Here is a 56,107-nt window from a genome sequence, read left to right as displayed (position 1 = left end):
TGGCGCCTGATCAAGCGATGGGCCCAAGCTGGGGTCATTCTTCTCTCAAAACCCGAGTGCCTGCCCTTGCCGTACTCTGGAAGGATGTTGCCCGACTCGATCTTCTTCGATGGCCGAATCCTGTTCCTCACGGAGGATCCGGAACCGATCCATCGCCAACTCGCGGGCGATGACCTGGATCCCTCGGCAATCGGCCCCCTGCGCGACCAGATCAGCACCGACGAGATCACGCCGGCCTTCATCTGCTACCACTACGACGAGAAGCTAGGCAACTTTCCCTACCTGGGCCTGAAGTGCGGGGATCGCTTCCCGGTGAAGGAAGGCGCCGTGAAGGCCGGCGGCTTCGCGGTGAGCGTGGCGGGGAAACGCCGCGGCAAGGGCAGCAGCCGCGAGGCCAGCCCCTACGCCGAGTGGTGCGCGGGCCTCCGGCTGGTGATCGCGGAGAGCTTCGAGCGCATCTACCGGCAGAACTGCCAGAACCTGGGCCTGCTCACCAGCACGGACTTCGGCCTGATCGCCCGGCTGCGGCGCGGCGAGGCCATCCCCCTGGCCGAATTCACCGAGGGCCTGGATCCCGTCACCGCGGAGATCGTGCGCCGGGGCGGGCTCTTCGCCTACAACGCCGCCCGCATGAAAGGCGAGGTGGCGCCGCCCCTGCCCGCCCACAAGCCGCGTCCCATGACCTACGCCGAGAAGCTGCTGGCGCGCCACGCGGTGGTGGACGCGGCGGCCGGGCGGGTGGGCCTGCGGGTCGTGAAGCCCGGTGACGGCCTCTTCGTGCAGGCCGACTGGCGCTTCAGCCACGAGTACGTGACGCCCATGGCCGCCAGCTTCCTGGAGAAGGCGCTGGGGCCGGACGTCCGGCTGCGCGATCCGTCCTCCATCCTGGCCTTCCGCGACCACCTCACCTTCCTGCCCCACAGCATGAAGGCCGAGCACCGGGCCATGGGCCTGCTGGCGGTGGCTGAGGGCCTGAAACCCGCCCAGGAGGCCTTCTGCGCGAAGCACGGCATCCGGCTCCACGGCGAGCTGCCGGACGGATCGGGCAGCGAGGGCATCTGCCACGCCCTCATGGCCGAGCGCTATGTTCTTCCGGGTCAGCTGGTCGTGGGCACGGACTCGCACACACCCCACGCCGGCGCGCTGGGCTGCCTGGCCTTCGGCGTCGGCACCACGGACATCGCCTGCGCCTGGGTGACGGGCGACGCGCGCGTCTCCGTGCCCCCCACGCTACGGGTGCGCCTGAATGGGCGCCTGCGCCCCGGCGTGTCCGCCAAGGACCTGGTGCTGCACCTGCTGGCCCAGCCCCTCATCCGCGAAGGCGGCGCCATCGGCCACGTGGTCGAGTACCAGGGCGAGGCCCTGCGCGACCTGGATACGGACGAGCGGGCCACGCTCACCAACATGGCGGCGGAGATCGGCGGCTTTACGGGCCTCATCGCGCCGGATGCCGAGACCGTGCGCTTCGTGAGGGAGCGCCGGGGCGCGGAAATCACGCTGGAGCCCTGGATGCGCGGTGACGAGGACGCGGAGTACGCCAAGACCCTCGACGTGGACTGCGCGGCCCTGGGTCCCATGCTGGCCCGCCCCGGCGATCCGGGGAACGGTGTGGCCCTGTTGGGCCTGGGCGAGACGGTGCCCATCCACATCGCCTACCTGGGCAGCTGCACCGGCGGCAAGCGCGAGGACCTGCGCCGGGCCTACGAGGTGGTGAGGGCTGCGGCGGCGGAAGGACGGCGCATCCCCGAGGGCGTGCGGTTCTTCGTGCAGTGCGGCAGCGAGGACGTGCGCCGCCACGCCGAGGCGCAGGGCTGGATCGCGGCCTTCGAGGCCGTGGGGGCCGTGGTGCTGGGCAGCTCTTGCGGCGCCTGCATCAACGCCGGGCCCGGCGTCTCCACGCGACCTGACGAGGTGACCATCAGCGCCATCAACCGCAACTTCCCCGGCCGCAGCGGGCCGGGCCAGATGTGGCTGGCCAGCCCCGCCACCGTCGCCGCCAGCGCCCTGGCGGGGCGCATCGCGGGGGTGGAGGCGTGATCGATCCGGTCCTGGCCGCCCGCTACCGCGCCCTCGTGCTGGCGAACCTCGCCCGCCCGGGGACGCCCGCCTGGGATCCCCGCGCGCGCGTGGCGGTGGTGGACGCGGCCCGCCAGCGCCTGGGCCTGCTGGAGGACGGACGGCTGGTCTTCGAGGCGGTGGTCTCCACGGCGAAGAACGGCCTGGGCTGCGAGGAGAACTCGTACCGCACGCCCACGGGCTGGCACTGCATCCTCGCGCGCATCGGCGAGGGAGCCGAGCCCGGCGCGGTGTTCAGGGCCCAGCAGCCCACCGGCGAGGTGTGGCGCGGCGAGCCGCGCGACGAGGACCTCATCCTCACCCGCGTGCTCACCCTCGACGGCCTGGAGGAGGGCTGGAACCGCGGGCCGGGGCGGGACTCCCGGCTGCGCTGGATCTACCTCCACGGCACCAACCAGGAGCACGAGCTGGGCACGCCCGTGTCCCACGGCTGCGTGCGCCTCTCCAGCTCGGACGTGGTGACGCTCTTCGACCGCATGGCCGAGGGGGATCTCCTGCTCATCGCCGAGGACCTGCCCGGCGACGGCTTTGGCCTGGGGCGGCTCCACTTCGCGGGCGTGGCGGGCAGCGGCATGAGCGCCCTGGCCCAGTTCGCGTGCCTGAAGGGCGGCCGGGCCAGCGGCAGCGACCGCAGCTTCGACCGGGGCCAGCGGCCCGATGCCCGGGCGCAGCTGGAGGACCTGGGCGTGGCGATCCATCCCCAGGACGGCTCGGGCCTGACCGGCGACTGCGCGGCCCTGGTGGTGTCCACGGCCGTGGAGGACGAGGTGCCGGACGTGGCCGCGGCCCGGCGCCTGGGCGTGCCCGTGCTGCATCGCTCGGAGCTGCTGGCGCATGTGGTGGCCAAGTACCGCACCGTGGCGGTGACGGGCACCAGCGGCAAGTCCACCACCACGGCCATGGTCTTCGAAATCCTGCGCGGCGCGGGCCTCGACCCTTCCGTCATCACCGGGGGCGAGCTGGTGGCCCTCCAGCGGGAGGGACGCTGGGGCAACGCCTGGGCCGGTGCGTCGGACCTGCTGGTCATCGAGGCCGACGAGAGCGACGGCTCCGTGGTGCGCTACCACGCCGCCGTGGGCGTGATCCTCAACCTCCAGAAGGATCACAAGGACATGGCCGTGGTGGCGGAGATGTTCCGCGCCTTCCGCGCCCAGGTGCGAGAGGCCGCTGTGGTGGGGGAGGCGGAGAATCTGCGCGAGTTCGCCATGGGCGCCACCACCTTCGGGTTTGCGGATGGGGCCGGGTTGCGCGCCGAGGGCCTGGTGCTTGGCGCGGGAAGCACCGCCTTCCGCGCAGGGGGAAAGGATTTCAGGCTGCCCGTGCCAGGCCTCCACAATGTCGAGAATGCCTTGGCGGCCATGGCGGCTTGCCAGGCGGTGGGCGTGCCGCTTGAAGCCATGGCGGGGCCGCTGGCTGCCTTCCAGGGCGTGGCCCGGCGCTTCCAGGTGCTGGGCGAATGCCGGGGCGTGACGGTGGTGGACGACTTTGCGCATAATCCCGCCAAGGTGGCGGCCTCCCTCCGGGCTGCCCACCTGCGCACGGCGGCCTCTGGCGGACGGGTGCTGGCGGTGTTCCAGCCCCACGGCTTCGGGCCCCTGAAGTTCCTGCGGGCGGAGTTCGTGGACGCCTTCGCCGCGGAGCTCGGGCCGCAGGACCGCCTCTGGTTCCTGGACGTGTTCTACGCGGGCGGGACGGCTGCCCGGGACATCGGCAGCCCCGAGGTGATCGGAGACATCGTCGCCCGAGGTGCGGCCGCCGAGTTCGCGCCTTCCCGGGACTGGCTCGTGGCGCGGCTGGCCGTCGAGGCCAAGGCCGGCGACCTCATCCTGGTGATGGGCGCCCGGGATCCCTCACTGACGGGCCTGGCGCGGTCCATTCTCCAGCGGCTGGAAAAGGACGCGGAGCAGGGTTTGGCCCTCGGGATGCGCGGGTCCCCCTGATATCGTCTTCCTGCCTTCCTGGATGAACCCGCCTGGAGTTCCGCGTGCCGCTGCCGAACCGCCTTCGCCTGTCCGCCCTCTGCCTGATGGCCGTCCTCCCGGCGCTGGGGCAGGTGCCATCCCCGGTCGCCCCGCCGGCCCCCACGGTCCAGGTGGTGGAGGGCTACCTCGTGGCCCACCTGCCCGACGAGGGCGTCACGGTCGTGGGCGAGCCCGCGGTCGAGGGGGCCGTGGACTCAGGCTGGGCCACCTGGGCCCAGAAGGGGCAGCTCCTCTGGCGGGGGAAGATGGAGGACAGCCAGGGGCGGCAGTACAACGTCACCATCCTGCCGGGTTACGTGGCCCCCTGGACCTTCGCCACCGAAGGCTGGTCGGATGCGGGCCGCGATCTCGGGGAGTACGGCCAGGCTGGAACCTGGACGACCATGGGCCGCCACATGAAGGACACCTTCAGGTGGGGTTGGAAGACCTCGTGTTGGGAGTTCGGGCTCAAAGGCTCGAAGGAGGCCTGGTCCGGCAACTTCCAGAAGGCCGGGCTGCGCACCGCCCGGAAGACCTTCGGCTGGCCCCTGGCCTATCCCTGGGCCTTCGTCGCCTCGGCCTTCGAATCGGCCCTGAGGGTCCCCCTGGGCCTGGCTGGCGCCGCGGTGGGCACGGCGGGGGCCGGGGTGGTGATCCCCGTGGTGGAGACGGCCGTGCCCACGGTGAAAGCGGCGCTGCACGCGGGCGTGAATGGGGTGATCCTGCCGGTCGCGGGCTGGAGCTGGCAGACTCTGGCGGCGCCGCCGACGCTCCTGTTCGCCTCGGCCCCCACTCCGGCGCGGGCGGACGGGACCTGGATGAAGCTCGAGCAGCCCCGGCCGGCCTCACCTGGCGCTCCGGGAGATCTGGAGAAGGGAACTGTCCCGGCGCCCGTCCTGGCCGACCTGGCGCGCTATGCCGCCCAGGCCGGCGCCCTGGATGCGGACCCCGCGACCTCGCTGGCGGGGCTGCGGCAGCGGGAGACGCTGGAGCTCGAGGCGGTGCGGGCCCGATATGCCGCCGAGGCCAGGACGGTCCAGGCCGCCCGGGAGGCGAGCCTGCAGGCGTGGCTCAGCCAGCCGGAAAACCGCGAAGCCATCCAGCGCCTGACGCGGGAAGGCGGGGACGCCGCGACCATCCGGGCCGCCTCCACCGCCCTGGTGCAGCGTCTGGTGGCAACAGGCCTTCCCGAGGCCGAGGCGCGGGCCGTCCTCGACCAGCTGGCGGCCCACCCGCTCCTGGGGCGCAGGCCGGAGGCCTCCGGCCGCTACGACAAGACGGATCCCCTGCGGGGCGCCATCGACACGACAAAGCGCGTGGGCCGCGAGGCGGACAAGGCCGGGCTCTGATCCCGGACCCTGCCTGGGCCCGAACAGGGCCTGCCCCCGGGTCCCGGGGAGCCACCATTGGCTTTTCCGGCGGGTCCCTGGGTACCCTCGGAGCATGGAACCCACGACCCTCCGCGCTGTCATGGCCGCCCTCCGCAAGCCGGAGACAGGCTGCCCCTGGGACCTGAAGCAGACCCACGTCTCGCTGGCCCGCTACCTGCGCGAGGAGGCGGCGGAGGTGCTGGACGCCCTGGCGGCGCACACACCCGGCGATCCCGTCACGGAAGCGCACCTCTGCGAAGAGCTGGGCGACCTCTGGCTGCAGATCGCCTTCCATGCCCAGCTGGCGGCCGATCGCGGCGCCTGGGATCTCCACGACGTGGAGCGGACGGTGGTGGAGAAGCTCGTGCGCCGGCATCCGCACGTGTTCGCGGAGGTCGAGGTGGAGGGCGCGGACGAGGTGCTCACCAACTGGGCCGCCATCAAGCGTGAGGAGAAGGGGCTCCACGGCCGGGATCCGCGCCTGCTCGAGGGCATCCCGGCCTCGCTGTCACCCATGGAGGAGGCCCTGGAGATCGGCCGCCGCTGCGCGAAGGTGGGTTTCGAGTGGCCCGACCTCGAAGGTGTGCTGGACAAGGTGAAGGAGGAGGTGGCGGAGCTGCAGGCCGAGTCCGACCCCGTGCGCGTGGAAGAGGAGTTCGGCGACGTGCTGTTCAGCCTCATGCAGTGGGCCCGCAAGAAGGGCGTGGACCCGGACCGGGCCCTGCGGCGCCAGATGACGCGCTTCAAGGGCCGGTTCACGTCCGTGGAGGATGATGCCCGGGCCGCGGGCGGATGGGACCGGCGCACCCTCGACGAGATGGAGGCCGCCTGGCAGGCCGCGAAGCGGAGGCAGAAGCCATGATGGTCCTCGCGCTGCTCGCCTCACGCGGCGGAACCCCGCCCCCACCCGCGGTTCTGCTGCTGATCCCGGTGGTCTTCCTGGCGGGCTCCTGGCTCACCAACCGGCTCATGGGCATTACCGCGCTCTATGCGGCCTTCCCCGCCGATCCCACCGACCCCATCGAGAAGAATCTCGGCTGGCAGCAGGTGGAGTTCGGCGCCCTGCGCGGCCACTCGCCCATGTCCCTGAAAGTGGGCCGCCGCTGCCTGCACATGAAACAGCCCTTCCCTTTCCAGCCCGCCTGGTGGCAGGGGCCGGCCAGCATCCCTTGGAGCCAGATCCGGCTCGAGAAGGAAGCCAGCGGATCCTCCTGGGCCTTCATGAGCGCCGCCGAGTTCCGCCTGGGCGCGGAGGGGCGGATGATCCGCCTGCGCGGCAAGGCCGCCCGGACCCTTCAGGCGCTGGTGCTCGAGAAACAGGGCGCCGGCGGCCAGGCCTTCGCCACAGGCCTGCCGCCGGGGCAGGGGGCGATCCGGCCCAGGTGAACCCCAGGTGAACGAAGGCCTGGCGGCTATTTTCCGGTCAGCTTGGCATCCTCGATGATCACCGCGTAGGTGTAGCCGGCGCCGAAGTCCTTGTCGGTCTGGACCACGCCGTGGATGGTCACGGTGTCGCCCACGGCCATTTCGGCCTGGCTGGTGGCGGTGAGGTCGTTCGTGCCCTTCTTCGGGTCGCCGCTGCCGTCCTGGAGATGCAGCCAGTTCTTGCCCATGATGCCCTTGGTGTATTTCACGACCTTGGCGCGCAGCGTGACGCCCTTCCCCTTCAGGTTCTGTTTTTGGGCCCAGATCTCGGCCACAGTGCGGGCGTCCGCGCCGGCGGCTTTGGCCACCTTCCCGACCTTCACGGGCTTGGCGGGGCGTCCGGCCTGGCCGTGGGGATTGGCCCCGGTTGCCGGAGCCGCGCCCGGGGTGGCCAGGGTGCCGAAGTAGACCTCAGCAAAGGTCCGCTTCAAGGTCTTGGATTCGAAATTCGTCATCAGCACGGCATTGGCGACCGTGACGTTGGCGCCCTTCTCGGCCTTGGCCTCGGGGACGGCGGTCCACACCTCGCCCTTGGCCGTCTTCAGACGGAGGTAGCAGTAGGGCGAAGCCTCGAGGCGCTCGAGCACCTTGCCAGTCAGGTCCTCGCCCGTGGGGATCTGGGCCCCGGTGGGATGGGGCGCGGGCGACGAAGCCTGGGGCGGGGTGGCCGCCGTGGCGGCTGGGCTGAAGCCTGCCATCACGAAAGCGGAGAGAAGAAGGGAGAGGGCGCTGGACATGGGGAGTTCCTTTGGTGGATGAGGTGCAAGGACCTATCGGGCTTGAGCGGAGTGATCCCGTTGGGCCGTGGCGTCCGGGTGATCAGGCGGCCGGATGGGGGTGCATCTTCGGCATCTTCGCCCCCAGGTGGCTGAAGTGCTTGCCGTAGGCGGCCATCATCTCCTTGCAGGCGCTCAGGAGGTAGCGGCGCTTGAAGCCGTCCGGCAGGGCTTTGATCTGGGGGATCTTCTGGGCGTAGAAGGTCATGTAGCAGCGCCCCAGAGCGATGGCGACCTCCTCGATCGTCATGTCGTAGGGCTCGATGATCGGGGTGGACAGGTTGTACTTGGAGTAGTCGTGGACGCGTACCCGGTCCTGCATCTGGTCGTAGAGGGGCGTGAAGGGCATGGGCGTCAGGACGGGGAACACCGCGATATCGGGGTTCATCCGGATGGCGACCTCGATGGTGCGGTCGATGGAGGCCTGGGTCTCCGTGGGGTGGCCGATCATGAAGGAGGCTTCGGTGACGATGTCGTGCTCGCGGGCGAGGCGGATGGCCTGGACGATGGCGTTCACATCGTTGCCCTTGTTGAGGGAGGCCAGCAGCTCGTCCGTGCCGGCCTCGGCCCCGATGTAAAGGTGCACCACGCCCGCCTCCCGGTACTTGGGCAGCAGGTCCGCGTCGCGCACCACATCCTCCGCGCGGGTCTCCATCAGCAGCCGGATGCCGAGCCTGGCGTCGATGATGAGGTCGAGGAGCCGCTCCCAGCGCTCCCGGTCGTGGGTGGGGTACGGGTCGATCATCGTGATGGATTCGACGGCGTAGCGGTCCACGAGCAGGCGGATCTCCTCGATGACGTCCTCCGGCGTCCGGGCGCGCCAGTCGCCCCGCCAGAAGGCCCGGTGGCTGCAGAACGAGCAGCCCATCATGCAGCCGCGGGAGGTGAGGATGGAAGCCATGCGGCCCGGCGGATCGATGCGGTAGCGGTAGGCGTCCCAGTCCAGCAGGTGCCAGGCGGGCTTGACTGCGTCGAGGTCCGTGATGTGGGGGCGGATCTCGGTGACGATGATCTCGTCGTCGCGCAGGAAGGCGAGACCGCGGACCCCGTCCAGCACGCCGCCCGGAAGGACCGCCAGCAGTTCGGGGAAGGTGGCTTCCGCCTCCCCGCGCAGGACGATGTCCACGGCCCCGGAGGGGTCCCGCAGAAGCTCGGCGTATTTGAAGGTGGGGAAGGGGCCGCCGATGAGCGTGGTGATGGCGGGATCCACCGCCTTGGCCAGTCCCAGGGCCTTCATGGCCGCGGGCACCACCGCCGTGCTGATGGCGCCGGTGACGGGCAGGTAGTCGTAGGCCACGACGATATCCGGGCGGTACTCTTCGACCTCCGCGCGGATGGTTTCGAAGCTGGCGCCCTCCCGGTTCATGGCGTCGTAAATGCGGGCCTCATGCCCCGCCCCCTCGACGGCCCCCGCCAGGTAGGCGATCTGGAGCGGCGGCCAGGTGCCGATGACCTCCACCCCCCAGCTGGAGTAGGGTGGCACCACGAAGAGAACCTTGCTCACGACGTCACCCTCATTGCCTTTCGCAACATCATTCTGGGGTCAAAGGTGGCGGAAATAGTCACAATCCCCGGTCATTGGAAGTAGGCGGCGTGAAGTGAGGGCAGGAGGAAGGGGAAGATGAAGGCCGTGAGGATGGAAACCCCGAAACAGCCGATGGTGAACCAGGCCGTGGCCCGGGGGCCCAGGCGGTAGAACAGCCGCAGGTGCAGCAAGGTGCCGAAGCAGAGCCAGGTCACGAGCGACCAGGTCTCGATGGGATCCCAGCCCCAGTAGCGGCCCCATGACTGATGGGCCCAGATGGCGCCGGCGATGATGGTGGTGGACCAGAACACGAAGCCGAAGCCCACGAAGCGGATCATCGAGGCATCCAGGACCTCCGCCGACGGGAACCGGGCGAGGAAGGGGCTGGTGGCGCCCTTGAGCTTGCGGAGCACGAGCACCGCGGCCGCGAAGGCGAGGAGGAACGCCCCCACCGCCAGCTTGGTGAAGAAGATGTGGAAGACGAGCCAGATGGACCGAAGCGTGGGGGGCAGCTCCTTGGCTTCCGGGCTCGCCAGCAGACCCAGGCCCATCATCAGGATCGCGCCGGGGAGCGCCACCAGGGCGAGCCCCGCCCAGCTGGGCCGCCGCCACAGCACCACGAGCAGCATCACCACGGCAATCCATGCGTTGGAGGAGAGCACCTCGGACTTGGCCATGTAAGGCCCGTGGCCCACGGCGATCCAGCGGGCGAGGATCGCCCCGGCGTGGGGCGCCAAGCCCAGGGCTGCGAGGAAGACGGCCCAGCGCGCCCGGGTGGGGTGGTTCCACAGCAGGGCGTGGGCGAAGATCACCGTCGCCAGGATGTAGAGGACCACGGAGGTCCAGTGCAGGGTGGCTTCCAGGATGAATGGGCTCATGGAACACTCCGGGCTTCAGGGCTTGCCGGGGGGTGGGGTGACGATGCTGTGGGCATCCTTGGCATCCATGGTCCAGGGAACCTCCTTGCGGCCCACTTGTGGCGGCGCGGCGAAGGCGATCTCCTCGACCATCCAGGCGCCTTTCAGCTTCCGGAAGTGGTAAGTCATCTCATAGCAGTCCACGGAGGCCTCGCCCACCTGCTCCCCCGTGCCGGCCCTCAGGTCCCGGTAGCGCCACTGCTCCCGGGTGCGCACGCGCAGGTCACCGCCGGCCTGCTCGACGCCGGTCACCTCCAGGGAGTCCAGGTGGGCGTCCAGGGCGATGCCCATGTCGGCATGCACGCCGATGAGGCCGGTGAGGCGCCGCCCGTCTGGCGCGTTGGGGCCCACCACGGCATCGATGAGGAGGATGTCGTTCTTCCGGTAGGCCTCGCTCACCACGTCGTTGTAGCGGGCCACCAGGTTCCGGGCCTGTTGGTCCGACACCCGGCCACAGCCCATCGCAAGGGCCGCCAGGATCAGGGGATAGAGCCAGGGACGCAGGGTCATGCCTCTCCTCCATGGTTTCGAACGAGCTGCGCGAACCGTTCCTGGAACAGCGGCGCGAACCGGTGGGGCTTCAGCGCCACGACCACCCGCTCTCGGCCGTCCTCCGGCGTCACGCTGACCAGCTCGTCCACCCGCGTCACCCCGTAGGTGAGGGCCGCTCCCGCCAGGGCGACGATGAAACCGGCGTAGGCGAGCCCGATGGCGGGATCGCGGTTGCCATGGAGCCGGGCCCAGTAGGGGATCCCATGCAGGCGGAACCCACCTCCACCGGGCAGGGCCAGGGCCTCGCCGGGCCGGAGGTTGGCCTCCGCCACGCGGGATTCTCCCTGGAGGATCCGCACCTCGGCATGATCGGGCCGGCTTCCGTCCGCTGGCATCGGCACCCGGATGCGGGCGCGGAGGGACCCGGGCCCCGGCGTGTAGGCTCCAAAGGCCTGCGGCTCCTTCCGCTCCAGGAGGACAGCCGTTCGGGACTCGGGGGTGGAGGGCCGGTCCCAGGCCACCAGGGCGGCCGGGCCGAAGAGGCTGTCGGCATAGAGGCGCCCGCGGCTGACCCGGAGGTCCTGGTTGATGCCCAGGTTCCGGGTGGGTCCGCCTTCCGCGTCACCCTCGGCCACCTTCAGGCGGAGTCCCATCAGGTCCCCGCCCTGGTAGCGCGTCGGCTCCACCGACACCAGCTTCAGGGGGGCGTCGAGCTGGAAGGGGGCGGCGAGGGGACCCGGCTGCTGCAGGCCCCAGGCCTCCACGGTGGGGGGCAGGGTCTCGCCTTCGAAGAGGTCCACCACGGCCTGCACGCTGAACAGGGCCCCCAGGACCCCAGCGAGGATCACGGCCAGGAGGCCCGTGTGGAACAGGGGGGAGCCGGCAAGCCCCAGCCTTCCGCGGCTGCGGATGGACCGGGTGGCGGGGCCGTTCCCGGGGCGGGTGAACTCGACCCGGAACGGCGCGTTCCGGAAGTGCGCGTCGGTGGGGACCTGGCTCCAGGTCGCCCGGAGCCGTCGCGTCTGCTCGACGACCACGATGACCAGCGAGGCCGTGGCGAAGGCCAGGGCCGCGAGGAACCACCCGCTGGTGAAGACATGATCCAGGGACAGGACGTCTACCAGGGCCGATGTGGCAGCGCCATAGGAACGAAGGGTCAGGACTTGGGTTGCCGAGGACCGTCCGGCCTGGGGCAGGCTGGCCCCGAGGGTGCAGGCGGCGGTGATGACGAGGATCTCCGCGACGATGACGGTCGGCCGGCGCAGGAATCGCTTTACCGGGAGGAAGGGGTTCCATCCCGGCCGGGAGCGGAGGACCTCGTCGCGCGGGCTCACCAGGATTCCACGCCTGTGCCCGAGAGGGCGCTGTGGTGGACCGTTGTGTCGCAGTTGCCGGTCGCGTAGGATCCCACGGCGGCCTTCTTGAACTGGAGGATCAGGGTGTTGGTGCGGTCCCCCTGGTAGGCGTAGCGGGCGGGCATGTTGGTGGTGCAGGCCATGAGGCGCGACATCTTGCTGCCGTGGGGGATCACCACGTGACAGGCATAGCACTGGTGGCCTTCATGCGTGCTGTTCTTGGTGTGGACGTCGTTGGTGAGTGCCGTGGTGAGCTGGTGGCAGTTGTTGCACCAGGACTGATTCGCGACCGTGCTGCCCAGGGTCGCGGTGAGGGTGACGTTCGGCCAGTTCGCGGCCGGGGCGCCGCCGGCGAATTCCCGCAGCATGAATTGGTTCGCAGATCCGTGCGGACCCTGGGCCGCCGTGCCGTTGGTGTTGTGGCAGTCGGAGCACATCATGGTCTGCGTCCCCACGGCGGTCCACGGGGCCTTCATGAAGGACGCGCTGAGCGCCTTGGGGGCGACGTTTCCGGTGTAGTTGTTGAGGCCGGTCACCACTGGGTGGCCGGAGGCGTTGCTGGGGCTGAACTCCTGGGCGAGGTCGGTCTGCTCCCGGGTGATGACATAGGCCGCGGCCGTGGCGTCGGTGGCGCCCGCGTAGGGAGTGGCCAGGGTGATGGAGGTGGCGGTGGCTGCGGCGATCTTGTAGGCCGGCGACGTGAGGTTCTTCTGGATGTACATGCCCACGACGGTGCGGCCGGGCGTGACATCGGAATTGCCCGCGGTGGTGGTGACGATCCAGGTGGTGCCGGTTCCGGCCACAGTGGTGCTGCCGTTGGTGAACTTGGCGGTCCCCGTGCTGTAGAAGGTGGTGACACCGCCCGGGCGGGTGGAGCCATAGCTGTCGTAGCTGGTGTGGCACTTGAAGCAGACCTGGTACTCGTAGGTGGCGCCGCTGGCGGCCACGGTGGGGGACCCGCTGGCGACCTTGGTGAAGGTGGCCGCGGTGGGGGTCGGCCACAGTCCCAGGCCGTTGTAGTTCAACTGGACGCCATCCACGCCGCGGAGGGCATACATGTTGTTCAGCACGCCGCCCGCGTCGGCGCGGAGGCGGTTCCGGGTGGATGTGGCAGCGGTGGCGTAGGTGTGCACGCCCGCCGTGGCCATGTGAGGGTTGTGGCAGTCCGCGCAGCCCACCGTGCGGCCGCTGGTCCGCTCCACGGGGTGATGGTTGACCTTGAGGATTTCGGTGCGCACGTCCTTGGTGGAGGGTCCATTGGTGTCGTGGCAGGTCTCGCAGAGGTTGTCCTGCCGCGCGCCCAGGGCATTGGCGTATTTGCCCCCGGGGTTGTTGGCGTCGGGCCAGCCGTGGGGAGTGTGGCAGTTCTTGCAGGCGCCGCGGTCGGCGGAAGCCGTGATGGCCGGATAGGTGCTGCCGCCGTACCCGTCACCCGGCCAGAGGATGCCGCTGGTGGGGTTGGTGTGCACATTGGCGGTGGCGGTGTCGGCCAGGGTGTGGCAGTCCGTGCAGAGGGCCAGGGAGTTGCTTACGCGCAGCAGCATCCCGGCAGGCGATGTGGCGGTGGAAGCCTTGTGGACGTCATGGCAGGTCAGGCACTCCACATTCCCGGCGGCGGAGAGGACCGTGCCCAGGGTCGGGGTCTTGGTGTTCGGGGCGGTGGCCAGGTTCACGTGGACCGGGTGCGAGGTGCCCCCCTTGCCCACATCGCGGGCGGCATGGCAGTCCCCGCAGAGGGCACCGCCGTCGTTGGCCACCCGCTGGAAGTGGCGGTTGTTGGTGGTGCCGGCGGTGTAGGTCTGGGAAGCGTTCGGGTCGAAGGGAGCCAGGGCCTGCAGGTGCTGGTCATGGCAGGTGGAGCACATGAGCTTCCCGTTCTCGAGGTGCGTGGCCATGGCCGAGGTGGGCTGGACCAGGTCGGGCCGGAGGTACAGGTAGAACAGGTCGTTGAGGACGAGGGTGCCTGTGCCGGAGAAGGCCAGTGAAACGCCCGAGCTGCCCAGGGCCTGGGGTGTGGTGCTGGTGGTGATCGTCGTGGCACTTCCGAAGGTGCTCGTGCCGTTGGTGGTCTGGGACCAGGCGACCTTGGCTGTGCCCGTGGCGCCTCCGGTGGTGACCTGGATCTTGATGGTGGCTGCGTAGGCGCCGGTGTAGTCGCCCGAGGAGGTGATCGTGGTCGTGGAGGAGTTGGGCGAGCCTTTGGTGATGCGGCCCGCGGCGCTGGAATCCCAGCGGTGGGAGGTCCCGCCGGCGGTGGCGCCCACCAGGCTTCCATCGGCGGGAACGGCCTGGTCCGTGGCGGTGAAGGCCAGGTTGGTGGCCTTGCCGCCGCTCACATGGCAGCTCAGGCACAGGTTCGTGTTCCCGCTCACGGTCGTGAGGGTGGCCCCGCTGGCTCCGCCCATGACCTTGTGGCAGGTGGAGCAGTAGTTCAGCGATCCGTACGAATTCGCCGTGGCGATGTTGTGCGGGGGATCCGTGGCGTACAGGGCCGATGCCAGCCATCCGCAGCTGGCCAGCGCGAACCAGAGGCGCAATCTCGAGGTGGCGCATCGTCCCATGGGGCGAATCTCCGGCTGGTGGAGCAGAGAGTGACCCGGCGAGGTCGGGGTTCCTTCAGGAGGATAGGGGAGGAATTGGATTTCAGGACATATATGTGATCTATGACAGGAGAGCAGATCTCGGGACTTGCGACAGAAAGGTGGAAGCGACCGCATCGGAGGGGGATGAAATCGACGGATGATGGAAATCACAAGCCGGAGGAGGCGGCGGCAGGGCCCGCAGCGGATGCTTCCGGGGTCACCAGGCCTCGGAGGACGTCACGGCGACGTTGTGGTAGCAGGAGGTCTGGCAGCTTCCGTCCTGGGAGTAGCCGGTGGCGGAAGTCGGCTTCTTGAACCCGGTGATCTTCATGTTGCTGACGGTGTTGTTGTAGGCGTATCGGGCTGGCATGGTGGTGCCGGTCCCGCTGTAGCCGATGAGCCGGGACATCTTGCCCCCGTGGGGGATCACGATGTGGCAGTTCCAGCACTGATAGCCGCTGTGGTTGCCGGTGTTGTGCGCCGTGTTGTTGCTCAGGGTCAGGGTGTGACAGTTGGTGCACCAGCTGGTGCTGGCGCTGCTGAGCGTGATGTTGGGCCAGTTGGCGGGGTTGGTGCCGCGCAGCATGAACTGGGCGGCGGAGCCGTGGGGGCCCTGGGCGGCGGGGGTGGCGGCGTCCGTGTTGTGGCAGTCCGAGCACATCATGGTCTGGGTGCCCAGGTTCGTGGCCCAGGGGGCCTTCATGGTGGCGGCGGCGAGGGCCTTGGGGGCAGTGCTGCCCGTGTAGTTGTTCAGGCCCGTGACCACGGGGTGTCCCGAGCGGTTGGCCGGGTTGAACTCCTGGGCCAGGTCCGTCTCCTGAAGGAGGATCGGGCCGGCCAGCAGGAATCGGTAAACGCCCGTGGTTCCGGTGAAATTGCCGCTCAACGTGAGGTGCGTGGCATCCGCCACCGCGGTGATCGTGTAGGTGCCCGTCACGCCGCTGGCTTGGATGGTGTTGCCCACCAGGGCCGAGGTCCAGCTGGTGCCGTAGCCCACCACCGCCGTGCTGCCGTTGGTGAAGCTGGCGCCGGGGTGGATGTAGAAGTCCTGGGGGGTGGTGGAGGTGGTGGCGGTGGTGATGGTCAGGGTGGTGGCGTTGGGGACGGCCGTAATGCGGTAGGACGTGGTGTTGCCGGCGGTCATGGCGAAGAACTGGTTCACCAGGGAGGTGTCCCAGGTCGTGCCGTAGCCGGTGACGGTGGTGGTGCCCGTGATGGCAGCGGAGTCACGCAGCTCGTAGGCCTTGGCGGAAGCGGTGGTGCCGTAAGTTCCTGAGAGGGTCACCGCGGTGTTGCTCGTGACCGTGCTGACGTAGCGGAGCGTGCCGGTGTATCCGACGTGGCGGATGTACATGTAGCGGATGGAGGGGGCGTTCCAGGAGGTTCCACTGCCTGTCACGCTCGTGCTGCCGCTGGTGAAGCTGGCCGTGCCCGTACCCGCCACCCAAGGCTGGGTGGTGCCGGAAACCAGAGTGAGGGGGCTGGTGCCACCGGAGGTGATGCCGTTGGGCGCCGGGTTGGTGCCCCAGCTGTAGCTGGTGTGGCACTTGAAGCAGACCTGGTACTCGAACTCGGCCCCGGAGGCGGCGACGGTGGGCGAGCCCCCGGCGATCTTGGTGAAGTTGGCCGAGGTGGGGACGCCCCACATGGCGAGACCCGAGTAGTTGAAGGCCACGCCATCCACGCCGCGGAGGGCGTACATGTTGTTCAGCACGCCTCCCCCGCTGGCGCGGAGGCGGTTGCGGTCGAGGGTGGCGGTGGTGGTGTAGGTGTGGACGCCCGCCGTGGCCATGTGGGGGTTGTGGCAGTCGGCGCAGCCGACGGTGCGGCCGCTGTTGCGCTCCACCGGGTGGTGGATGGTCTTGGTGATCTGGGTGCGCACATCCTTGGTGGAGGGCCCATCGGCGTCATGGCAGGTGAGGCAGAGGTTGTCTTGCTCGGCGCCCAGGGCGTTGGCGTACTTGCCGCCGGGGTTGTTGGCGTCGGGCCAGCCGTGGGGAGTGTGGCAGTTCTTGCAGGCGCCGCGGAGGGTCGTGTCGGTGATGGCGGCGTAGGTGCTGCCGCCGTACTGGTCCCCGGGCCAGAGGATGCCGCTGGTGGGGTTGGTGTGGGTGTTGGCCGTGGTGGTGTCCGCCAGGGTGTGGCAGTCGGCGCACAGGGCGGTGGTGTTGCTCACGCGGAGCAGCATGCCGGCGGGGGTGGTCGTGGTGGAGGCCTTGTGGACGTCGTGGCAGGTCAGGCAGTGGACGTTGCCGCTGACGGTGAGGGGCACCGTGGTGGGGGTCTTGGTGTTGGCCGCGCCCGCCACGGGGAGGTTCACGGGGTGCGAGGTGCCGCCCTTGCCCACGTTGCGGGGGGCATGGCAGTCCCCGCAGAGGGCGCCGCCGTCATTGGCCACCCGCTGGAAGTGGCGGTTGTTGGTGGTGCCGGCGGTGTAGGTCTGGGAGGCGGCTGGATCGAAGGGGGTGAGGGCCTGCAGGTGCTGGTCGTGGCAGGTGGAGCACATGGATCTCCCTGACTCGAGGTGGGAGGCCATGGCCGAGGCGGGCTGGACCAGGTCCGGCCGCACGTAGAGGTAGAAGAGGTCCCCGGCGACGAAGGTCCCGGTGCTGGAGAAGGCCACGGAGACACCGGAGCTGCCCAGGGCCTGGGCGGTGGTGCTGGTGGTGATCGTGGTGGCGCCGCCGAAGGTGGCGGTGCCGTTGGTGGTCTGGGACCAGGCGACCGTGGCGCTGCCCGTGGCGCCGGCGGTGACGACCTGGATCTTGATGGTGGCGGCGTAGGCGCCTGTGTAGTCACCGGAGGGGGTGATGGTGCCGGTGGAGGTGTTGGGTGAGCCCTTGATGACCCGGCCCGCGGCGCCGGAGTCCCAGCGGTGGGAGGTGCCGCCGGCGGTGGATCCGACGAGGCTGGCACCCGCGGGCACGGCCTGGTCCGTGGCGGCGAAGGCCTGGTTGGTGGCCCGTCCGCCGCTCACGTGGCAGCTCAGGCACAGGTTCGTGTTACCGCTCACCGTGGTCAGGGTGCCGCCCGGGGCGCCGTGGAGCTTGTGGCAGGTGGAGCAGTAGTTCAGCGCCCCGTATGAGTTCGCCGTCGAGATGTTGTGCGGGGGATCCGTGGCCAGCAGGGCGGCACCCGCCGCGAGGAGCAGGCCGGTGGCGAGGACAGGGAGGACCGTGCGGAGCCTGCTCACTGGACACTCCCGGTCGGATTGACCACGGTCACGTCGGCGATGCTTTCGAAGGCCCGTCCATCCGTCAGCCGGCCCGAGAGCACCAGGAAGGCGCTGCCGTCGGGCAGGGTGGCCAGCAGGCGGTCCTGGTCGAACCAGGCCTGGTACTCCACCCGACCGTCGCGGTCGAAGTCGCCGAGGAAGGCGCCGGGAATGCGGGTGGCTGGCAGGCCATTGGCGGTGAGGGATCCCCCTTGGATGGTGGAGGGATCCACACCGGGGACCTTGATCAGGACCGAGACCAGGTGCCGGCGCTGGATCTCAGGGAGCTCCCCGGACCGGCGGGCCTGGGGACCGCGGGGGCGAGTCGCGAGGGCGGAGAAGCGCTGGTGATCTGGGTCTTCGCGCACCCACTGGGTGGGCTTCACGGTGAGGTCGGCGGAGAGGATGTGGGGATCGGTGTAGGCGTCCAGGCCGTAGATCTCCACGCGGGTGTTGCCCGGCGCGGCCACGAACAGCCTGTGGTTCCGGTCCACCACCAGGCTGGCGGGCCCGCTGAGTTGGCCGGGATCCGAACCGAATGAGCCGAGGTTGCCGAGGATCGCGCCGGTGGCGGCGTTCACCACCACCACCACGCCGCGGTAGGAATCCGCCAGGAACAGGCGTCCCTGGGCATCCGCGAGCATGCCCTGGATGCGGCCGAAGGTGGTGTTGGAGCCGATCATGCCGATGGGGCCGCCGAACTTGCGGAGGTAGGCGCCGTTGGCGTCGAAGACCTGGACCCGCTCGTTCCCCTGGTCGGAGACGAAGATCTCGCCTGTGGGCGCCACGGCTAGGCCCGTGGGGAAATTGAGCTGCCCCACCTGGATGCCGGGGGTGCCGAACTGGCGCACCAGCTGGTTGTCGGGGCCGTAGACCTTCACCTGGTTCGCCAGGCTGTCCACCACGTAGACCAGGCCGTCAGGCGTGATCTGGAGGTGGTTGGGCAGCTGGAACTCGCCATCTCCCTGGCCCAGATAGCCGGAGGGAACCCAGCCGGGGGTGAAGATGGAAACCCGCCCCTTGCCCGCTTCGCAGACGAAGATGCGGCCCGAAGCGTCCACGGCCACGCCCAGGGGCCGATCGAGGCCGCGCCGGATGGTGAGGAACTTCCCGGCTTCATCCCGGATGGTGAGGGTGCCCAGACGGGGATCCGCCACGTAGAGGCGCCCGGCCGAGTCGGTGGCCAGACGCACGGGTTCGCGGAAGCCCTTGTCATAGGATCGCAACGGCGTGGCCGTGGGCAGGGTGGCCTGGGCCGCCAGGCCGAGGCCGGACAGGAAGGCGAGGGCCGTGGACAGGGCCCAGCGTCGGCGAAGGATGAACCGGCCGGTCATGGGATGACCTCCAGGGAACTGGCTGTGCAGCGGGGGGGGGGGAGTCCTCGGGAGAAGGCCCGAGACACTAGGAGCATAGGGCGGAATGAGGTTTAAGGATAAGCAGATGATCTATGCCGTGTAACACGCAACAGTTGCGGGTCGCAACAAGGCAGTCGTCTCTTGAAGCCCCCTAAGAAAAAAAAACCAGATGATCAAAATCACAAAAATAGATGACCCGTAGTTCGCCTATGCAGCCTATGTTCACGGGGTCGGCTGACAGGTTCCTGTGACGTTTGGCCGATGCAAGCCATCCACGAGGCCAAACCGCCATGTCCAATCGTTCCATCCTGCTGTCCGTTGCCCTCGCATGTGCCGCGACCGCGACGGCGCCTCTTTCCGCGCAGAAGCCCGCCGCGCCTCCCGTGGCGCAGGACGAGGTGCTGGCCTGGCCCCCGCCACCTGCTCCCGCCCGCATCAAGTGGGTGGCTGAGTACCGCAACGCCTTCGACGTGGGCGCCAAGAAGAAACGCAGCTTCCTCGACCGGCTGGCCGGCAAGTCCGAGGACGTGATCTGGCTCCAGCGGCCCCTCTCCGTGGCGGTGGATGGCAAGGGCGTGATCTTCGTGGGCGACTTCACGGCCGGCGTGGTGGCCATGGACCCCGCCGCCAAGAGGATCTGGGCTTTTTCAACACTCAGCGGCACTGCCCTGGCCACGCCCACGGGCCTGGCCGTGGACTCCAAGCTGGTCTACGCCGCCAGCGCCAACACGAACCAGGTGGTGGTCTTCGACAAGGAGGGTCACCAGCTCAGCGCCCTCACGAAGAACGACGGCATCAACCGGCCCGTGGGTCTGGCCGTGGACGAAGACCGGGACCTCCTCCTCGTGGTGAACGGGGGCGAGCACACGGTGCGCCTCTACAACCGGAGCCTCAAGCTTCTCAAGACCATCGGTGGCCGGGGCAGCGAAGAAGGCCAGTTCAACTTCCCGTCCTACACCTGCATCGTGCCCGGCGTGGGCTTCGCGGTGGTGGACACCGGCAATTTCCGCATCCAGATCTTCGATTTCAATGGCCGATTCATCCGTGCCTTCGGCAAGGCCGGCGACATGCCGGGCCAGGTGTCCCGGCCCAAGGGCATCGCCGTGGATCCCGACGGCCACCTCTATGTGGTGGACGGCGCCTTCTGCAACTTCCAGATCTTCGACCAGGAGGGCCGGATCCTCTTGCCCGTGGGCACGGGTGGCACCCGCAAGGGCCAGTTCCAGGTGCCCACCGGCATCGCCATTGACGGTTCTGGCGGCATCTACGTGGCCGACCAGATCAACGGACGCATCCAGAAATTCCAGTATTTGCGAGAAGAGAAGGGGGCACCTGCCCCCCCATCCACCCCGCAATAACAGCAACACGCTGTTCTCTCCCCCCCACCCCCCCCCAACCACCCATGAGGTGAAACCATGAAGTCCCTTCTCGTCGCCCTCCTGGCCGTCGGCTCGCTGAGCCTGAACGCGACCATCGTCGGCTCCAAGCACGACCTCAGCAGCACGGGCCCCGGCGGCAAGACCAACACCACCCAGGTCTGCGTGTTCTGCCACACCCCCCACGGTGCCGCCAGCGGCGCCGCCCAGATCGTGCCCCTGTGGAACAAGACCACCACGGTCACCACCGGGTTCTCGATGTACACCAGCGGCACGCTGCAGGGCACCACGGACGCCACCCCCACCGGCGCCTCCATGGCCTGCTTCACCTGCCATGACGGCACCCAGGCCGTGGGCAACATGATCAACCTGCCCAACGACATCGCCTCTGTCACCTACACGGCCGGCGGCCAGCTGCTCGGCACCGGCCTCGTGTCCGGCACCGCCCTGCTCGGCAAGGACCTCACCAACGACCACCCGATCTCCATCACCTACCAGCAGAACCTGGACTCGACCCTGAAGGATCCCACGACCTTCGCGGCCGGCACCGTGCGCCTGTTCCCCACCAACGCCAACGGCTCCAAGGTGCAGTGCGCCTCCTGCCACGACGTGCACAACTACGGCACCGCCGGCACCACCGCGCCCTTCCTGCGCGTGAGCATGGTCGGTTCCGCCCTCTGCACCTCCTGCCACCTCAAGTAGCAGGAACGTCGGTCTAGACCCGCGGGGGGTGGGCTTCCACCCGCCCCCCGCATTTCTTCTGGCCTCCTTCCCGAAGGTCTGTTGTGAAGCTCTGCCTTCTCACCCTGGTGCTCGTGGGCGCGTCTGTCGCGGCCAGGGCCGAGGACTGCCCGCTGATCCTCAACCAGCGGTTCCAGCTCCACTACAACCAGTGGCAGTCCAGCCAGGCACCCACCATGGCGACCACCCAGGCCGTCTACGAGGTGGATGCGGGGATCCCCGTCTTTACCTACCGCCTGGGGGCCCTGGCCCTCAATGGGGCCGTGGAGTACAACCGTCTGGCCTATGGGGGAAGCTCGGACTCGGATTCGGGCCTGAGCCGCTATGGGGCCCGCCTCAGCCTCTTCCCCTACCGCCCCTTCCGCCTCTACCTGGACTACCAGCACTCCCAGTCGCCGGACCTCTTTGATTCCGGCCGCGTGAAAGGCGACACCTGGGGCGCGGGCGCCACCTACCACAGCCGCATCCTCCAGGACGTGCGCCTCTCCTACCGGCACGGGGAGTCGAAGCTTGGGGACGAGCGCGAAGACTGGTCCCAGTGGAAGCTGGAGGCCAATCAGCAGATGGGCGGCACCCAGGTCACGTTCCAGTCCCTGCGGCAGGATTACGAAACTCGCATTCCGGGCCAGGGTTGGCGCTACTTCCAGGCGAACCTGGACACCGAATCCCATTCAGCCGCCGACTGGACGCTGCGGACCCGGTCCCAGTTCCAGGATTCCATCAGCAGCAGCTGGTTCGATATCGGCGCCACCTTCTACGGCCCCATCAGCGGCGACTGGCATTCCCTCACCAATGCCTCCGCCGGGGCCAGCACCACCGGGGACACCCGCACGGACCACACGTTCGCCTCCGAGTCCCTGGTCTACGCCGTCGGGCGCTGGAACGCCTACGGCACCGGCGCCCTGAGCCGCAGCCTCACGGATGCCGCGGGCCAGGACACCCGCATGGACTCCGGCACCCTGGGCGGCACCTACACGCTGACGCGGGACTGGCGGATCCATGGCGACCTGGGCGTCTCCTCCTTCGAGCAGGGCATGCCGGGCCTCGTCCTTCGGCGCACCACGACGACCATGAACCTCGGCATCGCCCGCGGTGGCGACGTGCCCGAGCTCATCCGGCACACCCTCTTCTTCCTCAGCGACTGGACCTTCACCAGGCGGACCCGGGAGGAGTATCCGCCTGACTACGTCCCCTCGGAGCTGGCCCAGGAGCTGTTCCAGCGGCGCATGCGCCAGACGGGCAACTTCGGCTTCACGGCGGACGTGTGGCGCATCTCCGACAACGCCAGCCAGGGCCGGGTGGACTGGGCCCGGGTGACGGGCCAGGTCCAGACCCGCGGGCGCCTCACGCTCTACGTGGCCGGGGACTACAAGGACGATCGCGGCCTCTCCCTGCCCGGCGTCGACGCGCGGAACACCGACCTGATGATGAACGGCTCCTACCAGCTGGCCCTCACGTCAATCACCGCCTCCGCGGGCTACTCCAGCAACAGCCAGCGCCTCACCCCCGGGGCGGCTGCCCCCATGGCCACCTGGGCCGGCGCCCAGGACGAGTCGAGCCGCCACTACTCGCTGGGAGTCACCACCCGGCTGGGGAAGGTCCCTGTGGGCGCCCTGGTGCAGCGCTTCGATGCGGCCCTCACCCCGGCGGCCACGACCCTCTACACTTGGGCGGACCTCAGCTTCCGGCAGGTTTCGCTCCGGGTGCGCTACGAGACCACGCGCATGGACAATGGGATCCGCAGCAGCCGCATCACGGTGGATCTGCTGCGCTGGTTCGACACCATCTGCACGAGGTCCTGGCGATGAGGCGATTTCTCCTGGGTGCCGCGATCGCGGGGCTGGCGCTGCTTCCAGCCCGGAGCCAGGCCGTCCGGACGCCGCAGCCCGTCCAGGCCCGGGGAGGCCCCTCCCTCGCCCACGCAGCCTGCGCGGCTTGCCACCAGGGTCACCGGGCCGTGACGCCCACCCGGTCCAAGGCCGGCCGCGGGAACCCCGACCGGGCCTGCCTGGCCTGCCACGAGGGGACGAACTTGGCCACCACGGCGGACCGCGCCCCCAAGCTCGCCCCCTGGAGCGGCCAGGGCTCCGGCCACCTCAAGGACCGCCTCGGCGCCCGTCGGCCCACCGACTACAGGCGGATCGTCCGGAGCGGCGGCAAGGTGCTGACGCTCACCCAGGACTGCACCGGCTGCCACGATCCCCACGGCAAGGAGCGGGGCCGCCTGCGCCTCACGGCCTTCGATGCCCGCGGCCAGCTGCTGGACCGCCGGCCCCAGTCCGTGGCCGAGGTCTGCTTCGGCTGCCACGCCGGCCCCGAGGCGGCGCCCCTGCTGTCCGGGCCCGCCGACCTGGGCGCCCTCTTCGCCAAGGGGGCCGCCTCCAGCCACGCCATCGGCGCCACGGCGGCGGGTCGCCCCGACCTGCCGAGCCTGCGAACCTCGACCTTCCGGGATCCCCTCGACTGCGGCTCCTGCCACGACAACCCGGATCCCTCGGGCGCCAAGGGGCCCCACGTCTCCAGTCAGCCTTCGATCCTGAAGGCCGCCTTCGGGCGGGAGAAGGACCTGGCTCGGCTGGGAGAGCGCGCCAACGACCTCTGCTACCTCTGCCATGACCGGCAATCCATCCTCGCCAACCAGTCCTTTCCCTTCCACGCCCAGCATCTGAGCGGGTTCACCAGCAGCGGCTCCGTGGCGGCCCAGCGGCAGGCCCCGGCCTTCTCCGAGGCCGCGGCGGTGCTGGGTTTGCGCTCCCCACGGGATTTCCGGCCCGGGCGAGGCGGCGCCTTCCAGCCCGGCTATGGCGAGCCCACCACCTGCGCCACCTGTCACGCTTCCCACGGTTCCCTGCGGCAGGCCTCCCTCATCGAGTTCGACCGCTCCGTGGTGGGCGCTTCTTCCGTGGGCGCCCCTTCCTTCCAGCGGTCGGGCCTCGGCCACGGCAGCTGCACCCTCAGCTGCCACGGCTACGACCACGTGCAGACGCGCTATTGATCGTGGGCCACCCAGGCGTTCTTCCAGGAGCTTTCCATGCATGACGCCCCCTCGTTGCGGACCAGCTTCACCCGGATCCAGATGGCGATCCTGGTGGGCGCGCTCGGGCTGGGTCCTGCAGTGACGGCGGCGCCCGCCCCGCGTCCGCCCCGCACGGTCGATGCCGAGGCGGAACGCCTGAAGGCGATCCGGGCGGCGGAACCAGGCTTATCCGCCGAGGCCGCCAGAGCCAAGCTCGCCCGGCTGGAGAAGGCCTGGGCGCTGGCCACGGCCAAAGGGCTTCTAAAGACGCCCGAGTGGCGGGAGCGGCGTCAGGAGGGGCGTCAGTCCGTGCTAGGGAGGGCCTTCCTCGACACCCGGCCAAGTCATCCCGGCATGACCGAAGAGCAGGTCAAGGCTGCGTTCCTCGCCCAGGGCGAGGAACGCCACGTGTCGCACCTCCTGTGCAAGACCCGGGAGGAGGCCGAGGCGGCTCTGAAGCGCATCCAGGCAGGAGAGCCTTTCGAGAAGGTGGCCGCGGAGATTTCTGTGGATCCCAGCGCGGCCCAGAACAAGGGCGACCTGGGCTGGATCCGCCAGAAGCAGATGGTGACCGCCTTCGGCGATCCCGTCTTCGCGGCCCCCGTGGGCGCGCTGGTGGGCCCCCTGCAGAGCGAGTTCGGCTGGCATGTCGCCAAGGCCTGGGAAGCCCGGCGCGAGACGGAGGCGGACTTCGCCGCGCGCCGGGAGACCCTGCTGAAGGAGGCAGCGGCCACCCAGATGAAGATGAGGCGAGAGGCGGCCCTGGAGGTGCTCCGCCCCCGGTATCCCCTGGTTCCCGATCTGACTGTGCTGGGTGCGGACCGCACCACGGAGACCCTGCCCGGTGATGAGAAGAAGGTCGCGGGCCGGGTGGCCGGGACGGCCATTAGCCTGCGGACCCTCAAACGCCACCTGGTGGATGTCCTCAAGACCATGGGCTCGAGCCACTCCCTGGGCGCGGCGACCAAGGCCCGGTTCATGGAGGGCGTGGCGGACGACATCCGTCTGTCCGAAGCGGCCCGCAAGCAGGGGCTGGATCGCCGCCCCGAGGTCCAGGCCGCCCTCTGGCTGGAGGAGCGGGAACGCGCCTACGTCCGGTACGCGGAGGCCTTCCTCTCTGAGGCGCAGGTGTCCGAGGTCGAGCTGGCGAAGCACCACGAGACCTTCCCCGATCGGTTCCGGCAGGTGGGCGCCTTGCGCCTGCAGGTGCTGGTGGCCGATTCCAAGGACGAGGTGGACGCGGCCCTGAATGCGGTTCGGACAGGCCTGCCCTGGCGCGAGGCCGTGGCGCGGTACGCCAACGCCGAGGCCACGGGCAACCCCGAGCCCGGCTGGGTGGAGGTGGCTTCACTCAAAACGCTGGTGCCCCCCACGCTCATGCAGCCCCTCCTGGCAGGGCCCCAGGGTCAGCCCGTGGGTCCCATGCTGGGTCCGGATGGCTTCATGATCTTCAACGCCCTGGAGCGACGCCCAGGCCCCGTGATGCCGCTGGGCGAATGCCGCGAGGCCGTTCGGGCGGACTACCTCAAGGCGCATGGCCACGACCTGGTGGAGCGAAGCCTGGGCGACTGAAAGCCGCTGGGAAGACGCCGAAGCCCCCGGGTGACCGGGGGCTTCGCTGTGGAAGCAGGCAGTTCCTCTGGGAACGTGACCTTACGAGTGGCAGGCGTCGCAGCCGCTGACGGCCAGGAGCTTGGGGCTCTTGGAGAAGTGGGGCTGGTGGCAGGACAGGCAGGAGAGGGGCTTGCCCGTGGCCTTGATGGTGCGGCCTGAGGTGGGATGGTTGGCCACGGGGTGGCCGGCCCTCTTGTCCTTGTGGCAGCTCAGGCAGAGGGTCTGGACCTCGCCGCGGGGGAAGCCCTTGGCGTCGCCGCCGTGGGCCGTATGGCACATGGCGCACTGGCCGTCCATCACGGGCTTGTGTCGGGAGACCGCCTTGTTCGCCTCCTCCCGCAGCCCGTCGTGGCACTGGAGGCAGAGGTCCCGCGGATTGCCCGCCAGCAGCGAGGGTCGGCTGGAGGCGTGCGGCGTGTGGCAGGCGGTGCACTCGCCGTTGGCCACAGGAGGATGGGGGAAGGCCTTCTTCGCGGCCGCGGCGACGCCGTCGTGGCAGTTGAAGCAGAGACCGGGCATGGCCTCGCTGGTCGCGAAGGGCTTGGCCGAGGTGGGTTCCGCATGGCAGGTCGAGCAGCCGCCCTCCGCCACCGGCGGGTGGGCCGTGGCCTTGAGCATGCCGTCGTTGTTGGAGCCGTGGGGATCGTGGCAGGTGGCGCAGTCCTTGGCGGACACGGGGTAGCCCTTGTGGGCCTTCCTCAGATCCCCGGCGTCGTGGCAGCTGACGCAGAGTTCCTCCACGGGCTGGAGGAGGCCCTTGGCCAGCTTGCCCGTGTGGGCCCCGTGGCAGCTGAGGCACTCGCCGGAGGCGGCGGGCTGGTGGGCGTGCTTGGACTTCACCGCCGTGGCGATGGTCGTGTGGCAGGTGAGGCAGAGGTCGAGGGTCTTCTGGCGCAGCAGATGGGGGGTCTCGGTCTGATGGGGCGCATGGCAGTCGCGGCAGCTGCCGTCCAGGTAGGGTTTGTGCGCCCAGCCGCCCTTGGGCGCCTCGGCCTTCTCGTGGCAGGTGAGGCAGACCTGGCTGCCGGGCTTCTCCAGCAGGGACTCGCTCTTCGAGGCGTGGGGCCGGTGGCAGGACAGGCACTCGCCGCCCTTGAAGGGCTGGTGCTGGGTGGCGCCGGCCTTGGGCTCGAGGTCCGCGTGGCAGCCCTGGCAGAGCTGGGGCACGGGCTGGTCCAAGCGGGGCGTGCCGGCGGGGAGCTTGGCGCCGGAGGCCGGGGCAGTGTGGCAGTTGCCACAGCTCTCCAGGAAGGGGGGATGGGCGCCCTTGAGGATCAGGCCCTTCTTCGTCGAGGTGTGGGGCTCGTGGCAGCCCAGGCAGTCCACCTTCGCCAGCGAGCTGGTGAGGTGCTTGCGGCCCAGGGCCTCGTCCGCGAGGTCGTGGCAGGTGGCGCAGGTCTCCTGGATCTTCGGGGAGGCCAGCAGGGCCGGTCCGCTGCCGGAGTGGGGGCTGTGGCAGCTGCTGCACTGGCCATCGTTCACGGGGGAGTGCACGACCTGGAACCTGTCCTTGCGGGTGTGGCAGGCGTAGCAGCCCTCGGGCTGGTCGCGTTTGAGGAACTTGGCCTGGTCGCCGCCGTGGGGATCGTGGCAGGCGAGGCAGCCGCGCTTGCCAGTGGCGGGCTGGTGCTTGGCATCGCCCTTCATCAGGTCGCCGTGGCAGGTGGTGCAGAGCTTCTCCGTGTCGTCCTTCAGGAGCTTCGCGAGCGCGCCGCCGTGGGGCGTGTGGCAGGCGCTGCACTGGCCGTTCTTCACGGGGGCATGGAGAACCTTGCGCTTCACGATCTTCTCGTGGCAGGCGCCGCAGGCGGCCAGCTCGCCGCCCTTGATGAGCTTGGCGGAATCGGAGGCGTGGGGCGTGTGGCAGGCGAGGCACTGGCCCTTCTTCGCTGGAGCATGGGCCACCTCGCCCTTCGCCACGCCCTTGTGGCAGGTGGCGCAGAGCGTCTCTCCGGGCTGCTTCAGGACAGGAGCCGTGGCGCTGGCGTGGGCCTCATGGCAGGCGAGGCAGTCGCCCTGGGCGGCCGGCGCGTGCTGGCTCTTGCCCTTGACGAGGTCCTCGTGGCAGGTGAGGCAGAGCTGCTTTGCGGGCGCGGTGAGGAGGGCCTTTTCTTTCGAATCGTGGGGGCGGTGGCAGTCCATACAGGCGCCATCGCGGAAGGGCGGATGCAGGGACTTCCCCTTGGCGAGGTCCGTGTGGCAGCTGGCGCACAGCTCCTGGGGCGGGGCTGTGAGGAGGCCCTTGGCATCCCCGGCATGGGGCCGGTGGCAGGTGAGGCAGTCGCCGTCCTTCGCCGGCTGGTGCTGCACGCCAGGGCCGGGCAGGGGGCCGTGGCAGTCGAGGCACAGCTCCGGCACAGCCTTCGCCAGCTTCACGGCGCCGCCGGCGGCGGGCGCGTGGCAGTCGGCGCAGGAGCCCGGGGCGAAAGGTGCGTGCACGCGGTCGCGGAGCAGGCCCTTGGCCGGGCCACCGTGGGGGTTGTGGCAGGTGGCGCAGGCTTCGGCCTTCAGCGGGAAGCCGCCGTGGGTCTTCGAGAGACCGGCCAGGTCGTGGCAGGTGTCGCACTGGCCCGGGACGCCCGCTTTCAGCAGATTGCGCGTGGCCGAGGGATGGGGTTGGTGGCAGGCCAGGCAGTCGTCCGTCGCGGGATGGGGATGGGCCGAGGTGGTGCGGGCCTTGATGTCCGCGTGGCAGGAGAGGCACAGCTCCTGCGCGTCCTTTCGGAGCAGGAGCTTGCGCCCCGTGTCGTGGGCGCCGTGGCAGGCCCCGCACTCGCCCTTGGACTCGAAGCGGTGCGCAGGGCGCTCACTGGCGGCCTGCTTGAACCCCTTGTGGCAGAGGGCACAGAGGGCCCGGCCGCCGCCCTCGTGGAGGAGGTTGACGTTCGCCGCGCCATGGGGCTTGTGGCACCACTGGCACTTTCCGTCGAGCAGGGGTTTGTGAGCTGTCGCCGGAGCGGCGGCCTGGCGGACCTTGGAGTGGCAGTCCTGGCAGGTTCGGGGCGCGTCCGCGGCGCTGCAGGGCACGAGGCCCACCAGCAAGGCGAACAGAAGGAAAGCGAGGATCCGGCGTGAGGGGGTCATGGCGTCGGTGGTCTCAGAAAGGAGCCCAGTGGGGGGGATGGGCATACCTCATCTTAGAGTCATCTTTGCTTTGACCAAGATCTCACGGAGCGTATCAGCGAAGGTCCCGCGCACGAAAAGTCGTTTGGGTTTGTTTTTTTTCGGCATGTCGAATGGTGAAGGGATCGACGCCGTGTCTTGGACTGTCATGGGCGGGTCACGGGATTGTCCGAGCCTCGCCGCACGCCATCAGGTTTCTGAAGACAACATTTTCAGAGGTGCTTCTGGGGCGACGGTCGATGAGTGGTCTGGTGCCTCCTGTCCGACGACCCACGTTCTGCGGCAGGTGATGCCGGTCACGATTCGCCCGGCCCGACGGCAGCCCGCCCTTGCGCACCCTCGAGCGGGCGATCGGGGGCCCGGACATCACTTCTTGTGGCAGCTCCGGCAGAGGAAGGAGCCCTCCATGGTCGCTCGCAGGAACGGTGCCGTGGTTCCGGGTGTGCCGTAATTGTGGACATCGTGGCAAGAGGAGCATTGCACCTTCGCGCCCGTGACGTTCTCCGGATAGAGGCGCACGGCGACGAGGGAGGCCGCGGGCTGGAGACCGGTATCCAGGTTGTCCTGGTAGGTGATGGAGATGGGGTGATCGTTGCTCAGGTCGGTCCCGACCAGGGCTCTGCCGCTGCTGATGCGGCCAGTGCTTGGGCTGACGCCGCCCCTGGCGCCGACGTAGGTGTCGTTGCCGCCGCTGAGCGGAGCGACCACCAAGGAACCCACGGCCACCGAGCCGTCGTGGCAGGATAGGCAGGCCAGACTCGGCCCTGTGGGTTGCGAGTCCACGGTGCCCTTGAGGTCCGCGCCAGCATGGTTCGTGTTGTTGTACATCGTGAACGCCGCGACGGTGGTGGTGTGGTTCCAGTCTGGAATGAGCTTTGAGCTGCTTCCGCCACCGGGGTTGTGGACGGTGTGGCAGAACACGCAGGACCGGGTTGCCAGGGTCACGGAATTCAATCCCGTGATGCTCAGGTCGTGGGCTGTTCCGTCCACTCCCGTGACAGGGGGAAGCGCCAGAAGAAGGGTCGGTGCGAGGGCGAGGGCAAAGGAACGTAGGCAGATGCGCATGGCGGTCTCCTTCAGCCCTGCTATCGGCTCCCATGGGAATATAAATAACTGGAAAATCTGTTGACCCAAAAAAATACAAAAATATCCGCTTTAAGTGCAGCGGGGCGCACACGGCGAAGGTCCCCCGAGATGGGGTCCCAGCGAGTCCTTCGAACTCGCATCCAACATGGACGGGCTTTCCGTGTCTGTGAGTGCCTTCTCGGCCGCCTGCGCCGGCTTCTTTAATCACCCGAGGCGCACGAAGGCGGCCGATGGGTGGTGCGCTGAGTCACACCGCGTCGGCGATGGCTTTGCCCATGTCGGAGGTGCTGGCTGTGCCGCCCATGTCGGGCGTGCGGGGGCCCGTGGCCAGCACCTTCTCGATGGCGGCAGTGACGGAGGCGGCGGCTTCGGGGAAGCCCAGGTGGTCCAGCATCATGGCGCCGGCCCAGATCTGGCCCACGGGGTTGGCGATGCCCTTGCCGTAGATGTCCGGGGCCGAGCCGTGGACGGGCTCGAACATGGAGGGGAACTCGCGCTCGGGGTTCAGGTTGGCGCTGGGGGCGATGGCGATGGTGCCCGTGCAGCCGGGGCCCAGGTCCGAGAGGATGTCGCCGAAGAGGTTGGAGCCCACCACCACGTCGAACCAGTGGGGGTTGCGCACGAAGTGGGCGCAGAGGATGTCGATGTGGAACTGGTCCACCTTCACCTCGGGGTACTTGGCGCCCATGGCCTTCACCCGCTCGTCCCAGTAGGGCATGGTGATGGCGATGCCGTTGGATTTCGTCGCCGAGGTGAGGTGCTTCTTCGGGCGCCTCTGGGCCAGGTCGAAGGCGTACTTCAGGATGCGGTCCACGCCCTGCCGGGTGAAGACGGTCTGCTGCGTGGCCATCTCCTGGTCCGTGCCCTCGTAGAGGCGGCCGCCGATGCTGGAGTACTCGCCCTCGTTGTTCTCGCGCACCACGATGAAGTCGATGTCGCCCACCTGCCGGCCCGCCAGGGGGCAGGGCACGCCGGGCATGAGCTTCACGGGGCGCACGTTGGCGTACTGCTGGAAGCCGCGGCGGATGGGAATGAGCAGGCCCCAGAGCGAAACATGGTCGGGCACGCCGGGGAAGCCCACGGCGCCGAGGAAGATGGCGTCGTGATGGCGGATGCGGTCCAGGCCGTCCTCGGGCATCATGCGGCCGGTCTGGAGGAAGTACTCGCAGCTCCAGGGGAACTGGTCCCACTGGAAGCGGAGGCCGTGTTTCGCCGCGGCAGCCTCCAGCACCCGGATGCCCTCCGGCACCACTTCCTTGCCGATGCCATCGCCGGGGATGACCGCGATCTTCAGGTCACGCATGAGGTCCTCCTGTGAATAAAGCTGCAAATGTATCAATCGCGCGGATCAATGGGCCCGAAGTCCAGGCAGATACCTCTTTTAACTATGCGACTTGGGGGTAGACTACGCACCGGAAATTCCACCCTCATCCCAAGACATGGAGGCTCCTCATGAGCCACGCTTCCGATTCCGGAACAGCCCCGGCCGCCGGCCCGTCCGGGTGGCAGGGCGCCAAGCCTGTCCAAGCCGTCGCCACGCTCGCCCTTGGTCTCATCCTCTACCTCGGCCTGCCGGCCCTCGTGCCGGTGCCGGACGCCAAGGTCTTCACGGGCCAGCCCGCCGCACCCAAGCCCGCGGCTGCTGCGACACCCAAGCCTGTGGCCAAGCCCGTCGCGCCGGCCGCCGTGCCGGCCCCGGCCGTCGCGACGACGCCCGCCAAACCGCTGACCAAGGCCCAGCAGGAAGCCAAGGCCAAGGCGGAAGCGGAGGCCAAGGCGAAGGTCGAAGCCGAGGCCAAAGCCAAGGCGGAAGCCGATGCGCAGGTGAAGGCCGCGGCCGACGCGAAGGCCAAGGTCGACGCCGAGTCCAAGCGGAAGGCCGACTGGGTGAAGGGGCTGCACCTCTTCGCCATCTTCGTGACGACCATCGTGGGCATCATCCTCAAGTCCCTGCCCATGGGCGCCGTGGCCATGATCGGCATCGCCGCCACCGCCCTGACGGGCACACTGAGCATCGCCGAGTCCATGAGCGGCTTCTCGGATGTGGTGATCTGGCTCATCGTCCTCGCCTTCTTCATCTCGCGGGGCTTCATCAAGACGGGCCTCGGCGCCCGCATCGCCTACACCTTCATGGCCCTGCTGGGCAAGCGCACCCTGGGCCTGAGCTACGGCCTGGCGGCCACCGACCTGGTGCTCGCGCCGGCCATCCCCAGCAACACCGCCCGGGGAGGCGGCATCGTCATGCCTGTCATGGCCTCGCTGGCCCGCGCCTACGGCAGCAACCCCGGCGATGGCACTGCCCGCAAGATGGGCTCGTTCCTCACGCTCACGGCCTACCAGGTGAACTGCATCACCAGCGCCATGTTCCTCACGGCCATGGCCGCCAACCCCCTGGCCCAGAAGCTGGCGGGCGACCTCAAGGTGAACCTCACCTGGGTGGGCTGGGCCCTCGCGGCGGTGGTTCCGGGCGTGGTGGCGCTGCTGCTGATCCCGTTCATCATCTACCGCCTCCATCGGCCCGAGATCACCGAGACGCCGGAGGCCGTGGAGATGGCCAAGGGCCACCTGCGGGAGCTCGGACCCGTCAAGCGCCAAGAATGGATGATGCTGGGCGTCTTCGTGATGCTGCTGGTCCTCTGGATCTTCGCCAAGCAGCTGGGCGACCTCAACGCCACCACCTCCGCCCTGGCGGGCCTCGCTGTGCTCCTGATCACCGGCATCCTCAACTGGGACGACATCAAGGCCGAGACCGGCGCCTGGGACACGCTCGTGTGGTTCGCGGCCCTGGTGATGATGGCCAGCTTCCTCAACAAGCTGGGCATGGTGCCCTGGTTCAGCAAGACCATGGGCGGCATGGTGGCGGGCAAGGGCTGGATCCTCGCCTTCCTCGTGCTGGCGCTGGTCTACTTCTACAGCCACTACTTCTTCGCCAGCAACACGGCCCACGTGGCCTCGATGTACGCCGCCTTCCTGGGCGTGTCCATCGTGGCCGGCGCGCCGCCCGTCCTGGCAGCACTGGTGCTCGCTTTCTTCAGCAACCTCTTCGCGGGGATGACCCACTACGGGACGGGTCCGGCGCCGGTGCTCTTCGGCACCGGCTATGTGGAGCTCGGCACCTGGTGGCGGACGGGTCTCATCGTGAGCGTCGTGAACATCATCATCTGGGTGGGCCTCGGAGGCCTGTGGTGGAAGGTCCTGGGCCTCTGGTAGCTGTTCCACCTACGAAAAAGCCCCGCCACGGCGGGGCTTTTTCGTAGGGGAACGGTATTCAGGCGAAGAGCTTCGACAACCCGAAGGCGACGCAGGTGGAGACGCTGACGCCGATGAGGCCGGGGATCATGAAGCTGTGGTTGAGGAGGTACTTGCCGATCCGCGTGGTGCCGGTGCGGTCCATGTTGATGGCGGCGAGGTCGCTGGGGTAGAAGGCGAAGAAGAAGTAGGCGTAGCTGGCGGGGATGAGGCCCAGCAGCAGGGGCGTGGGCAGTCCCAGGGCGTAGCCGAATGGCAGCATGATCGTGAGCGTGGCGGCCTGGCTCTTCACGAAGGCGGACACGGCGAACATGGCGATGGCGAAGGTCCAGGGGGCCATCTGCACCATGGCCTTGATGTGGGCCACCAGGTAGCCCTCGTTGGCCTTGATGAAGGTCTCGCTCATCCAGGCGATGCCGAAGATGGAGACGACGGCGATCATGCCCGCGATGAACACGCTGGAGCGGGCGATCTCGGGGGCCTTCACTTCCGTGGCGAAGAGGATGAAGGCGCCGAAGGCCAGCATGATGACCTGCACGACCGTGGTCATGGGGATGGGCTTGCCGTTCGCCACGGGGAGCAGGCCGGGTTTGAGGGCGATGAGCACGATGGTGAGCACGCCCGCGAAGAAGAGGCCCACGGAGAGCTTGGCCTTGAAGGGGATCACCTTGTCCAGGGTGGTGACGTCGCCTTCCAGGCCCTTGGCGAACTCGGGATCCTTCATGCGCTCGAGGAACTCGGGGTCCTGGTCCAGCTCCTTGCCCCGGTTGAAGCTCCAGGCCGCGGCGGCCAGCACGCCGATGACGCCCGCGGGCAGGGTGATGCGCACGATGTCGAAGAGGCCCACGGGATGCCCGTTCTTGGCGGCCATGGCCAGGAAGGTGGTGACGGCGGCGGCCACGGGGCTGGCGGTGATGCCCATCTGGGAGGCCACGCTGGAGATGGCCATGGGGCGCTCGGGCCGGATGCGGGTCTTCAGGGCCACGTCGGAGATGACCGGCAGCAGCGCATAGACCGCGTGCCCGGTCCCCACGCAGACTGTGAGGAAGAAGGTGGAGAGGGGCGCCAGGATGGTCACGTACTTGGGGTGGGCGCGGAGCAGCCGTTCCGTCAACTGCACCAGGTAGTCCAGACCGCCCGCCACCTGGAGGGTGGCCGAGGCCGTCACCACCGCCAGGATGATGAGCATCACGTCCACGGGCGGGGTACCGGGGGCCACGCGGAACAGCAGCACCAGCACGGCCACGCCCAGGCCGCCGATGAGGCCCAGGGCGACGCCGCCCTTGCGGATGCCGATCAGGATGGCGCCCAGGACCAGAATGAATTGGATCCAGAACATCAACGCGGGGGACAACATGTATTCTCCTTGAGATCGAGGGGGTTGGGTTTTTCAACCCCTCGCCCGGCGAGCGTAGCAGACCGATCGGTAATGAATGGTCGCTGTCATCACTTTCTTTAGTTGGTAAACCTTCCCTCGGGGTGGAAGCAGGGCGCCAGGCCCGTCCCGCGCCGGCTCCGGGGCAGGCTACGATGAGCTGTGAGCGCCTCCCGGTGATGCCCCTCCCCTTCCATCTGGTGACTTTGACCCACGCCACCTGGGACCAGGCCCTTGCCTGCGCCCGCAACCTGGGTCCGGATGCCCTGCCTGAGCTGAGGCTGGACCTCTTTCCCGAGGCTGATCCTGGAGAGCTGGTCCGGACGCTCGGAGGCCGCTGCCTCGCCACCTGCCGACGGCGATCCGAGGGCGGCCGCTGGGCGGATGAAGACGAGGCGGGACGGATGGCCCGCCTGCTGGAGGCTGTGGCGGCCGGACCGGCCTGGGTGGACCTGGAGTGGGACTTGCCGGTGCCCGCGGAGCTCCAGGCCGCTCGGCCTGGGGTGGGCCTGCTGCGCTCGGTGCATGTGGCGTCTGGCGTCTTCGACCTGGATCAGCGGCTGGCGGCCCTCCCCGAAGGCGATGCCTTCAAGTGGGTGGGCTGGGCGGGGTGTCTCGGGGATGGCGGCCGGCTCAGGCCTGCCCTCACCCGGGCCCGGGACCGCGGAATCGTCCTGTCGGCCTTCCTCATGGGGCCCAAGGGCCTCGCCACCCGGGCTCTGCAGGCCGCCTGGGGTGGCGCTTTCACGTATGCGGCTCCGGACGACGGCCCCGCGGCGGCCCCGGGCCAGCTCCCACTCGCCACCCTCCGCGCCTGGCACTGCGCAGACCTGCCCCGCAACTGCGGCATCTGCGGCGTCATCGGAGATCCAGTGCTGCACTCCCGGGGTCCGGCCTTCCACAATCCCCGGTTCCAGGCGGCGGGCCGGAACCTGCTGTATGTCCCGCTCTTGTGCGGGGAGGCCGCCGAGGCCGTGGAGGCCCTGGAGGCTCTCGGCGTCCTCGGCCTCAGCATCACCGCTCCCCTCAAGCTGTCCCTGCCCGAGGCCCTCGGCCTGGAGGGCCCGCTGAACACGCTGTGGCGGCGAGGACCGGACGACCCCTGGAACGGGGCCAACACGGACGCGGAGGCGCTTGGACAGGCGCTGTCGCACCTCCCCTCCGGGCCTGTGCTCCTGCTCGGCGGAGGCGGAGTGGGGCGATCGAGCCGCCAGGTGCTGGAGGCCGCGGGCCGGCCCGTGCTGCAGGCCTCCCGCCAGGCGCCGGCCAGCCCCGCTGCGGTGGCCGCTTTCGCGCCCGTGGGCGTGGTGCAGGCCACGAGCCTGGGCATGAAGGCCGAGGATCCCGTGCCGTTCCCCGATCTGCTGGAGGCCGCGCTGCCGTCGGCACGCTGGGCGGTGGAGTGGATCTACAAGGAGGACACCGCGTTCGTGGCCTGGGCCCGGAACGCCGGCCTGGCACTGGTGCCCGGCGCCTCCCTCTTCGAGGCCCAAGCCGAGGCCCAGAGCCGCCGCTTCCTCGCGGACTGCGGCCGAGCTGGCTGATAGCTGACAGCTGATCGCCGACAGCTGATAGCTTCTACCCATGGACCTTCTGCTGGTCGAGGACAAGGACAGCTTCCGGCGCCTGCTCATCCAGGCCCTGGAGGGCTCGGCCTGGTCGGTGCGGGCGGTGGCGGATCCGCAGGAGGCCCTGCGGGCCCTGGAGGCCGCGCCGTCCCATGTCCTGGTGACGGACCTGCGTCTGCCGGGCATGAGCGGACTGGAGCTGATCCGGCGTGCCCGACAGCTGCATCCCGCCCTGCGGGTGGTGCTGATGTCCGCCTTCGGGGAACCCCGGGACATCGTGGAGGCTATGCGCCTGGGGGCGGAGGACTTCCTGCCCAAGCCCTTCGACCTGGATGCCTTCCTGGCCCTTCTGGACCGCCTCCGGGCCCTGGTGGGTGCGCCCCCGCCAGATCCCGCGGAACCCTGGGTCGCCCACAGCGCGGCCATGCAGGCCCTTGACCAGGCCCTTCGACGGACCGCTGGCACGGCGTTGCCAGTGCTCTTCGTGGGGGAGCACGGGGCGGGGAAGGGTCGCTGCGCCCGCCGCCTGCACGCCCTCCGCCATCCCGGAGCCCCCTACCTGAGCCTGTCCGCCGCCACCCTCGGATCGGAGGGCCCGGATCCCAGCCTTCTCGAGCTGGTCCGGGGCGGGAGCCTCTACCTGGCGGGGCTGGAGCATCTGGCGCCGGAGGCCGTGGCGCCCCTGGTCCGGGCCATCGATGCCGGCGGCGCGGGGTTCCGCTGGATGGCCGGGCTGGACGAGGGCGCGCGACTCCCACCGGAGCTGGCCCAGCGCCTGGGCTCCCTCGAGCTCCGGGTGCCTCCGCTGCGGGAGCGCCGCGAGGACCTCCTGGCCCTGGCCCGGGCGTTGCTCGAGCGGACCGCCCGCCTGGAAGGGCGGACGACGCCCTGGCTCGAGCGGACGGCGGAGCGCCAGCTGCTCGGCCATGTCTGGCCGGGGAACGTGCGAGAGCTGGAGGCGCTGCTGGCCCGGGCCCTGGGCCTCTCGGACGGACCTGCCATCCGGGCCTTTCCGGACCTGGAACTGGGTTGCTCGAACATCCTCAGCCTTCCCTGGCCCGAGCCGGGGCCACTCGAGACCATGCTGCGGGCCGCCTCGCGCGCCGCCGAGGGCCAGCTGCTGCGGCGCGCCCTGGCCGAGGCCCATGGCGACCTGCCGCGGGCGGCGGAGGGACTCGGGCTCACCCTGCGCGGTCTGGCTCAGCGCTTGCGGGACCATGGCATCCCTCTGGAAGATAGAGACAGCTCCGTGCCCCGGAAGGCCCCATGATCCAGGATCCAGCCCAGGCCCCTCCCGTCGTCGCTCCTCCCGCGCGGTCGCCGGAGGCTGTCCGTCCGGCGGTGAGGGCCGGCTTGGCCGCGCTCCAGGCCGTGGTGGTGGGGAAGGATGCCCAGGTCCGGCGCGCCTTCGCGGCTCTGCTGGCGGGCGGCCACGTGCTGCTGGAGGACCTGCCGGGAGTGGGGAAGACCACGCTGGCCAAGGGCCTTTCGCGCATCCTGGGCGGCAGCTTCCAGCGGGTGCAGGGAACGAATGATCTGCTGCCCTCGGACCTGCTGGGCGTGCACCTGTGGGATGCCAAGGACCAGACCTTCCGGTTCCAGCCCGGCCCGATCTTCTGCCAGGTGCTGCTGCTGGACGAGTTGAACCGCATCGGCCCCAAGACCCAGAGCGCCATGCTCGAGGCCATGGTGGAAGGGCAGGTGACGCTGGACCGCAGCACCCATCGCCTGCCGGACCCCTTCTTCGTCATCGCCACGCAGAACCCCATGGATCACGCCGGCACCTTCCCCCTGCCGGAGAGCCAGCTGGACCGATTCTCCTGCTCCCTTCACCTGGGCTACCCCGACCGGGAGGCCGAACGCCGGATCCTCAAGGGCGAGGCGGGCTCGGATCGCCTGGACGCCCTGCGCCCGGCCCTGGACCTGGACGGCTGGCGACAGGCCCGCGCCGCCGTGCGGACCGTACGGGTGTCCGACGCAGTGATGGACTACGCGGAGCGCATGGTGGAGCGCATCCGGACGGGCGGCGGCTTCTGCTCGACCCGCGCGGTCAAGCACTGGCTTGGCCTGGCCCAGGCCGAAGCCTGGCTTGAGGGGCGCGATTTCATCACGCCGGATGACCTGCAGGCCACCCTGGCGGACACCATGGCCCATCGGGGCAGCCTGGACGACCGGCGCCTCAACCGCGCCGAGCGCCGGGAGCAGTTGGGACGCCTGCTCAAGGAACTGCCCGTGGGATGGGCGGGATGAGAGAGGACGAGACCGTAGGCCAGATCCTGCGGGACGCGCGTGTGGCCAAGGGGCTGTCCCGCGAGATCCTGGCGGTGGAGCTGAAGCTGCCCCTGCGCCACATCGAGGCCATCGAATCCGATGACTGGGCCTCCCTGCCGCCGGGACGTCCCCGGCCTCTGGCCCGCCAGCTGGCCGAGCGCCTGGGGGTGGATCTGGAGTTCCATACGAGCGCCTTCCAGATCGTACCGGGGGCCCAGGAACTGCCGGCGCCGGACCCCCGGCAGGAGCGGCTGGAGCGCGTCGTCATGGGTCTCCTCACCGTCGCCTCGATCCTGGTGGCGGCATGGCTGGTGGTGCCCGGTCCCAGCCTCGGCCGGAAGCTGGCCCCCAGCTACCTGACCACCCTGCCCAAGGCCACCCTGCCGCCGCCGCCCCCCCCGTCCACCTCCCCCTATCCGGTGCTGGGCGAGCTCCTGCCGGAGGCCCCCCTCAACGATCAGGGGATCCTGATCAGCCTGCGCGCCATGGACACCTGCGAGGTGCGCCTGGAACCCGCGCCGGAGACCGGCGGGCAGGTTCAGATCCACACGCTGCGAGTCTCCGAACCCTGGCGGTTGCGCGCGAAGGGCCCCTTCACCCTCAGCCTCGACAACGCGGGCGTGGTGAACGTGGAGGTGGCCGGGGTGCGGATCGCCCACGGCCAGAATGTGGGCGAGGCCTGGTCCGGCCGGTTCGATGCCGAAGGGCATTGGCTCCGCCCGCCCGCCGCGCCTGCCCCCCCGCCGGTGGAACCCCAGCCGCCCGATGACCAGGAAGACGGAACCGAGCCATGAGCATGAATCCCATCGTCGAACGCTTCCTCCAGGGCACCCTGCCCGAGCCCATGGCCATGACCCTGGTGGGGGGAGGCCTGCCGGTTCCCACGGCGGATCTCCTCCAGGCCCTGGCCCATGCCGCGCTTCAGGAAACTCCCTACACGGCCAAGGCCCTCGAATGCCTCGCCTCCATGCCGGAATCCATGCTCTCGGGCGTCCTTCTGGGGCCTGTCGAGCCGCCTGGGCCACTTCAGCTGGTGCTCTGCCACCGGAAAGAGCCGACCCTTCTGGAAGAGGCCCTGCTGAACCCCTCTCTGACCGCGGCGGTCGTGGAGGCTTCGGTGCCCAGCCTGCCGGGCTCGGTGCTGGAGATCGTGCTGAACAACCAGGTGCTCTGGATGGAGCGGCCGAGGATCCTCGACCTGCTGGAGGAGCACCCCGAGGGCGAGTACGTCATCAAGCGCCGCGTGAACGAGTACCGCTTCGACGTGCTGCGCCTGGTTCCGGAGGAGGTCAAGAAAGAGCGACTTGAGATCCTCGACGAGGTGGAGGCCGGGCACCTGGACAAGGCCTGGGCGGAGCTGCCCCTGCCGAAGGAGACCTCCAAGGAGGAGGCAGAGGCAGAGATCGAATCCGAGGAGATGGCCGCCGAACGGCGCCTGCTGGCGCAGAAGCCCCTGTTGGACGACCAGGGCCAGGAGATCGTCCTCACCCTCTCCCAGCGGGTGGCGAGGCTCCGGACCAACCAGAAGATCATGCTCGCCATCAAGGGCGGCAAGGAGGAGCGCACCATCCTCATCCGCGAGGCCAACCGCCTCATCCAGGTGAACGTCATGCGGAACGGTCGCATCACGGAAGGAGAGGTGGCCTACATCGCCCAGATGCGCACTGTGAACGACGAGGTGCTCCGGATCATCGCGGGCAACCGCGAGTGGATGAAGAAGTACACCATCACCAAGGCCCTGGTCCTGAACCCGCGCACGCCGCTCCCCCTGGCCATGACCCACTTCAAGCGCCTGCTCGAGAGCGACATGAAGCTGCTCATGAAGGACCGCAACGTGGCCGAGCTCCTCCGCCGCGAAGCCAAGCGGTTCCTGGAGATGAAGTCGCAGGGAAAGGGCTAGGGCGCGGGCTACCTGCCGGCCTGGCCCTTCCACTGTCGCAGGGCGGCCAGGGCCTTGGCCACGTGCTGGTCGGGCTTGAGGTCCGTGAAGGCGTGGAGGATCCGGCCATCGGGGGCGATGACGTAGGAGGTGCGGTTGGCGAGCTGCGGCTTGGCGGCCAGGACAGCGTCGTAGGCCTTCATGATGGCCTGGTCGGAATCCGACAGCACCGCGAACTTGCCCCGGCACTCGCTCACGGAGAACTGGTTGAGCTTGTCGATGTCATCGTGGGACACGCCGACGACGGTGGCGCCGAGCTGGTGGAACGTGCCCACCGCTTCGGCGAACAGGTGGGCCTCGGTGGTGCAGCCGGGGGTGAAGGCCGCCGGATAGAAATAGAGGACCACGGGCCCCTTCTGGAGGGCCGCGGCCAGTGAGAACGAGGACACCTGGCCCCCGAGCGAGGCCTGGGCCTGGAAATCGGGCGCCTTGTCTCCGACCTTCAGGGCCGCGAGGGCCGGGAGGGCTGAGACCAGCGAGACCAGGGCCAGGGTGGACAGTTTCCTACCGGCCATCGAAACCTCCCATGTGGAAACCTGCGGTCCCTTGGATTCCCTGATTCACATGTCGTGACAGGAAATCAATTCCCGCCTTTCTCCATCTCCAAATCAGAAGGCCCGCCATCCGGCGGGCCTTCTGGTTTGGAGCGGGCGATCGGGATTGAACCGACGACATTCAGCTTGGGAAGCTGACGTTCTACCACTGAACTACGCCCGCGGCAGGGATCCATCCTAGCCTAGTGACGGGCGGGAGGCCAGCCCTGCTCAGCCCAGGTAGGCCGCGATGACGCGCTCGTTCCGCCCCAGCTCCTCGGGCGTGCCTTCGACGGCGATGCGGCCGCGCTCCATGACGTAGGCGTAGTCGGCCACCTCGAGGGCGCTCTTCGCGAACTGCTCGACGAGGAGGAGCGTGATGCCCTCGTCCTTGAGGCGGCGGATGGTGCGGAAGACCTCCTGCACGATGACCGGGGCGAGGCCCATGGAGGGCTCGTCCAGCAGCATCACCTTGGGCCGGGCCATGAGGGCGCGGCCGATGGCGAGCATCTGCTGCTCGCCGCCCGAGAGGGTGCCGGCGGCCTGACGGGCCCGGTCCTTCAGGCGGGGGAAGAGCCCATAGACACGGTCCAGATCGGCCTGGGCGCCCGACTTGAACCCCAGGAACTTGGGCAGCCGGCCGTAGGCGCCCAGCAGCAGGTTGTCCTCCACCGAGAGGGGGCCGAAGACCTTGCGGCCTTCCGGGGAGTGGGCGAGGCCCAGCCGTGCGATGCGGGAGGCGTCGAGTCCCTGCACGTCCTTGCCGTCCAGCACGACGCGCCCGCGGGAGGGGCGGAGCATGCCGGAGACGGCGCGCATGGTCGTGGTCTTGCCCGCGCCGTTGGCGCCGATGAGCGCCACCACGGCGCCGGGCTTCACGGTGAGGGTGGTGCCCACGAGCACCTCGCTGGCGCCGTAGCCTGCATGAAGGTCATCCACGATGAGCATGCCGGTCTCCTTCACGCGGGCAGGGGTTCGGCGCCGCCGGAAGGCGCGGAATCGCTGGCCTGGCCCAGGTAGGCCTCGATGACTTTGGGATGGCGCTTGACGTCCTCCGGGGCTCCTTCGGCGATGACCTTGCCGCCGTCCAGCACCGTCACCTGGTCGCAGAGCTCGCTCACGACATCCATGTGGTGCTCGATGAGGATGATGGTGACGCCCCGGGCGTGGACTCGCTTGATGATCTCGATCTGCTGGAGGACGTCCGGATGGGAGAGCCCTGCCGCGGGCTCGTCGAGGATCAGCAGGTCGGGCTTGCGGGCCAGGGCCCGGGCGATCTCCAGGAACCGCTGGGCGCCGTAGGTGAGATCCTTCGCCCGGGTGCGCGCCTGGTCCTTAAGGCCGATGAGGTCCAGCAGGGCGAGGGCGTCGGCCTGCGCACGCCGCTCCTGCGCGCGGGCGAAGCCCAGCAGCACGAGGGGGAGGGGCATCTTGTAGACGTCCTTCAGCGCGACCATCACATTCTCGACCGCCGTCAGCTCGCTGAAGAGCTGGAGGTTCTGGAAGGTGCGGGCCACGCCTGCCCGGGCCACCCGGGTGAGGCTCCCCTGGGGCAGCGGGACGCCGCGGAGGGCCACGCTGCCCGAAGAGGGCGTGTAGAGGCCCGAGATCACGTTCACCACGGTGCTCTTGCCCGAACCGTTCGGCCCGATGAGGCCGTGGATCGTGCCGGCGCGCACCTTCATGGACAGCCCGTCCACGGCCTTCACCCCGCCGAAGTGCCGCTTGAGGTCCTCCAGGACGAGCAGGGAGCCGTCGCCCTGGGTGCGCTGCGGGAGGACCGTCTCCAGGTCCGAAGGCTCTGGCAGGGGCGAGGGAGGCACGCGGAACAGCTTGGCGAGGAAGATGGCCAGGAAGCCCATCAGGCCCTCTGGCAGGCCCACGACCACGGAGAAGAGCATCAGGGCGAAGATGCCCTTGCGCCAATCTTCCGTGTTCTCCACGAAGAAGCCGCCGATGGCCAGGAGGCCCATGGCGACCACGGGCGCGAGCGCTTGGAAGGGCCGCGTGGTCTTCTTGAGGAGGCCTCGCAGACCCGCCGCCAGGGCCAGGGCGAACCCGGCTCCGCTGAAGATGTGGAACAGCAGGGCATTGGAGAGCAGGTTCGGCAGCAGGACCACCACGGTGGCTCCCACGAAGGCGCCCCAGAGGCTCTTGCGGCCGCCCAGCACCACGCCCAGCAGGAGGATGATCATCAGCTCGTAGACGAAGCTCTGGGGCTGGAGGTACTGGAAGTTGAAGGCGTACAGCCCGCCCGCGAGCCCGCCGAGGCCGGAGCCCAGCGAGAACGCGGCGACCTTGTGGTAGTAGGTGCCCACGCCCATGGCGTCCGTGGCGATGGGGCTGTCGCGCAGCGCCTCGAAGGCCCGGCCCCACTGGGAGGCCAGCAGGTTCCGCATCACCATCCAGACCAGGGCCAGCAGGATCAGGCAGAGCCAGAAGAAGATGGGCGGCGTGAGCGTGACTCCAAAGAGGGCCGGGCGCGTGAGGCTCAGGCCCTGGGCGCCGCCTGTGAGACTCTCCAGCTCGTTGAGGGCTGTGGTGCTGAGGGCCGCGAAGCTGAGGGTCGCCAGGGCGAACTGGGGGCCTTCGAGGCGCAGGGCGGGCAGCGCGAGGATGCTGCCCAGGGCCAGGCCCACGGCTGTGGCTGCGCCAAGGGCCGGCACCAGGCCAAGGCCCAGCTTGGTGACGACCAGGCCGGCGGTGTAGGCGCCCAGGCCCAGGAAGGCCACGTGGGCGAGGTTCACCTGGCCCAGGTAGCCGACGGTGACATCGAGTCCGATGAGCAGGATGCCGTAGATGGCCAATAGCGTCAGCAGGCCCAGGGCGTAGGGGTTGACCACCATCAGCGGGATGGTGGCGAGGAAGGCGAAGACGAGGAGCTCGGCGCCGCGGAGGAAGAGGATGCGCTTCATCTCATACCTTCCGGATGACGGCCTTGCCGAAGACGCCGGTGGGGCGTACGGCCAGCGCGAGGATCAGCAGGGTGAGACCGGGCGCTTCGCGCCAGCCGCTGCCGAGGTAGAAGCTGGCCAGGCTCTCCAGCGCGCCCAGGGCCATGCCGATGAGCACCACGCCGAAGCCCGAATCCAGCCCCGCCACCACGGCCACGGAGAAGGCCTTGAGGATGAGGGCGGAGGCCATGGTGGGACCCACGGTGGTGATGGGGGAGACGAGGATGCCCGCCAGGGCCGCGACGACGCCCGACAAGGCGTAGGACAGCATCACCGTCCGCGTGGCGCTGATGCCCATGAGCTCTGCGGCGTCGCGGTCCGCGGACACGGCCTCGAAGGCCTTGCCCAGCAGGGTGCGGCGCTTGAACAGCTCGATGAGGCCCATGATGGCGAGCACGCCCACGGCCACGGAGAGCTCCAGCCGCGTGACATCCACCCCGAATACATGGATGGGATCGGCGGAGATGGGGGTGGGAAAGGGGCGGTCGTCGCGTCCCCAGATGTTCTCGGCGGCGGAGAAGAAGAAGAGGCCCAGGATGATCGAGAGCAGGATCCAGCCTTCGCTCTTCTGCTCCAGGGCCAGCCGGACGCCGGCCCGTTCCACGACCAGGCCCAGCAGGGCGCCGAAGAGCAGGCCCCCCGGCACCATCAGCCAGTAGGGCAGGCCCAGGTTGGTGAGGGTGAGGCTGAAGAAGGCGGACACCATCACCAGCTCGCCCTGGCCGAAGTTGATGCTCTTGCTGGTGGCGTAGGTGAGCTGGAAGCCGTAGGCGATGAGAGCGTAGACGAGGCCCATGAGGGCACCGCTGACGGCCATCTGTCCAATGATCGAAGGATTCATGTCGGGGGCCCTCGGGGCGGGGCGGAAAAGGCGGGGGGCCGAAGCCCCCCGGGATGTGCGGTGATGAACGGTTACTTGGTCTTGCCCTTGGCCTTGGGGGCCGGCTTGGCGGGGGCCTTGGCCGGGGTGCCGGCGGCCTCCTTGATGAGGCGGGCCTTGTCCGAGGCATTGCCGAAGACCACGCGACCGTCCTGCACCATGCCCATCACGACCTGCTCGCGGCGGAAGGCCTCGTGGGTGGTGACGTCCGCGGGATTCCACTTGGTGTAGGGGTGGTTCCAGGTGGCGATGACGCCCTTCACGGGCTCCTTCAGGTCCTCCAGGGCCTCCTTGATCTTGTGGGTGTCCGTGCTGCCAGCCTGCTTCACCGCGGCGGCGAAGATGAGCACGGCGTCGTAGCCCTGGGCGGCGGCCACGGCGGAGGGGATGCGGTCCACCTTGTAGGCTTTGTGGTAGCCGTCGATGAAGGCCTTCGCCCTGGGCGTGATGGGCTCTTCGATGAAGGTCTGGGGCATCAGGGTGCCGTTGCCGTTCTTGCCGGCGTTGTCGATGTAGTTGGACATGGAGAGCGTCCATCCGCCGATGAGCGGCGCCTTCATGCCGATCTTGGCCATGCCGTTGGACACGGCGGCCAGCTCGGGGCCGATGGCCCAGATGAGGACGGCCTGGGCCCCGGCGGCCTTGGCGCGGAGCAGCTGGGCGGTCATGTCCTTGTCGCCGATGTTGAACTTCTCCTGGGCCACGACCTGGAGCTTGTTCCCCTGAAGCTTGATCTGGTTCAGCATGTCGTCGCGGCCGGACACGCCGTAGTTGGTGGAGTCGAAGATCACGGCCACCTTGGTGAAGTGGCGGTTGATGGCTTCCTCGACCACCATGGCGGCCTGGATGCCGTCATGGGCCGCGAAGCGGAAGATCGAGTTGTCCTTCACGCCGGCCTTGCTCCACTGGGTCATGGAGGCGGAACCCGCGGCGGGGCAGATGATCTTGGTGACGCCCTTCTCCTGGAGGTGCTTGTCGCCGGCCATGCAGACGCCGGTGTTCACGGTGCCGATGACGCCGGAGAGGTCGCCCATGGCGGCCAGCTCCTGGGCGATGAGGGCGCCACGCTCGTTCTTGGCTTCGTCATCGCGCTCGATGATCTCGATCTTCATCTTCCTGCCGCCCACCTGGATGCCGCCGGCGGCGTTGATCTCCGCGATGGCCAGCTTGGCGCCGTCCCGCGTGGAGGCGCCCATGGGGGCGGAGCCGCCGGTGAAGGGGCCCGTGATGGCGAGCTTGACGGTGTCCCCGGCGTGGAGGCCGAAGGCGGCCAAGAGTAGGGATCCATAGAGGGTCTGCCTGAGCATGGGAGTCTCCTTGGAAGCAGGTTGTGGGGAATTGGGACGGATTATGGCAGGTTGCGCCAGGGGGTGGGGCCTCGGACGGCCTGCGGTGGCGCCTTGGTTTCCACGGGGCCGGAGGGCCGGTCAGGTGGGCATGGAGGGGGTGATCTGCCACCCATGTTCGTACGGGCCCGAGGGGGCGAGGGATGGAAAGGTGGCCCACCGGCTCCTGGGACTTCCCGTCCGGCCGGAATCCGGCCGGAAGCGGTCGGAATGGCCTGCCGACCGCGGTTCGCGCCTGGCTCGGGGGACGTTGGAACCCGGTATCGTAGGGGACACCCACAGGAAAGGAGGGACCATGAAGCTGCTGTTCTCCCTCATTCAGGTGGCGTCTTTTTTCTTGTTCGTGGCCTACGCCTACTGCAACTCGCCCATGTTCCGGATGCGTCGCCTGGAGGCCGCCTCCCGTCGGGACCAGGCTGTCATGTACCTCTTCTTCTCGGTGATCTCCATCGGGGGGACCTACCTCGGACTCCCGGTGCATGGGGCCCTGGCCAACACCCGCGCCATCGGGCCTGTCCTGGCCGGGCTCGTGGGGGGGCCGTACCTGGGGCTGGCGGTGGGGCTCACCGGAGGGCTGCACCGGTACTTCTATGGGGGATTCACGGCCCTCGCCTGCGGCCTGTCCACCACGGTGGAGGGTGCGCTGGGCGGCGTCGTCCACCTCTATCTGGCTCGGCGGTACGGGGCCGAACGTCCTCTCAGCCCCCTCACGGCCCTGGTCACGATGATGGTGGCGGAGGCCCTGCAGATGATCATCATCCTGCTGGTGGCCCGGCCCTTCCCGGATGCCCTCCAGCTCGTGCAGGCCATTGCCTTCCCCATGATCGCGGCCAATTCTCTGGGGGCCGCGATCTTCATGAGCATCCTGCGGGACCGCCGGGATCTCTATGACCAGGTGGGGGCCGCGTCGACGGCCCGGGCCCTCCGAATCGCGGGGCGGACCCTGGGCCCCCTGGCCAAGGGCTTCACGCCCGACGTGGCCCCGGAGCTCGCGAAGATCATCCTGGAGGAGACGGGAGTCGGAGCCGTGGCCATCACGGACACCCGGATGGTGCTGGCCTTCGTCGGCCTCGGATCGGACCACCACAAGCCGGGCATGACCCTCGCGCCCGAGTGCCACCGCGCCATCCTCCATCGGGATGTCCAGTTCATGGACGGCGCGCACGAGGCCTATCACTGCGGTTACTCGGACCAGTGCCCGCTGGGCTCGGTGCTGGTGATCCCGCTGCAGGTGGACGGCGAGGTGATCGGGACCATCAAGCTCTTCGAGCCCGCCAGCAAGCGCTTCCTGAGCATCAACCGCACCCTGGGCGAAGGGCTCGCGCAGCTCCTGGCCACGCAACTGCTCCGGGCGCGCTACGAGGAGCAGAAGAACCTGCTGGTGCTGGCGGAGCTGAAGCTGGCCCACGCCCAGATCAATCCCCACTTCCTGTTCAACTCGCTCACCACCATCCAGGCCATCATGCGCCGCGACGCGAACCGGGCCCGGGAGCTGCTGAACCACCTCTCCACCTTCTTCCGGATGAACCTCAAGCGCAGCCCCGAGTTCTCCACCCTGGAGGAGGAGCTCACGCACGTGAACGCCTACCTGGAGATCGAGAAGGCCCGTTTCCAGGAGCGGCTGACAGTGGAGATCGACGTGGATCCCACCCTACTCCAGGTGAAGCTGCCCACCTTCACCCTCCAGCCCCTCCTGGAGAACGCCATCAAGCACGGCATCGCCGACAAGCTGGAGCCCGGATCGGCGCGCATCCACGCCTTCTGGGAGGACGGCGCCGCGCGGATCGACGTGGAGGACGACGCGGGAACCTACTTCGAGCGCAAGGAGCGCGGGAAGGATGGGCTCGGGCTCGGAATCGTGGAGAAGCGCATCCGGAACCTCCTGAAAGGGGGATCCGGCCTGACCGTGACCTGCGAACCCCACGTGCGTACCTGCGTGTCGATCCGCATCCCCGCGGAGGAGGCCAGGGCATCATGATGCGGACCCTGATCGTCGACGACGAGATGCACGTGCGGGAGGAGCTGGAGACGCTGCTCTCGGAGTCCGGGGAATACCTGGTGCTGGGCACCTGCTCCAACGCGATCCAGGCCCTGCGCGCGGTGAAGGCCATGCGGCCCGAGGTGATGTTCCTGGACATCCACATGCCCAAGATCGACGGCTTCCAGTTCCTGGGAATGCTCGATCCGGACGTGATGCCCCTGGTCGTGTTCGTGACGGCCTACGACGAGTACGCCCTCAAGGCCTTCGAGGAGAGCGCCCTGGACTACCTGCTCAAGCCTGTCCAGGCGGACCGGCTCGCCCGCACCACCGAGAAGCTGAAGCGGTTCCTCCGGGAGGGGAGCAAGCCGGCCTACGACAGCCCGTCCATCGAGCGGATCCCGTGTATTTCAGGGCACGGCATCAAGCTCGTGGATGTGGCGGAGATCGAGTTCGTGCGGTCCAGCGAAAGCGGCGTCCACCTGGTGACCGAGAAGGGCGAATTCCTCACGGAACTCACCCTGACGGTCCTGGAGGCCAAGGTGCCGTCCCTGGCCCGGTGCCACAAGCAGGTGCTGGTGAACCTCCGCCAGATCGACGAGATCCTCCGCCAGGATGCGTCGTCCCTCATCCGGACCCGGTCAGGGAAGCTTGTGCCCGTCAGCCGCCGGTTCCTGCCCCAGCTCAAGGAGCGGCTGCTGATCCGCTGAGGCCGATCGGGCGGCCAGGCGGGCCAGGCCAGTCAGCACCCAGGCCAGCAGGGGCTCTCCACCGACCACGTGCTGCTCCGCCACGTACAGGGGAAGCTCCAGCGCGGAGAGGTGCCCCGGGCCCAGCTTGACCGCGTCCTTCTCGGTGCAGACGAGCCAGGCCGCGCCCGCATCCCGCGCCTTGGCCTGGAGCCAGGCCAGGCCGGCGGGCGAGGGGCCCTGGTGGTCCGGGTAGCTGTGGGTACCGGCCCACGCCTGGCCGGCCACCAGCAGATCGGCGTAGAAAGCTTCCGGGTGGCCGAGGCCGCACCAGGCGAAGGCAGATCCCATCCCGGGAAGGGGCAGGGGGCTGTGGTCGCCCGTGCCCCACCGGCGCAGCGCCCCCAGGGTGAAATCCACCCAGAAGAGAGGTCCGCCGCTGCCATGGCGGTCCCACCAGGCTTCGACCCTCGCGCGATCCTTCACCCGGGCGGCTCTCGTGATCACCAGCGCATGGGCCCGCCGAGCACTGTCCACAGGTTCGCGCAGGTCACCCAGGGGCAGCATCCGTCCGTTTCCCCAGAGCCTCACGCCATCGAGCACCAGCAGGTCCAGGTCCCGGTGGAGGGCGCGGTGCTGGAAACCGTCGTCCAGCAGCAGGCAGCTCAAGTTCGGGCGCTGGGCCAGGGCCCGGAGGGCGGCCGCGTGCCGCTTCCGCCCCACCACCATCCGTTCCGGGCCCAGGCGCCGGGCCATGAGCAGGGGCTCGTCGCCGGACTGGCGGGAATCGGAATCCGCCTCCACGCTCATGGGATCGATGTCCCGCCGCCCGCCGTAGCCCCGGGACAGCACGGTGTTGGTCCATCCGGCGGCCTCCAGCCCTTCGGCCAGGAACAGCGTGAGGGGCGTCTTCCCGGTCCCCCCCGCACTGAGGTTGCCGATGGATACCACCGGGACGGAGACACGGGAGATCCGCTCGGGATGAGCATCGAAGCTGCGGTTCCGGGCACGCACGACCATCCCGTAGAGAGGGGACAGCGGAGCGGCCAGATAGCGCAGAATGGACATGGATCAGAGTGTCCAACAAAACCCCCACGGGGTCACGCGAGGGACCAGGGTAGCGGAGGAGAGATGAGCGAAGGAATCCTGCTGGAATCCGTGGCGCGGGGCACGTTGCTCCCAGGACCCGCGCGGGTGGAGCGCCTGCGGGCAGCTGTCCCGCAGATCCTGGCGGCCTTGGAGGGCGAGACGGACGAGGTGGCCCTCCAGGCGACCCTGGCCTGCCTCCTCTGGGAGACGATGCCCCAGGCCAACTGGTGCGGGTTCTACCGCCGGGTGGCCGACCGGATGCTGGCGGTCGGTCCCTACCAGGGCGGTATGGGTTGCCTCCGCATCTCGTTTGAGCGGGGGGTGTGCGGGACCTGCGCGCGGACCGGCGCCACCCAGCTCGTGCCCGACGTCCACGCGTTCCCAGGCCACATCGCCTGCGATGACGCGACCCGCTCCGAGCTCGTGATACCCATCGCTGTCGGGGGCCGTCTCCGGGCGGTTCTGGACCTGGATTCACCCCACATCGGGGGGTTTTCGGCGGACGAAGCCAGGATTCTCGAAGATCTGATGGCCCGGGTCTTCTCGGATGCGGTTCACCCATCGCCTGGGCTGGGTTAACCTAAGGCACTCCCCGGGATCTGCATGGCTGAACCCAGCTTCATCGATCAAAGCAAGCTGCGCTTCCGCGAAGGCGAAGTCATCTTCCGCAAGGGGGAGATGGCCCAGCAGATGTACATCATCCTCGCGGGCCGCGTCCGGCTCTACGTCTCAGAGGAGCCGAAGGGGGAGTGGACCGAAGAGCTGTCCAAGGGAGACTTCTTCGGAGAGGGAAGCCTGCTGGAGGCCCTGCCGCGCCAGCACACGGCCCTTGCTCTTGAGGATTCCGATCTCATCGCCATCAACCGCGGCACCTTCATGCGCATGATCCGTCAGAACCCCGAAGTGTCCGTGAAGATGATGCAGCGCCTCGCGCAGCGGCATCGCGAGCTGGGCGAGCGGGTGGAAGAGCTGGATGCCAGCCGTCCGGCCAAGGCCGCGGGCACGCCCGTGGCGAACCTGGTGTCCGTGCTCAGCGGCAAGCCCCATCCCATCCTGGCCCACGGCTCGCTCATCGGCCGTTTCGACCCCACCACGGGCGTGCATCCCGACATCGACCTGACCGAGGAGGACCACAACCTCAGCGTGTCGCGGCGCCATGCCCGCATCCTCTGCGAACATGGCCGCTACTTCCTGCTGGAAGAGCCGGGCGTGGCGAACGGCACCTTCGTCCGGGGCGAGCGCATCCAGCCCGGCGAACCCCGGGAGCTCAAGCACGGGGACCGCGTGGGCTTCGGCATGGTGGTGCTCTTCTTCGAAAAGAGCTAACTTTCCACCGGACGGAGCGCGGGAGGTGGACATGGGTACGGACCTGCACGTCGAATTGTGGCGGGATGAGCACGGCGTCATCCGGGAGCTGGTGCAGTTCGGCCTGGACGAGATCGGCGGCGCATGCGTCATCCGGGAGCGGAACAGCCTGGATGCCATGGATGGGGATGTGAACGAGGGGGACATGGTCGTCGCCCGGTTCGGGGATCCCGAGGACGCGCGGGACTTCCTGCGCGATGAGGGGTTCGAGCCTGTTTAGCTCTTCCTATCTCCAGAATGCCGTCCGGCGCAACCGGGCGGCATTCTGGAGCCGCGAACGGCTCTCTGGTGGAGGAAAACGACGATGAATTCCCTGTTCAACCCGGCCGACCGGGATGCCCTGGCCCGGCGGTTCGCGGAACTGGAGCCGGGCGCCGCGCGCCAGTGGGGGAAGATGGATCCCGCCCAGATGATGAAGCACTGCGCCCTCGCCCTGGGCGATCCCCTCGGCGACCGTCAGGTGAAGCAGCTCCTCCTCGGGAAGCTGATCACGCCCTTCATCCGGAGCCAGGTCTTTGGGGAGAAGCCCTTCCGCCGCAACTCCCCCACCGATCCCATCTACGTGGTGTCGAGCGCCCAGGACTTCGAGACCGAGCGCACCCGGCTGGCCACCCTCATCGACCGCGTCGTCCAGCGCGGCGCCGCGAAGACCGAAGGCAGGATCCACCCCTTCTTCGGCCGGCTCAGCGGCGACCAGTGGGGCCGCCTCATCTACAAGCACTTCGACCACCATCTGAGGCAGTTCGGGGTATGAATCCCTTCCTCGATCTGCAAAATCGCCCGGCGGATGCCGGGCGATTTTGCAGATGGGGGAAGGCAGAGCGAAGGCCGGGCTCGGCCCGGCCTTCGCGAGGGGGTGCGGGGGTGTGCGCGCAGGCGCGGGACCCCCGCGGAGAATCAATTGGAGCCGATTCCCATGGCCTTCGCGGCCTTGGTGAGCTCGGGAACCACCTCGAACAAGTCCCCGACGATCCCGTAGTTCGCCAGCTTGAAGATGGGCGCCTCGGGGTCCTTGTTGATGGCGACGATGAACTTCGAGCCGCTCATGCCGGCGATGTGCTGGATGGCGCCGCTGATGCCGCAAGCGATGTAGAGGGTGGGGCTCACGACCTTGCCGGTCTGGCCCACCTGCATGCTGTGGGGCAGGCCCCAGCCCGCGTCCACGGCCGCGCGGGAGGCGCCGACCACGCCACCGAGGGCGTCCGCCAGCTCTTCCAGGATTTTGAAGTTGGCGCCGTCCTTCATGCCGCGGCCGCCGCTGACGATCACGTTGGCCTCGCTGAGGTCCACCTTGCCGCCGGCCTTGGCGAGGATCTCCTTCACCACGGACTTGAAGTCGCCGGCGGGGGCGGCCAGCGTTTCCACGGCCCCGGCGCCAGCCTTTTCAGCTGCGGGGAACACATTGGGACGGGTGGTGGCCGTCTGCACGGCGCTGGAGAAGGTGGTGGTGGCGAAGGCCTTGCCGGCGTAGACCGGGCGCACCGCCTGGAGCTTGCCATCCGCCATGGAGAGGCCGGTGACGTCGGAGGCATAGCCGGCGCCCAGGCGCGCGGCGGCGCGGGGCAGCACGTCCTTGCCCACCGCGGTGGCGGCGGCCAGCAGCACCGTGGCGCCCTTGGCCTTCACGGCGTCCGCCAGCAGCTGCGCGAAGGCATCGCTGGAATAGGAGGCCAGGGTGGCGCCCTCGGCGGTGAGGATCACGTCCGCGCCGAACTTGGCGGCTTCCTCGGCACCGGCGCAGGAGGCGCCGGCGAACAGGGCGCCGACCTTCTTGCCGGAGGCGTCAGCCAGGCGGCGGCCTTCGCTGAGAGCCTCGGCGCTGGGCTTGCGGATCTGGCCGTCCTTCAGTTCACAGAACACGAGAATCATGGATGTCGTCCTTTCGAATATCGGATCAGTCAGCGGAGGAGGACCGGCTAGAAGACCTTGGCTTCATCCTTGAGGGCCTGGAGCAGAGCCTGGGCCTGCTGGGAGGCGTCGCCCTGCAGCAGGCGGCCGGCGGGGCGCTCGGGGGGCAGGGCCAGGGCGCTCACCTGCGCGCCGGCGGTGACGGCGGCGGCATCCAGTTCCTCGATGGTCTTCTTCTTGGCCGCCATGATGCCCTTGAGGCTGGCATAGCGGGGCTCGTTGAGGCCCTTCTGGGCAGTGATCACGGCGGGCAGGGCGCCTTCCACGATTTCCGAGCCGCCTTCGATCTCGCGCTCAGCCTTGAAGGTGCCTTCGCCGAGCTCAAGCTTCACGATGACGTTGGCCTGGGCGATGCCAAGCAACTCGGCCAGCATGGGGCCCATGGCGGCGTTGTCGCCTCCCAGGCCCTTGTTGCCGCAGAGGATCAGGTCGAAGCCCTTGTCCTTGGCGTAGGCCGCGATCATCTGGGCCACGGCGAAGGCATCGCCCTGGCCGTCACCCTTCAGCAGCACGGCACTGTCGGCGCCGAGCGCCAGGGCGTTCTTCAGCACATCCTTGGCGGTGTCGCCGCCCACGGAAAGCGCCACCACCTCGGCGCCCTTGCCCTCCTTGAGACGAATGGCCTCCTCCAGCGCGTACTCGTCGTAGGGGCTGGTGATCCACTTGACGTCCGCAGGATCGAGGGACTTGCCATCCGCAGCGACTTTGATCTTGGTCTCAGTATCGGGGACCTGTTTGAGGGCGACGAGGATCTTCATGGGCGCTCCCTGATGCGTCATGGACAGGCCGGTGGGAACCGGCGGAAAAATGGATTCTAGCGCGGCGTGACCTTCCACTTTACCGGCCTTTGAGGATCTTTGTGCCTGGAATCACGTATCTGTCTTCAGGTAAGTTGCACTTGCCTTTGGGTAGGAAGGGGGCACCTTCCGGTATGGTGATCGGATCATGAGCGATCGCACGCCGAGCTTCGATGGAGCCCTCGTCCTCACCGGTGGTGGAACCGGGGGGCATTTCTTCCCGGCCATGGCCTTGGCGGAGGGCGCGCATCGCCAGTGGCCGCAGCGGCCCATCGCCTTCGTGGGGGCCCGCCGGGGCATCGAGGCCCGGGAGCTGCCGGCCAGCCCCTGGCCGCACGTGCTGCTCGATGTGGAGGGTTTCCTGGGTCGGTCGCCGCTGCGGGCCGCGAGATCCGCCTGGAAGCTCTGGCGCGCCACGGTTCACCTGAAGGCCCTGTGGCGCTCCGCCCGGCCCTGGGCCGTGATCGGCACCGGCGGCTACGGCGCGGCTCCGGCCCTGCTCGCCGCACGCGCCCTGGATATCCCCTACTTCCTGCATGAGAGCAATGCCGCGCCGGGCGCCCTGGTGAAGCTCCTCGCTCCAAAGGCCAGGCGGGTCTGGTGCGGCCTCGAAGGCGTGCGCTCCCTGCTTCCCGGGGCGGACTGCTTGGTGGTAGGCACGCCGGTGAGAGAGGCCTTCCTGCGGGACTTCCGGGCGGCATCGGCGCTGGAGCCGCCCTTCCGCCTGCTGGTCCTGGGGGGGAGCGGCGGTGCGCGGGCCCTCAACGAAGCGCTGCTGGAACTCGCGCCCCAGCTGCTGGAGGAGGCCCCGGAGTGGGAGCTGCTCCACCAGGCCGGCCCCGCGGAGTTCGAGCGGCTGAAGAACCGGCCGCGCCACCCCCGCCATGAGCTGGTCCCCTTCATCCACCGCATGGATGAGGCCATGGAGGCGGCGAGCCTCGTCCTGAGCCGGTCCGGGGCCAGCACCTGCGCCGAGCTGAAGGCCGCGGGGCGGGGGGCGATCCTGGTGCCCCTGCCGACCAGTGCCAATGACCACCAGCGCATGAATGCCCTGGCCCTGGCCTCGGAGGGCCGCGCCGCCGTGGTCGAGCAGGGCCCGGAGTTTCCGGCCCGGCTCGACGCGTCCCTCGCGCTCCACATGACCGGCGTGGACGCGCGGAGGAACCTGTTCGTCTCACCTGAACCCAACCTAGCCGTGAGGCTCAGTCTGGAGGACCTGGGAGCCTACTTCGCGCGGGGCTCCGCGGCCCAGGCCACCAGCACGGAGATGAAGTAGAGGCCCAGCAGGACCACGCTGAAGAAGACGGTGGTCACCACCACGTCGCCCGGGGTGAAGAACGCGCTGAAGATGAGGATGGCGATGGTGGCGTGGCGCCAGTACTTCAGCATGAGACGCGCGGTCACGATGCGGAACTTCGCCAGGAAGAAGAACAGGACCGGCAGCTCGAACATCACCCCGGTGATGAGCGTGGTGGAGATGAACAAGTCGAGGTAGTCCGAGGCGTGCAGGTTGGCGCGCAGCCCCGCCTGGGAGGCCTCCTGGAAGAGGATGTCACCCAGGAACTTGAAGGCCTGGAAGTAGGCGAAGGCGGAGCCGGCCAGGAAGCAGGCCGAGGTGACGAAGACGAAGGGGATGACGAGTCGGCGTTCCTTGGGCAGCAGGCCCGGCCGGATGAAGGCCCAGAGCTGGTAGAAGAGGAAGGGGGCGCAGAACACGGCCGCGGCCCACAGCGAGAGCCTCATCATGCTGAAGAAGGGCTCGGTGAGGTCCGTGAAGGCGAAGGGGTCCAGGCTTCCGACAGGCTTGCCCGTCTGGCGCGCCATGGCCTCGAGGAAGGGCTTCTGCGCCCAGGCCCAGAGCTTGAAGCGGTAGGCATAGGTGATGGCGAAGCCCACGGCCACGATGCCGAGGGATCGGACGATCCGCACCCGCAGCTCCTGCAGGTGCTCCCAGAAGCTCATCTTGTCGGGCGGCGTGGCCGGAAGCGCCATGGTCCTCAACGGGGAGAAAAGGCCGGCCCCCCTGCGGAGACCGGCCGGTGGAGGGCCTGGGGGCCTACTGCTTGTCCTTGTCGGAGGAAGAGGCGGCCGGCGGGGTGGTGACGTCTTCCTTCACGGAATCCGTCAGCTCGCGGCTGGCCTTCTTGAATTCCTGGATGCCC

The 56,107-nt window shown here is 69.0% G+C and carries 45 protein-coding genes and 1 tRNA gene (1 of these 46 running past the window's edge); 23 read left to right on the top strand and 23 right to left on the bottom strand.

Annotation, left to right across the window (positions count from 1 at the left end; translation table 11 throughout):
• Positions 1-84: 84 nt before the first annotated feature.
• From MLJ35_RS07570 to MLJ35_RS07540, 5 genes are all read left to right on the top strand, one after another.
• Positions 85-2,037 carry an aconitase family protein gene (locus MLJ35_RS07570; RefSeq protein ID WP_420843021.1) on the top strand — a complete coding sequence of 651 codons (1,953 nt, stop codon included), beginning with the start codon at positions 85-87 and terminating at the stop codon, positions 2,035-2,037.
• Entirely contained in the window at positions 2,034-4,016 is a 1,983-nt protein-coding gene (locus tag MLJ35_RS15895) for a L,D-transpeptidase family protein (RefSeq protein ID WP_338028446.1), read from the top strand. Before MLJ35_RS07570 ends, MLJ35_RS15895 begins: the two co-directional genes overlap by 4 nt.
• A gap of 44 nt (positions 4,017-4,060) precedes the next feature.
• Positions 4,061-5,386: a hypothetical protein gene (locus tag MLJ35_RS07550; protein ID WP_243383811.1), complete on the top strand. Its 1,326-nt coding sequence runs from the start codon at positions 4,061-4,063 to the stop codon at positions 5,384-5,386.
• A gap of 94 nt (positions 5,387-5,480) precedes the next feature.
• Positions 5,481-6,269, top strand: coding sequence for a nucleoside triphosphate pyrophosphohydrolase (gene mazG, locus MLJ35_RS07545; protein WP_243322193.1), 789 nt, complete (start codon positions 5,481-5,483; stop codon positions 6,267-6,269).
• Complete coding sequence (locus MLJ35_RS07540) at positions 6,266-6,793, top strand: hypothetical protein (RefSeq protein WP_243383810.1); 528 nt, start codon at positions 6,266-6,268, stop codon at positions 6,791-6,793. Before mazG ends, MLJ35_RS07540 begins: the two co-directional genes overlap by 4 nt.
• Before the next feature lie 26 nt (positions 6,794-6,819).
• On the opposite strand, the gene MLJ35_RS07535 is transcribed toward MLJ35_RS07540, so the two are convergent.
• The 8 genes from MLJ35_RS07535 to MLJ35_RS07495 all read right to left on the bottom strand — a co-directional run bounded on the left by MLJ35_RS07535 (position 6,820) and on the right by MLJ35_RS07495 (position 19,027).
• Positions 6,820-7,569, bottom strand: a complete 750-nt coding sequence (locus MLJ35_RS07535; protein ID WP_243383809.1) for a hypothetical protein — start codon at positions 7,567-7,569, stop codon at positions 6,820-6,822.
• An 82-nt stretch (positions 7,570-7,651) separates the two neighbouring features.
• Positions 7,652-9,112, bottom strand: coding sequence for a B12-binding domain-containing radical SAM protein (locus MLJ35_RS16120; protein WP_243383808.1), 1,461 nt, complete (start codon positions 9,110-9,112; stop codon positions 7,652-7,654).
• 71 nt (positions 9,113-9,183) lie between these two features.
• Positions 9,184-10,011 (bottom strand): cytochrome c biogenesis protein, encoded by an 828-nt coding sequence (locus MLJ35_RS07525; protein ID WP_243383807.1) that lies wholly within the window; start codon positions 10,009-10,011, stop codon positions 9,184-9,186.
• Positions 10,012-10,026: 15 nt separating this feature from the next.
• Complete coding sequence (locus MLJ35_RS07520) at positions 10,027-10,560, bottom strand: hypothetical protein (RefSeq protein WP_243383806.1); 534 nt, start codon at positions 10,558-10,560, stop codon at positions 10,027-10,029.
• Positions 10,557-11,876 (bottom strand): cytochrome c biogenesis ResB family protein, encoded by a 1,320-nt coding sequence (locus MLJ35_RS07515; RefSeq protein ID WP_243383805.1) that lies wholly within the window; start codon positions 11,874-11,876, stop codon positions 10,557-10,559. The genes MLJ35_RS07520 and MLJ35_RS07515 overlap by 4 nt, the downstream gene beginning before the upstream one ends.
• On the bottom strand, positions 11,873-14,458 hold the full coding sequence (locus tag MLJ35_RS07510) for a cytochrome c3 family protein (RefSeq protein WP_243383804.1): 2,586 nt from the start codon (positions 14,456-14,458) through the stop codon (positions 11,873-11,875). Before MLJ35_RS07510 ends, MLJ35_RS07515 begins: the two co-directional genes overlap by 4 nt.
• Positions 14,459-14,696: 238 nt before the next feature.
• Positions 14,697-17,672, bottom strand: a complete 2,976-nt coding sequence (locus MLJ35_RS07505) for a cytochrome c3 family protein (protein WP_338028445.1) — start codon at positions 17,670-17,672, stop codon at positions 14,697-14,699.
• Positions 17,669-19,027, bottom strand: a complete 1,359-nt coding sequence (locus MLJ35_RS07495) for an NHL repeat-containing protein (RefSeq protein ID WP_243383803.1) — start codon at positions 19,025-19,027, stop codon at positions 17,669-17,671. Before MLJ35_RS07495 ends, MLJ35_RS07505 begins: the two co-directional genes overlap by 4 nt.
• A 311-nt stretch (positions 19,028-19,338) precedes the next feature.
• Between MLJ35_RS07495 and MLJ35_RS07490 the strand changes: the two genes are divergently transcribed.
• The 5 genes from MLJ35_RS07490 to MLJ35_RS07470 all read left to right on the top strand — a co-directional run bounded on the left by MLJ35_RS07490 (position 19,339) and on the right by MLJ35_RS07470 (position 25,753).
• The gene (locus tag MLJ35_RS07490) at positions 19,339-20,406 is read left to right on the top strand and encodes an NHL repeat-containing protein (RefSeq protein WP_243383802.1); all 1,068 of its coding nucleotides are present in this window, start codon (positions 19,339-19,341) and stop codon (positions 20,404-20,406) included.
• Between the two features lie 57 nt (positions 20,407-20,463).
• Positions 20,464-21,126: a cytochrome c3 family protein gene (locus MLJ35_RS07485; protein WP_243383801.1), complete on the top strand. Its 663-nt coding sequence runs from the start codon at positions 20,464-20,466 to the stop codon at positions 21,124-21,126.
• An 83-nt stretch (positions 21,127-21,209) separates the two neighbouring features.
• Complete coding sequence (locus MLJ35_RS07480) at positions 21,210-22,973, top strand: hypothetical protein (RefSeq protein WP_243383800.1); 1,764 nt, start codon at positions 21,210-21,212, stop codon at positions 22,971-22,973.
• The gene (locus MLJ35_RS07475; protein ID WP_275976400.1) at positions 22,970-24,160 is read left to right on the top strand and encodes a cytochrome c3 family protein; all 1,191 of its coding nucleotides are present in this window, start codon (positions 22,970-22,972) and stop codon (positions 24,158-24,160) included. Before MLJ35_RS07480 ends, MLJ35_RS07475 begins: the two co-directional genes overlap by 4 nt.
• A gap of 36 nt (positions 24,161-24,196) precedes the next feature.
• The gene (locus MLJ35_RS07470) at positions 24,197-25,753 is read left to right on the top strand and encodes a peptidylprolyl isomerase (RefSeq protein ID WP_243383799.1); all 1,557 of its coding nucleotides are present in this window, start codon (positions 24,197-24,199) and stop codon (positions 25,751-25,753) included.
• 81 nt (positions 25,754-25,834) lie between these two features.
• On the opposite strand, the gene MLJ35_RS07465 is transcribed toward MLJ35_RS07470, so the two are convergent.
• The 3 genes from MLJ35_RS07465 to MLJ35_RS07455 all read right to left on the bottom strand — a co-directional run bounded on the left by MLJ35_RS07465 (position 25,835) and on the right by MLJ35_RS07455 (position 31,307).
• Positions 25,835-28,879, bottom strand: coding sequence for a cytochrome c3 family protein (locus MLJ35_RS07465; RefSeq protein ID WP_243383798.1), 3,045 nt, complete (start codon positions 28,877-28,879; stop codon positions 25,835-25,837).
• 405 nt (positions 28,880-29,284) lie between these two features.
• On the bottom strand, positions 29,285-29,983 hold the full coding sequence (locus tag MLJ35_RS07460) for a cytochrome c3 family protein (protein WP_243383797.1): 699 nt from the start codon (positions 29,981-29,983) through the stop codon (positions 29,285-29,287).
• A 268-nt stretch (positions 29,984-30,251) separates the two neighbouring features.
• The gene (locus tag MLJ35_RS07455; RefSeq protein ID WP_243383796.1) at positions 30,252-31,307 is read right to left on the bottom strand and encodes a tartrate dehydrogenase; all 1,056 of its coding nucleotides are present in this window, start codon (positions 31,305-31,307) and stop codon (positions 30,252-30,254) included.
• A gap of 149 nt (positions 31,308-31,456) precedes the next feature.
• Between MLJ35_RS07455 and MLJ35_RS07450 the strand changes: the two genes are divergently transcribed.
• Complete coding sequence (locus MLJ35_RS07450) at positions 31,457-33,214, top strand: anion permease (protein ID WP_243383795.1); 1,758 nt, start codon at positions 31,457-31,459, stop codon at positions 33,212-33,214.
• Between the two features lie 58 nt (positions 33,215-33,272).
• Here the strand turns inward: MLJ35_RS07450 and MLJ35_RS07445 are convergent, their stop codons facing one another.
• Positions 33,273-34,610, bottom strand: a complete 1,338-nt coding sequence (locus tag MLJ35_RS07445; RefSeq protein ID WP_243383794.1) for an anaerobic C4-dicarboxylate transporter — start codon at positions 34,608-34,610, stop codon at positions 33,273-33,275.
• Between the two features lie 197 nt (positions 34,611-34,807).
• Between MLJ35_RS07445 and MLJ35_RS07440 the strand changes: the two genes are divergently transcribed.
• The 5 genes from MLJ35_RS07440 to MLJ35_RS07420 are packed head-to-tail and all read left to right on the top strand — an operon-like array spanning position 34,808 to position 40,367.
• Positions 34,808-36,172, top strand: a complete 1,365-nt coding sequence (locus MLJ35_RS07440; RefSeq protein WP_243383793.1) for a bifunctional type I 3-dehydroquinate dehydratase/shikimate dehydrogenase — start codon at positions 34,808-34,810, stop codon at positions 36,170-36,172.
• A 40-nt stretch (positions 36,173-36,212) separates the two neighbouring features.
• The gene (locus MLJ35_RS07435) at positions 36,213-37,466 is read left to right on the top strand and encodes a sigma-54-dependent transcriptional regulator (RefSeq protein ID WP_243383792.1); all 1,254 of its coding nucleotides are present in this window, start codon (positions 36,213-36,215) and stop codon (positions 37,464-37,466) included.
• Positions 37,463-38,446, top strand: coding sequence for an AAA family ATPase (locus tag MLJ35_RS07430; RefSeq protein ID WP_243383791.1), 984 nt, complete (start codon positions 37,463-37,465; stop codon positions 38,444-38,446). The genes MLJ35_RS07435 and MLJ35_RS07430 overlap by 4 nt, the downstream gene beginning before the upstream one ends.
• Positions 38,443-39,261, top strand: coding sequence for a helix-turn-helix domain-containing protein (locus tag MLJ35_RS07425; RefSeq protein ID WP_243383790.1), 819 nt, complete (start codon positions 38,443-38,445; stop codon positions 39,259-39,261). Before MLJ35_RS07430 ends, MLJ35_RS07425 begins: the two co-directional genes overlap by 4 nt.
• Entirely contained in the window at positions 39,258-40,367 is a 1,110-nt protein-coding gene (locus tag MLJ35_RS07420) for a hypothetical protein (protein ID WP_243383789.1), read from the top strand. The genes MLJ35_RS07425 and MLJ35_RS07420 overlap by 4 nt, the downstream gene beginning before the upstream one ends.
• An 8-nt stretch (positions 40,368-40,375) precedes the next feature.
• Here MLJ35_RS07420 and MLJ35_RS07415 read toward each other — a convergent pair whose 3' ends face one another.
• From MLJ35_RS07415 to MLJ35_RS07390, 6 genes are all read right to left on the bottom strand, one after another.
• The gene (locus MLJ35_RS07415) at positions 40,376-40,921 is read right to left on the bottom strand and encodes a peroxiredoxin (RefSeq protein WP_243383788.1); all 546 of its coding nucleotides are present in this window, start codon (positions 40,919-40,921) and stop codon (positions 40,376-40,378) included.
• Positions 40,922-41,048: 127 nt separating this feature from the next.
• Positions 41,049-41,123: transfer RNA gene (locus MLJ35_RS07410), tRNA-Gly, on the bottom strand.
• Positions 41,124-41,170: 47 nt separating this feature from the next.
• A complete protein-coding gene (locus MLJ35_RS07405) occupies positions 41,171-41,887 on the bottom strand; it encodes an ABC transporter ATP-binding protein (RefSeq protein ID WP_243383787.1) in 717 nt (238 codons plus the stop codon).
• 11 nt (positions 41,888-41,898) lie between these two features.
• Positions 41,899-43,854: a branched-chain amino acid ABC transporter ATP-binding protein/permease gene (locus MLJ35_RS07400; RefSeq protein ID WP_243383786.1), complete on the bottom strand. Its 1,956-nt coding sequence runs from the start codon at positions 43,852-43,854 to the stop codon at positions 41,899-41,901.
• Position 43,855: 1 nt separating this feature from the next.
• Complete coding sequence (locus MLJ35_RS07395; protein ID WP_243383785.1) at positions 43,856-44,734, bottom strand: branched-chain amino acid ABC transporter permease; 879 nt, start codon at positions 44,732-44,734, stop codon at positions 43,856-43,858.
• A 71-nt stretch (positions 44,735-44,805) separates the two neighbouring features.
• Positions 44,806-46,080, bottom strand: coding sequence for an ABC transporter substrate-binding protein (locus tag MLJ35_RS07390; protein ID WP_243383784.1), 1,275 nt, complete (start codon positions 46,078-46,080; stop codon positions 44,806-44,808).
• Between the two features lie 334 nt (positions 46,081-46,414).
• Here MLJ35_RS07390 and MLJ35_RS07385 point away from each other — a divergent pair, with 334 nt between their 5' ends.
• Together MLJ35_RS07385 and btsR are read left to right on the top strand one after the other, a co-directional pair.
• Entirely contained in the window at positions 46,415-48,097 is a 1,683-nt protein-coding gene (locus MLJ35_RS07385; protein ID WP_243383783.1) for a sensor histidine kinase, read from the top strand.
• Positions 48,094-48,807 carry a two-component system response regulator BtsR gene (gene btsR / locus MLJ35_RS07380; RefSeq protein ID WP_243383782.1) on the top strand — a complete coding sequence of 238 codons (714 nt, stop codon included), beginning with the start codon at positions 48,094-48,096 and terminating at the stop codon, positions 48,805-48,807. Before MLJ35_RS07385 ends, btsR begins: the two co-directional genes overlap by 4 nt.
• Here the strand turns inward: btsR and lpxK are convergent.
• A complete protein-coding gene (lpxK, locus tag MLJ35_RS07375) occupies positions 48,739-49,854 on the bottom strand; it encodes a tetraacyldisaccharide 4'-kinase (RefSeq protein ID WP_243383781.1) in 1,116 nt (371 codons plus the stop codon). The two genes, btsR and lpxK, sit on opposite strands and share 69 nt — an antisense overlap.
• A gap of 63 nt (positions 49,855-49,917) precedes the next feature.
• Between lpxK and MLJ35_RS07370 the strand changes: the two genes are divergently transcribed.
• The 4 genes from MLJ35_RS07370 to MLJ35_RS07355 all read left to right on the top strand — a co-directional run bounded on the left by MLJ35_RS07370 (position 49,918) and on the right by MLJ35_RS07355 (position 51,994).
• Entirely contained in the window at positions 49,918-50,454 is a 537-nt protein-coding gene (locus tag MLJ35_RS07370; RefSeq protein WP_243383780.1) for a GAF domain-containing protein, read from the top strand.
• Between the two features lie 24 nt (positions 50,455-50,478).
• Positions 50,479-51,201 (top strand): cyclic nucleotide-binding domain-containing protein, encoded by a 723-nt coding sequence (locus tag MLJ35_RS07365; protein ID WP_243285893.1) that lies wholly within the window; start codon positions 50,479-50,481, stop codon positions 51,199-51,201.
• 31 nt (positions 51,202-51,232) lie between these two features.
• A complete protein-coding gene (locus tag MLJ35_RS07360) occupies positions 51,233-51,460 on the top strand; it encodes a hypothetical protein (protein WP_243322130.1) in 228 nt (75 codons plus the stop codon).
• A gap of 84 nt (positions 51,461-51,544) precedes the next feature.
• Entirely contained in the window at positions 51,545-51,994 is a 450-nt protein-coding gene (locus MLJ35_RS07355; protein WP_243322129.1) for a DUF1569 domain-containing protein, read from the top strand.
• A gap of 143 nt (positions 51,995-52,137) precedes the next feature.
• Here MLJ35_RS07355 and MLJ35_RS07350 read toward each other — a convergent pair whose 3' ends face one another.
• Both MLJ35_RS07350 and MLJ35_RS07345 read right to left on the bottom strand, forming a co-directional pair.
• On the bottom strand, positions 52,138-53,109 hold the full coding sequence (locus MLJ35_RS07350; protein ID WP_243383779.1) for an electron transfer flavoprotein subunit alpha/FixB family protein: 972 nt from the start codon (positions 53,107-53,109) through the stop codon (positions 52,138-52,140).
• Positions 53,110-53,156: 47 nt separating this feature from the next.
• A complete protein-coding gene (locus MLJ35_RS07345; RefSeq protein ID WP_243322125.1) occupies positions 53,157-53,906 on the bottom strand; it encodes an electron transfer flavoprotein subunit beta/FixA family protein in 750 nt (249 codons plus the stop codon).
• A 187-nt stretch (positions 53,907-54,093) separates the two neighbouring features.
• Between MLJ35_RS07345 and MLJ35_RS07340 the strand changes: the two genes are divergently transcribed.
• Positions 54,094-55,221 carry a UDP-N-acetylglucosamine--N-acetylmuramyl-(pentapeptide) pyrophosphoryl-undecaprenol N-acetylglucosamine transferase gene (locus MLJ35_RS07340; RefSeq protein ID WP_243383778.1) on the top strand — a complete coding sequence of 376 codons (1,128 nt, stop codon included), beginning with the start codon at positions 54,094-54,096 and terminating at the stop codon, positions 55,219-55,221.
• On the opposite strand, the gene tatC is transcribed toward MLJ35_RS07340, so the two are convergent.
• Complete coding sequence (gene tatC / locus MLJ35_RS07335; protein ID WP_243383777.1) at positions 55,170-55,937, bottom strand: twin-arginine translocase subunit TatC; 768 nt, start codon at positions 55,935-55,937, stop codon at positions 55,170-55,172. The genes MLJ35_RS07340 and tatC overlap by 52 nt on opposite strands.
• A gap of 64 nt (positions 55,938-56,001) precedes the next feature.
• On the bottom strand, positions 56,002-56,107 hold the 3' portion of the coding sequence (locus tag MLJ35_RS07330) for a twin-arginine translocase TatA/TatE family subunit (RefSeq protein WP_243322120.1). 101 nt of this gene lie beyond the right edge of the window; the window shows 106 of its 207 coding nt (coding positions 102-207); the start codon falls outside the window, past its right edge; it ends in the stop codon at positions 56,002-56,004.

It is taken from the genome of Geothrix alkalitolerans (assembly GCF_022808885.1).
Classification (GTDB): domain Bacteria; phylum Acidobacteriota; class Holophagae; order Holophagales; family Holophagaceae; genus Geothrix; species Geothrix alkalitolerans.
Note: the sequence above shows the minus strand (reverse complement) of the source record. Positions and strands in the feature narration are given on the sequence as shown.

What these genes read in the sequence shown, in the direction of transcription:
- MLJ35_RS07385 (WP_243383783.1), top strand. Translation starts at nt 46,415, where the DNA reads ATGAAGCTGCTGTTCTCCCTCATTCAGGTGGCGTCTTTTTTCTTGTTC.
- MLJ35_RS07390 (WP_243383784.1), bottom strand. Translation starts at nt 46,080, where the DNA reads ATGCTCAGGCAGACCCTCTATGGATCCCTACTCTTGGCCGCCTTCGGC.
- MLJ35_RS07460 (WP_243383797.1), bottom strand. Translation starts at nt 29,983, where the DNA reads ATGCGCATCTGCCTACGTTCCTTTGCCCTCGCCCTCGCACCGACCCTT.
- MLJ35_RS07510 (WP_243383804.1), bottom strand. Translation starts at nt 14,458, where the DNA reads ATGGGACGATGCGCCACCTCGAGATTGCGCCTCTGGTTCGCGCTGGCC.
- MLJ35_RS07425 (WP_243383790.1), top strand. Translation starts at nt 38,443, where the DNA reads ATGAGAGAGGACGAGACCGTAGGCCAGATCCTGCGGGACGCGCGTGTG.
- MLJ35_RS07450 (WP_243383795.1), top strand. Translation starts at nt 31,457, where the DNA reads ATGAGCCACGCTTCCGATTCCGGAACAGCCCCGGCCGCCGGCCCGTCC.
- MLJ35_RS07440 (WP_243383793.1), top strand. Translation starts at nt 34,808, where the DNA reads ATGCCCCTCCCCTTCCATCTGGTGACTTTGACCCACGCCACCTGGGAC.
- MLJ35_RS07420 (WP_243383789.1), top strand. Translation starts at nt 39,258, where the DNA reads ATGAGCATGAATCCCATCGTCGAACGCTTCCTCCAGGGCACCCTGCCC.
- MLJ35_RS07570 (WP_420843021.1), top strand. Translation starts at nt 85, where the DNA reads ATGTTGCCCGACTCGATCTTCTTCGATGGCCGAATCCTGTTCCTCACG.
- MLJ35_RS07470 (WP_243383799.1), top strand. Translation starts at nt 24,197, where the DNA reads ATGCATGACGCCCCCTCGTTGCGGACCAGCTTCACCCGGATCCAGATG.
- btsR (WP_243383782.1), top strand. Translation starts at nt 48,094, where the DNA reads ATGATGCGGACCCTGATCGTCGACGACGAGATGCACGTGCGGGAGGAG.
- MLJ35_RS07370 (WP_243383780.1), top strand. Translation starts at nt 49,918, where the DNA reads ATGAGCGAAGGAATCCTGCTGGAATCCGTGGCGCGGGGCACGTTGCTC.
- MLJ35_RS07345 (WP_243322125.1), bottom strand. Translation starts at nt 53,906, where the DNA reads ATGAAGATCCTCGTCGCCCTCAAACAGGTCCCCGATACTGAGACCAAG.
- MLJ35_RS07520 (WP_243383806.1), bottom strand. Translation starts at nt 10,560, where the DNA reads ATGACCCTGCGTCCCTGGCTCTATCCCCTGATCCTGGCGGCCCTTGCG.
- MLJ35_RS07485 (WP_243383801.1), top strand. Translation starts at nt 20,464, where the DNA reads ATGAAGTCCCTTCTCGTCGCCCTCCTGGCCGTCGGCTCGCTGAGCCTG.
- MLJ35_RS07400 (WP_243383786.1), bottom strand. Translation starts at nt 43,854, where the DNA reads ATGAAGCGCATCCTCTTCCTCCGCGGCGCCGAGCTCCTCGTCTTCGCC.
- MLJ35_RS07535 (WP_243383809.1), bottom strand. Translation starts at nt 7,569, where the DNA reads ATGTCCAGCGCCCTCTCCCTTCTTCTCTCCGCTTTCGTGATGGCAGGC.
- MLJ35_RS07405 (WP_243383787.1), bottom strand. Translation starts at nt 41,887, where the DNA reads ATGCTCATCGTGGATGACCTTCATGCAGGCTACGGCGCCAGCGAGGTG.
- mazG (WP_243322193.1), top strand. Translation starts at nt 5,481, where the DNA reads ATGGAACCCACGACCCTCCGCGCTGTCATGGCCGCCCTCCGCAAGCCG.
- MLJ35_RS07495 (WP_243383803.1), bottom strand. Translation starts at nt 19,027, where the DNA reads ATGACCGGCCGGTTCATCCTTCGCCGACGCTGGGCCCTGTCCACGGCC.
- MLJ35_RS07365 (WP_243285893.1), top strand. Translation starts at nt 50,479, where the DNA reads ATGGCTGAACCCAGCTTCATCGATCAAAGCAAGCTGCGCTTCCGCGAA.
- MLJ35_RS07490 (WP_243383802.1), top strand. Translation starts at nt 19,339, where the DNA reads ATGTCCAATCGTTCCATCCTGCTGTCCGTTGCCCTCGCATGTGCCGCG.
- MLJ35_RS07355 (WP_243322129.1), top strand. Translation starts at nt 51,545, where the DNA reads ATGAATTCCCTGTTCAACCCGGCCGACCGGGATGCCCTGGCCCGGCGG.
- MLJ35_RS07475 (WP_275976400.1), top strand. Translation starts at nt 22,970, where the DNA reads ATGAGGCGATTTCTCCTGGGTGCCGCGATCGCGGGGCTGGCGCTGCTT.
- MLJ35_RS07350 (WP_243383779.1), bottom strand. Translation starts at nt 53,109, where the DNA reads ATGATTCTCGTGTTCTGTGAACTGAAGGACGGCCAGATCCGCAAGCCC.
- MLJ35_RS07540 (WP_243383810.1), top strand. Translation starts at nt 6,266, where the DNA reads ATGATGGTCCTCGCGCTGCTCGCCTCACGCGGCGGAACCCCGCCCCCA.
- MLJ35_RS07415 (WP_243383788.1), bottom strand. Translation starts at nt 40,921, where the DNA reads ATGGCCGGTAGGAAACTGTCCACCCTGGCCCTGGTCTCGCTGGTCTCA.
- MLJ35_RS07445 (WP_243383794.1), bottom strand. Translation starts at nt 34,610, where the DNA reads ATGTTGTCCCCCGCGTTGATGTTCTGGATCCAATTCATTCTGGTCCTG.
- lpxK (WP_243383781.1), bottom strand. Translation starts at nt 49,854, where the DNA reads ATGTCCATTCTGCGCTATCTGGCCGCTCCGCTGTCCCCTCTCTACGGG.
- MLJ35_RS07360 (WP_243322130.1), top strand. Translation starts at nt 51,233, where the DNA reads ATGGGTACGGACCTGCACGTCGAATTGTGGCGGGATGAGCACGGCGTC.
- MLJ35_RS07455 (WP_243383796.1), bottom strand. Translation starts at nt 31,307, where the DNA reads ATGCGTGACCTGAAGATCGCGGTCATCCCCGGCGATGGCATCGGCAAG.
- MLJ35_RS07465 (WP_243383798.1), bottom strand. Translation starts at nt 28,879, where the DNA reads ATGACCCCCTCACGCCGGATCCTCGCTTTCCTTCTGTTCGCCTTGCTG.
- MLJ35_RS07430 (WP_243383791.1), top strand. Translation starts at nt 37,463, where the DNA reads ATGATCCAGGATCCAGCCCAGGCCCCTCCCGTCGTCGCTCCTCCCGCG.
- MLJ35_RS07395 (WP_243383785.1), bottom strand. Translation starts at nt 44,734, where the DNA reads ATGAATCCTTCGATCATTGGACAGATGGCCGTCAGCGGTGCCCTCATG.
- MLJ35_RS07340 (WP_243383778.1), top strand. Translation starts at nt 54,094, where the DNA reads ATGAGCGATCGCACGCCGAGCTTCGATGGAGCCCTCGTCCTCACCGGT.
- MLJ35_RS07435 (WP_243383792.1), top strand. Translation starts at nt 36,213, where the DNA reads ATGGACCTTCTGCTGGTCGAGGACAAGGACAGCTTCCGGCGCCTGCTC.
- tatC (WP_243383777.1), bottom strand. Translation starts at nt 55,937, where the DNA reads ATGGCGCTTCCGGCCACGCCGCCCGACAAGATGAGCTTCTGGGAGCAC.
- MLJ35_RS07525 (WP_243383807.1), bottom strand. Translation starts at nt 10,011, where the DNA reads ATGAGCCCATTCATCCTGGAAGCCACCCTGCACTGGACCTCCGTGGTC.